This window comes from Armatimonadota bacterium (assembly GCA_017993055.1).
Taxonomy (GTDB): Bacteria; Armatimonadota; UBA5829; order DTJY01; family DTJY01; genus JAGONM01.
The window spans coordinates 1-57,671 of the sequence record JAGONM010000002.1 but is presented as its reverse complement, the minus strand read 5'-3'; the positions used below and the strand labels follow the sequence as shown (position 1 = coordinate 57,671).

The window sequence follows — 57,671 nt, the reverse complement described above, 5'->3', positions numbered from 1 at the left end:
CGCATATGCCGGCGACCTCGCTGCTGTGCCTCAGCACCATAGCGAACACATACCTCTCCCTGTGCCGGTAGGCCACGATGCGCTCACGTATCCAGGGAAGCATCCTCTCCCGGGGATAGGGATGCCGTATGAGCAGGTTCTGTGTGACTTCCGGGTCGTTGAAGATCGGGTAGAGATCGGCCTCATCGGACTCCTCGAGCGGCCGGAGAACCAGCCGCTCCGTTTCGAGTTTCATGGGTCGAGATCCCCTCTGATCACCGCGAAGAGAAGGACGTCGTGGTATTCGCCGCCCTTCCTGACTCCGTGTCGGATGCGGCCCTCCAGGGAGAGGCCCACTTTCTCCAGCACGCGGACAGACGCCTTGTTGCGCTCGAGGCAGTATGCATGCATCCGCTCGAGGCTCAGTTCTTCGAAACCGAACCGGACCATCAAGCGCGCGGCCTCGGTCGCGTATCCCCTGCCCCAGTGCGGTTTTCCGAGCCAGCATCCCATCTCGGCCCTGCCGTGCGCGAGGCAGACGTCGGAGATGCCCGCGCCGCCTATCGGCTGCCCGGTTTCCTTGAGGATTATCGCCATCTGATAGCTCAGCCCGGAGAGCAGGGACTCCCTCGCCTGTCGGATCCAGGGGACGTAGGCATCCTCGGGATAGGGATGCGGTATGGAGAGCGTGTTCAGCGCCACGTCCGGATCGTTGATGAGCGGGTAGAGTGCCTGAGCGTCGGCGTCCTCGATCGGCCGCAGTATGAGTCTCTGGGACTCGAGCTGCAGATGCGTCATTCCAGCCCCATGGCCTTCAGGTTGTGAAAACTGATCGCCAGACTCTCGAACGGGTCGCGCTGGCACACGTCCTGTTCGATTATGTACCATTTGACGCCCGACTTCTTTGCCTCCCCGAGGATTCTCGGCCAGTTGAGATTACCCTCGCCGATCTCCATCATCAACGGCTGGCCGCCTTTGTTGCCCATGTCCTTGAGGTGTATCAGGGGTATGCGCCCCTTGCATCTAGCGACCCACTCCGCGGGATCGCCGCCGCCGTGCTGAATCCAGTAAGTGTCTATTTCAAGGTTGCAGTACTTCGGATCACTCTCGGCGCGCAGTATTTCAAGGCCGACCTTGTCGCCGTACTTCTCCAGTTCGAAGCTGTGATTGTGATAGCTCCAGGTCAGACCGCCGTCCGCGAGCTTCTTCGCCACTTTGGACGCCTCTCTGGCAAACCTGTGATAGCCCTCGGCATTCCGATAATCGGCAGGCAGGCTGGGGACTGCCGGGTGCTTGCAGCCGATGACGTAATGCTCCTCGATTACGGACTCGGGCTCGTTCTTCATCCGCTCGTAGCCGATATGCGTAGAGCAGATCGTCAACCCCTCGCCGTCAACGATCTTGCGCAGTTCGTGCGGGTCAATCGGCCCCATTCCGGAGACCTGTACCGCCTCGTAGCCGATCGCACGAACCTTCTTCATGGTGCGAGCAATGTCCTCGGGGGTCTTGGTGAACTCGCGCAGGGTGTACAACTGCGCGGCAAGCTTTGAGTTGGGCATGGTTCCTCCTCGACGGGCGTGTTCGCTCATTCTCATGTTCAACGCCGACAGCGGGTATCCTTCCCACATACGACGGAAGCGAGTCAGGTCAGGCGGCCGGGCCGAGTGACTTGGCTATCACCTGCTCTGTGACCGGTTCGTCTGACTCGAGCAGACCGTCGCGGAATCGGAGGATGCGCTTGCAGTGCTGCGCGATATCCGGCTCGTGGGTAACGATGATAACGGTCTTGCCCGCTTCATTGAGCTGCTGGAATATAGCCATGATCTCGTTGCTGGTAGCGGTGTCCAGGTTGCCGGTCGGCTCGTCGCCGAAGATCAACGGCGGGTCGTTGACCAGCGCCCGGGCGATCGCCACGCGCTGCTGCTCGCCACCGGAGAGTTCCATCGGCGTATGATGCATTCGCTTGAGCAGCCCGACGGCCTCGATCGCTCGTCTGGGAGCCTGCACATCTCTGTACCCGCCGGAATACATCATCGGCAGGCCGGCATTCTTCAGCGCCGACATCCGAGGCAGCAGGTTGAAACTCTGGAAAACGAACCCGATCTTGCGGTTGCGAATCGCCGCGCGAGCGTTATCGCTCAATCGGCTGACATCCTCGCCATCGAGAATATAGGTGCCCCCCGACGGTTTGTCCAGGCAGCCTATCAGGTTCATCAGAGTGGACTTCCCTGAGCCGGAAGGACCCATGACGGCCACGAACTCCCCGGCCTCCACACGGAACGAGACTCCGTTCAGCGCGGGAACTTCGATACTGCCGATCTTGTATGTTTTCCTCAGATCCTTGACCAGGAGAAGTGACATGAAACACCTTTCGAGTCTGCGGGCAGCAGACTGACCGCGGCCTACGAGTATCTGAGCGCTTCGATAGGGTCAACGGCGGCGGCGCGCGCCGCAGGGTACAGCCCGAAGACGATGCCGACTACCGCTGAGACGCCGAACGCGACGATGACCGCCTGGACTGAGACAACGGTGCTCCAATTCGCGTAGACCGATATTGCCCGCGCGCCCGCGATTCCCAGCCCCACCCCGATCAGGCCGCCGGCGCACGTGATGACCAGCGCTTCCAGCATGAACTGCCGAATGATATCCCAGCGAGTGGCCCCGACGCACCGCCTGACTCCGATCTCCCTCGTTCGCTGAGTGACTGTCGCCAGCATGATGTTCATGATGCCGATCCCGCCGACGAGCAGGGAGATGCTGGCGATCGCAGCCATGACTATGTTGAAGATCCGCTGCGTCTGCTGGCTCTGGCGCAGCAGCTCGGCGGGTATGATGATCTCGTAGTCCCTGATGCCCCGATGCTGGCGGTCGAGGACCGAGCGGATGACGGACGCGGTCGGCACGGTGGCGGCCTCGTTTTCGACCTGAACGATGATCTCAGTAATCGGGCTTTTGTCGAGGCTCGGCCTGTTGCTGAGGCGCCAGGCAATCTGCCTGAGCTTGATGTAATCGGAAGGAATGGACTCCTGAGAGGATACCTGATAATCGGAGAGCGAGATGGTGATCGGTATGTAGACATCCGAGTTCAGGTCGCGCAGGGCGGAGAGCGCCTTAGCCGAACCGATCTCCTTGGCCGCCATGACCCCGATGACCCGGAACAGTTCCTGCCCGATCTTGAGAGTCTGGCCGCGAGCCTCCGAGAATCCGAAAAGCTCTCTCTTGGCGGCCGCGCCGAGGACGCAGACCGCGCGGTTGTCGCTCACGTCCCGCTCGTTGAGGAAGCGGCCGAGTTCCACCTTCGATCGCGTCAGCAACTCATAGCCGGGAATCGTGCCGACCACTTTGACGGAGACTGGGGTATCGCCGACACGCACGTCGGCGAATATCTCGCGCAGGGGAACTACCCGTTTGGCATAGTCGCACACCTGGCGGATACTCTCGCTGTCGGAGAACTTCAGTCCGTAGGGGGAGCGCTCCTGAGCCTTCTCCAGGAGTTCCCCGCTGGTAAGTGCACGCTTGATGTGCACGACGTCAATGCCCATGAGGCGAATCTGCGAGAGAGCTTCCTGTTTCGCACCCTCGCCGATGGAGACCATCGCGATGACGGCCGCGACTCCGAAGATGACGCCGAGCATCGTCAGCATCGAACGCATCTTGTGGGAGAGCAGTTCGGACAACCCCGTTCGTATCGCATCGAGGATTCCCATGCAGCCCCCTACTCGCTCGCGCCGGGGATCGGCGGCGCAGATTTCTTGGTGTTCTTGTCCGCGCCGGGCGCTTTGCTGCCCGCTTCCTGATGCTCCAGATCGCGGGTCGGGTCTCGCAGAGCGATCACCTGTCCGGCCTTGAGCCCCTGGGTAATGCAGATGTGGTTGTCGTTGCTCTTGCCGGTATTGACGGGCACTCTCGTGTATCGGCCGCCTTCTTTGACGTAGACGTATGTCTTCCCGCCCTGCTCGACAACGGATTCGATCGGCACGTAGACAGCCTTGGGGATCTGGTCGCTTATGAACTCCGCGTCAGCGGTCATACCCGGCTTTATGGTGGATGGATCCCTCTCCTGGACTCCGATCACCACCTCGAAATTCTTCTTCCCCGGAGTGCCGCCTTCCCAGGGATTGCTCTCCGTCGCGAGGCTGGATATGCTCTTGACCGATCCGTGGAAGACCTTCTTCGGGACCGCCTCCAGCCGTATGAGCACAGGCATGCCGATCGTTACCTTGGGAGCATCCGCCTCTCCGACCTGGACCTTGACCTGCATGCTCGAGAGGTCGGGAAGCTGACAGAGCATCTGGCGGGGGCTCACGCCGTCGCCCTCCTGGAGAGACCGCCTGCCCCGGCTGCCGTCGTACACCTTCGACAGCACCACGAGCCCGGGCGCCGGAGCACGAATCACCGCGCCGCTCATGCGCTCGCTCTCGCGGTCGAGGGCCATCTTCGCCATCCTGGCCCGGAAGTCCATGTTGCGAATCTCCGCCTGCTTCTGGCTCTCTTTGGACTCGATCTCCTTGACCTTCAGCTTGAGCAGCGCCTCACCTTTCTGCACGGCCAGAGTCTTGGATCTGACGACACCCTCGGCCTGGTCAACCTGCGCGCCGGGGATCAGCTTTTCATCGGCGAGGCGCTTCTTCTTCTCGAGTTCCTGCTCGGCAAGTTTCAGTTCGTTCTTGTCGAACTCCAGTTGAGCCTCAGCCTGGTCCCTATCCGTCCTGTTCGACTCCTGAAGAAGCTCGAACTCCGCTCTCGCCCGATCCACGTCCGCTTCCCTGTTCTCGTACTCCAGAGTCTGATTACGCACGTCGCGCTCCAACTCGCTGGTGTCGAGCACCGCCAGTTCATCGCCCGCCTTTACAACCACGCCTTCGCGAATAAGGGTGATGATCTTGCCGTTGATCTCGGAGTTCACCGCCACCGAGCGCTCGGCGTCCAAGGCGCCGATCTCGTGAAAACTGACAACGAACCTGCCCTCTTTCACCTTGCTGGTGGGAATGTAGACCTCGGTCTTCTTGGGGGTGAAATACTGCCTGTAGATCGGCACGCCCCACGTCCGAGTCGCGAGGACCAATGCCACTACTACCAGTATCCGAGGCACCCAAGTCTTTACATGTCGTTTCATTTCATTACCACCGTAGTCAGGTCTTCGCCCATGGCGTACAGGAGATCGAGCCCGGCGAGATAGAGGTCGGCCCGGGCAGAGAGCACTCCGCTCTCGACGCGCGTCAGAGCATTCTGGGCATCCAGCACTTCGCGGTTCGACCCCTCACCCTCCTCCACCATGCGCTGGGCAAGATGAAGCTGGGTCTGCGCCGCCTCGAGGTTCTGGCTGTATATGTTCAGAGAAGCTTCCGCCGACTGCAGAGAACGATACGCCCGCCGGACTTCCTCCACGACCTGGTCGGCCCTGTAGTCGCGCAGTTCCTTCAGGAGATCGAGCTCGCGCGAAGCGGTATCGCGTGATTCCAGGCCGATTCGCTTGTCGAGCGGGAAGGTGAACTCCACCCCGGCTATGAGCGACCCGGAGTCAAACATGGAAGGAGAAGCCAGACCGGAAGCAGCAGTCCGGGACTGGTAGCCCATGACCGCGTCCAGCCTGGATCGGAGTTCGTCGCTGGCGATGGCCAGCCGCCGCTCCTGGTCCACAAGACGCTGATCGTAGACCGTGAGCTCAGCCCGATTGCCCAGCGCGGCCTTGATTGCGGTGTTGAGATCGGGGAGGTCGCTCATGGCCTCAGGGAGCCTGTCGGTCAACTCAGGAGTGCAACCGATGCCGACTCCGATTGCCAGCATCAACCGGTCCAGAGCGCCCTTGGCGGACTGATGCTGAAGGTTCAGCGTGTCCCTTGTCTGGGCAAGATTGGTTTCGGCCCGGGAGACTTCGATGCCGGTCACGAGTCGGGCCTCCTCGCGCCTGCGCGCTCCGTACAGCGCCTCCTCGGCGATCTTTACCGCCGCTTCCTGAACCTTGATGCGCTCCTGGGCAAGTACGGCCTGGTAGTACGCCTCCACGACCGCTACCACCGTCGCCTGGCGGGAGCGATAGAGCTCCTTACTCTGAATGGCAACTGAACTCCGCGCCCCGAGCAAGAGGTCGGACTTGGAGGAGAGGCGGCCGCTTCCGCTGAGAAGCGGATGGCGAATCGAGAGCCCGATGGACCCGCGCTCGCCGCCGATGCCCAGCGGAGAGAACTCGACAGACGCGCTCGTGCCGAGCAGATTCTCGTATTCGAGGCTGCCGAAGATACTCCCGGATACGCCCGAATCGGTCGGCGAGTCCTCGAAGCGCGTCCGTCCACCAAGACCGTAGGTGGTCTCGAGGCCGGCGACCCTGAGCCGCGACTCCGCCGAGAGATAGCCCTCCTGGGCCTGCCTGAGGCTCGGATTGTCTCCCAAGGCCGTAGAGACCGCATCCCTCAGCGATAGAGTGGAGAGAGGTGACTCCTGAGCGCAAGCCGCGCCGGCCGCAAGCGCCGACGCCACAACCGCCAGTATTATGAAGAAGCGCACTGCCAGATTGCCTTTCCGGTGGAGACGCGAACGTGAACCGAACGCCGCAAGGTATCCGTACCTTAGACGCAGGCTACTCATGTAAAGGTTATCACAAGTCGCGGAAGAAAGGCAATGGGAGAACGAGAGTGGTGAAGCATCCGGCCAGGAGGGCCGCCTCCGGAGCCGGATGCGCAGACTAGACGGCTATCCGCTCGTCGGAGCTGTTGAACGCCACGAGATCGGCGTACTTGATGCCCTTGCCCCCGTAGAGGTCGAGGGCGCTGCCAACGGTGAAGTCGAGCCGGCCGCCGGAGAGGTCCTTGATGAGGAGAACGTCCTCCATGCTGCGGATGCCGCCCGCGTAGGTGATCGCGATGCCGTCCCATCCGCCGAGCTTCTTCACGAGATCCGTGTCAATCCCACTCGCCAGGCCCTCGATGTCCGCAGCGTGGACCAGGAACTCGAAACAGTGTCTCGACAGCATGTCGAGGTTCGCCTCGGTGATCTCGACGTCGGTGAACTTCTGCCAACGGTTGGTGACGATGTAGTAGCGGCCGTCGCGCTTTCGGCAGCTCAGATCGAGTACGAGCTTGTCCCTGCCTACGGACTGCGCCATCCTCGCGAGGTTGTCCATGTTCACATGACCGTCGCGGAATACGTAGGAAGTGACGATGATCGCCGACGCCCCCCTGTCGAGCCATCCGGACGCGTTCTCCGGATTCATCCCGCCGCCGAGCTGAAATGCATTCGGCCATGCCTCGAAGGCGTCCACCGCCGCGGCGGCATTCAGGGGGTCGGAGTCGAGTATTATGATGTGTCCGCCGGTCAGGTTGTCCTCTCTAAACTTGAGGGCATAATAGCCGGCTCGGAACGGAGATCTGAAGTTGGTGACGAGCTTTTCGCCGTCGTCGGTCAGGGTGCCGCCGACGATCTGTTTGACCACTCCGTTGTGAAGGTCAATGCAGGGCCTGAATCTCATGTCGGTCCTTTCTAGTATAGCGGAGCTACCTCTATTGTCGGCACGCGCCCCATGTGTTCCTTAGGTAGTCCGATGGACGAGCAGCTCCGCTTGCGAGCCAGGCCCTAGGACTTCGCCTTCTTCTCCAAGGCGGCGAAGAACTCGTTCATCCGACTGTGCCACCGCTCCGCGCGGGGATCGTCCCCGGAAGCCTTTGTGTAGAACGGATTGAAGTCCTGGAACATGTTGCGGTCGGGCACTCGCCGCTCGTTTGTGCCGGTCGGGCGATCACCCTGAGGGGGTCTCGGAGCCTGCATGCCGTCCCGGGGCGGGCGCGGGACCTGTAGGCCGTCCGGTGGGCGCTGGGCAGGACGGTCGCCCGAACCGGACTGAGGTCTCCTCGGGGTCATCGCCTCGAGCTGGTCGGCTGTGAGCACCTTCGTCAAGGTATTCAGAGCCTTCTCTGCCTCGACCTCGGGCAGCTTGGGCTTCGACCTGAGCGGCGTCAGGATCGCAAGCACCTTTTTGGCCTGCTCGGGCGTGAGGGCGTTCTTGCCGCTCATCTCCAGCATGCCGATGCCCATCGCCACCCGCATCAACTGCATGGACGCCATCCGCCTGGGGGCTTCCGGGCGCTTCGGCCCGACGGCCTTAGCAGTCTGCTTCTTGTCAGCCGGCTTCCTCGCATCGGCGGCAGGCTTCTCGGCCCTCTTATCGGCCGGCTTCTCGAGCTTCTCGTCCGCGGGCTGCTTCCGCCGGTCGGCCTCGGGCTTGCCTTCCACCGCCGGCTCCCCGGCGGGCGGCTGTTCGACCGAAGACACCTCCGGCTCGACGGCCTGATGAGGCGGCGCGGGTTTCTTCGACATCAACGTGACGGCAGCGAATCCAACCACCGCCGCCAGCAACAACAGAATGATCACCAACGCTCGCTTGTTCACTATCGTCTTCCTCTCCGGGATCGGGGGATCCGAGCATATATTAGCGCATTCGAGGAGATCTGGGAAGATGCTATCTTGCGAAGCGGCGATTCTCAGAGCCTCCCGCGAAGCGCCGTCGCAAGAGCGGCATATTCCGCAGAGGACAAGTGCGCCTTGTCGGGAAGCATGTCCCAGGCAGGCCAACCCCAGCCAGGATCGTCGGCGTAGCGGGGGATTATATGGGCGTGCACGTGCGGCACTATGTTGCCCAGAATCTCGTAGTTGAGCTTGGCCGGATTGCAGACCGCCCGGATAGCGTGCCCTACCCTCGCGATGTCTTCGATGAGCGCCGCCCGCTCCTCGGAAGTCAGATCGTCCAACTCCACGGCATGCCTCTTCAGAACGAGGACGCAGTATCCCCGAAAGGTCGCGCTCGGCTGAAGATATGCACGAGTCACGCTCCCATCCAGCACCATCTCGCAGCCGTGGGACGGGTTCTTGCACAGCGGGCAGTTCGTGCCTTCGATCTTGTCCAGCCACTCACTATCCATTGTCTGCCTCCGCCATCTTCGCCAGCATCTCGAGGATCTTCGGGGCGCCGTTCTTGACCATCGCCTGCACGCCGTGAAGACCGTGGGCGGCCGAGGCATGGATGCGCGGGTCCTCGCCGCCGATGCCCTGGACCTTCATGTCGAGTTCGCCTTCCTGATCGAGGCGGCTGAGATCGACCGACTCCGGGTGGAAGAGCATCATGTACGAGGTCTCGGTCGCGCCGGCGTGGTCGCCCTTGATGCCGTCGGGCAGCGTCATCTCGTAGTCGGGGAACGCCCAGCAGACGCACGCTTTCTGACTGTCATTGAACCCGGCGGCGACGTCCTTCAGGACCTTCTGGTGCTCGGCGCCGTAGTGGCCCATCAGGATGACGATGACCTTGAACCCCTCGTCGAGGAGCTGGGCGAGGTACTCCTGTGCCAGCAGCCGGACGCACTCCGGGGTGAAGTCGAGGGTTGCGTCGAACCCTGCGTGGGGCTTCATCGTCTGGGTGCCGCAGTATATCTGCGGGAAGACGATCCCGCCGGTCTCGGCACAGAGGGCCATGCAGAGCCCGTGGGCCTTGAGCGTGTCGAGGCCGAGCGGGTTGTGCAGCCCGTGCCATTCGTGAGCGCCCCAGGGGAGGTAGGCAATCGGGACGGTCGCCTTGATCGCGCGGTATTCTTCGGGTTTGGTGAACTCGTATCTCATAGACTCATACTCCTACTCGAAATCCTGCTGTCATCTCCCGATTCCGCGCCGCACCCGGTGTTCCCTTCGTCGGGTATAGGTTCACGAGGGGTTGACTCGGTCGGCCGAACGGGGTATGCTGTCTGCAGGAAAGATCGTTCCGCATTATTCGCGAGGAGGTCTCTGCCATGGGTGACAAGTCACCGAAGAAAGAAAACAAGTCGCAACCGAAGAAGGATCTCAAGGAGAAGCGCAAGGAGAAGCAGGAGAAGAAGGCGGCGAAGGGCGCGCTCTAGGCCTCTGACCCGCTCCGCGGACGCGCGTTTGCCAGTCTGCACGCAAGTCACACTGTCGGGCCCCGAGCTGCACGAGTCGGGGCCTTTTCTGGCAACCGTCCGCGGGACACAGATCACGCTGCAGCAACTCCTGCACGCGACCGACGCGGCCGTCCTCGAGCATCACCTTGATGCCGTGGGGATGATTCGGGCTCTTGGTCAGTATCCGCGCAACCACTCCCTCTGTCAGCGCCCCGGTCGGCTGGTTCTGCTTCTCGACGATCCGCACGCGCTTCCCCGGCGCGATCTCGATTCTGTTCGGTACAGGCATCATCTTCCCCCCATGCACCATTCTCCGATCTTCCCAGCGTGCCCTCTGTGGCTCCGCGGTTCCTTTCGCAGTATGGTAGAATATCCCCATGGTGCGCGATGAGACGAGATGTAACCGGCTGGCGGGCCTCCTGATGAAGAAAGTCAACAGGGCGGTCTATGAGTTCGGCATGATCGAGGACGGCGATCGGGTGGCGGTCGCGCTCTCCGGCGGGAAGGACAGCTTCAGCCTTCTGGAGGTTCTGCGCTACCGTCAGCGGTTCGTGCCGGAGAGGTACTCGGTCATGGCGGTACATGTCGTCGGAGACGCACGAGGTCCCGAGATGCCTCCGTACCCGCAGTTCGAGGAATGGCTGAGGAGTCGAGGGGTCGAGCACCTCATCCGCCCGTCGTTCGTCGCGGAGTATGAGGAGCTTCCGATGTCGTGCGAGCGGTGTACCTGGAACCGACGCCGGACGCTATTCGAGATGGCGAAGGACCTCGGATGCAACCGCGTGGCGTTCGGGCATCACCTCGACGACATGGCGCAGACGGCGCTGCTCAACCTGATCTTCCAGGGGCGGAACGAGACGATGGAGCCGATGAGGGACTACTTCGAAGGTGAGTTGAAGCTGATCCGCCCGCTGATGTACGTTCCCGAGGGCGAGTTGAAGAGGTTCGCCGCCGAGCACGAGTTCCCCGCCCCACCCCCTCCTTGTCCCCGAGGGGAGCACACCCAGCGCGAACGCATGAAGGAACTGCTCGCCGAGATGCAGAGGGAGTGCCGAAAGGTGAAACACAACCTCGTCCGCGCGGCGCTCCGATCTCACTCTCTATAGCTTCCCCTCCAGCAGCCGCTTCTTCGCGTCCATGTAGTAGCAGAAGTTGTCCCAGGAGATGTCCGGCGGGACGGTGTGGTCCACGGTCGGGATGTATCCGCCTTCCTCGATGAGCGGGAGGAGTTCCCTGAGGTGCGCGTCGATCGCCGCCGGTCCCTTCGCGATCTCGCGCTTGTCAACGCCGCCCCAGAGACGCAGGTCGCGCCCGTACTCCTTCCGCACGCGAACCGGGTCCATCCCCGAAGCCCGCTCCAGCGGCCAGTGGACGTCGATCCCCGCGTCCATCATCGCCGGGATCAGCGCGTCCGTCGTGCCGTCGCTGTCGAGTGCGACGTACCTGACGCCGTGCGACTTGAGGAACTCGACCAGGCGCCTGAGCGGCTTCGAGATGAACTCCTTGAACGTCCCCGGCCCGATGAGCGGAGTGCCCTTCCCGGCGAAATCCTCGTTGAGGTTGAAGTAGTCTATGTCCGTCTCCGCGAGGATCGGCCTGGCAACCTCGATGGTGAAATCAGCGTAGAACTCCATCATCTCGTGGCAGAGCAGGGGATCATCGTACCACATGTAGGAGAGGTTCTCGGTGCCGACCCACTCGCGCGCCCGCCAGTAGAACCCGGCGGCATTGCAGTTCCGGGCGAGGATGAGAACGTGCTCGCGGTTCTTCCATCCGGGGACGTTCGCCTTCCAGTCCTGCGGATACCTGGCATCCAGATTCGCCTCGAAGCGCTTCTGCATCTTGCGGAAGTCGGCGAGGTTCTTCACTGGGAAATCGAGGTAGGTGTCCATGCACATCCGGCCGCCGCCGACCGTGCCCTCGATGAGCCCCAGGCGCGTTCGACCTCTCTCGTCCACGATCGTCTCGTACCGCTCGGTCCGCTCGATGAGCTGCGGCTCGTAGAAGGGGATCATGTCGAAGTTCACCGGGATGAACTCGCGCCGGTCGAGGTCGAACGGGCCCGGCCCCTGCCACCAGTCGAAGCGGCCGCCCTCGTGAGGCGCGCCCTCGGCATCCCACCTCGCGATCGTCTGCGGCCATATGCCGAGTTCATGGTTCGGCACCTTGTCCTTCGGCTGATACTCCATTACCGCCAGAAACCGTTCCCGCTCGTTCATCTGTATCTCCCTCGCCTGCCAACTGACCAACGTTGTATGGGACGGATGGGACCGACAGGACATATGCCCAACACCTCTCCAAAACCCCCTTATCCCGCGCCCCCCGTTTGACCTCCTCAGAGGTCTTGCCGATCTCTCGTCGAACAAGAACAGCAAGCACGAATGGAGGCCGATCACATGTTCATAGACATTCACACCCACGTCACCCTGCGGAAGAGAGCCGCCAGACCGGACGGAGGCATCAACGCCACCGTCGAGGAACTCATCTCGATGCTCGACGAGGCCGGGATAGACATGGCCGTCCTTCTCCCGCTCATCAGCCCCGAGCACATAATCCATCAGATGACGACCGACGACATCCTCGACGCCACGGCGATGCATCCCGACCGGTTCATCCCGTTCTGCAACATAGACCCGAGGGCGCTGACGAACTCGCCCGCCGCCGACTTCACGCCGTTATTGGAATACTACAAGTCCGAGGGCTGCAAGGGGATCGGCGAGGTGACCGCCAACCTGCCGTGGGACGACCCACGAGTGGAGAACCTGTTCAGCCACGTCGAGAAGTCGGGCCTGCCGCTGATCTTCCACATCGCGCCACGGTCCGGCGGGTGTTACGGGCTCATTGATGAACTGGGCCTCCCGAAGCTCGAGGGCGCTCTCCAGAAGTTCCCCGACCTGATCTTCCTCGGCCACTCCCAGCCGTTCTGGTCGCACATCAGCGCCGACGTGACGGACGAGAACTGGGGCGGATATCCGAAGGGCCCGGTGACTCCCGGACGCGTGCCCGAGCTTCTGCGCAGATACCCGAACATGTACGGCGACATGTCCGCCGGCAGCGGGTTCAACGCCGTCAGCCGCGACCCGGAGTTCGGCTATGCGTTCATGGAGGAGTTCCAGAACAAGCTGCTCTTCGGGACGGACATCTGCCGTCCGGGCCAGGAGCTTCCTCAGCCCGACTTCCTCCGGCGGATGGTGGCTGAGGGCAGGATCTCCCGCGCCGCCTACGAGAAGATCACCTGGCAGAACGCGAACCGTCTGCTGGGGTTGGGACTGTAGGCGCTGGCCGAGGAATCAGGGAAGAGACCGACGCGCTCATCGTCTCCCGGCCGATCGAGTGTTGCGCGTGATCGCGCCTCCCACGGATGTTCGCCATTTCGCCAAGGCTCATGGGCTCGTTTACGCACGTCCGTCCACCAAAGCGGACGTGCAAACGTTGCCTTCCGTGAAATGCATTTCTGCGGTTGTCCAATCCACGCTCGGAACGTTTGCACAGTTGCAGAATGTATAGTGCAAACGTTTCTGCAAACGTTCATTCGGCGGACCTTCCGCCATTCCGCCAAACACATATGGCGGAAGATTTGGCGGACGTTGTTCAGGAGGCGAAGAGACTCAGCGAGAGGGCCGAGGGCACACCCTTGCGCGGGTGCTGAATCAAGTTCAGCATGACGCGCGTCGCGTCACAGTGAGAGCGTCACCCTGAACTCGTTTCAGGGTCTATCGCCCGCGTGGATGCTGAATTAAGCTCAGCATGACGGTCCGGGCCCTCACTGCAGCGGCACAATGTCCGACTGGCTGAGGACGAGGAGGCCGGATGCCTCCACCAGGGCGGTGACCTTGACGATTCGGCCGACGTCCGGGCGGGTGATTCCGGTCAGGCAGGATACCGGCAGGCCGCCGGGGATCGCCGAGCCGTCGTCGAGGAAGAACGTGCCGGTCCCGTGCGCGGATACCTTCCCGATCACCGTCACGACCAGGCCGACGTTGTTCGCGCCGATCCCCCACGGGCTCCCCTTCTGTCCCGCGACCGGCGGTCCGGCGGTGTAGAAGAAATCGCCGCCGCCGATGCATCTGCCGATGAGGAGCGGAGGCTCGGGTGCAGTCGCGCTGCCCGTGTTGGTCAAGATCACATCGGTCAGTTCGCGGGTATCCGCGAAGGTGGCGAGTCGTCCGGCAATCGTGAGCCTGGTGCCGGGAACGAGGCCGGTCGGGATCGTGCCGGCGCCCTTCGTGACTTTGATGCCGATCACGTTGTCCGACTGGCGGACGGCCATGATGTCCGAGACCGGCGCGCGGGCGCAGACGAGGTTCGCGATCTCGACCCACTTGCCGTCCTGGAGCTTCTTCGCCGCGGGGAGAGTGAGCGCGCCCTGGACGACGCGGATGCCGTCGGACGCCATGACCGCGCTCCACTGGTTGTTCGGGTTCCGCGCCTTCGCCAGAATGTAGTAGACCTGCCCGACGGTAAGCGTCAGGCTCCTGGTCGCCTGAGTCGCAGTTCCGACGAGCACCCATTGTCCACCCGAGACGATGCCCGACTCGTCCGGAGTCGAGCTGATCGCATACTGGTAGCCGATGACGCCGGACTCCGGATCGGATGCGCTCCACGAGCCGCGTATGCTGGTCGCGCTCGTCTGATACGAGCCGTCATCGGTCACTGAGACCATCACCGGCGGAGTGGGCACCTCGCTGATCGAGGCGTCGTCCGCGTAGGCCCAACTCGGACCGGCGCCGCCCTGGTTGTACTGGCCGAACTTGAAGAAGATCGAGATGCTCTGACCGGTGGCGGTGACGGTAATGCTGTACGGGAGCCAAGTGTTCTGCCCGCCGCCCTCGAGCTTGGTGTATACGACCGAGGCCGCCTCGCCGTTCGAGGTCTGGCCGGTCAGATCATATCCGACCTCCGCCCAAGCGCCGGGATCGGTTGCCTGGAAACGGATCCACCCGCTCACGGCGTACTGCCTGCCGGGAGTCACTCCGCCCGCGGACTGGCAGATTCCGCCGTGGACGCGCAGGCTGTCCGCCCTGCCCCACTTCTGAGCATGGCTCCCGGCATGGACGGGGCTGGTCGAGTCGGCGAAGGTGATCGGGTTGCTCCAGCCAGAGGTCCACGACTTCCAGCCGATCGCGACGCCGCTTGCCTGGAATCCGCCCTCGAAGTTGCCGTTCGTCAGCAGGTTGTCGCCGATGCGGGTGATCGCAAAGTCCTGCGTGACGTTGCCGTTCGACGGGACGGTGACGCCGAAGACGGTCTGGTAGCAGTAGGCGATCTTCGAGGCGGTCATCGTGTAGGTGCCGGGCGTGACGTTCTGGATCTGGTAGTAGCCGCTGCCGTTCGTGACGGCGGAGTAGCCGCCGGGACTGGTCGTCACCAGAGCGTTGGCCATGATCTGCCCACCCCGGTCACGCACATATCCGCTTATGGAGCCGGGCAACTGGGGCGGCACGGGCCACCGGTAGGCCTGCGCCACCGCCGCGTCGAGGTCGGAGAGTATCTGCGACTTGTAGGGGTTGCTGCTCCCGTCGATGTTCCAGCCGTCGCATCCGTTGCACCATCGGTACATATTGACGCACCGGAAGATCGGTTTCCCGGTCGAAACGGCGGTCTGGTTGTACCGATTGATCTCGGCGAAGACCTCCTGCATCCAGCCGGGCTCGTAGTGGCTCGCGGGGTTCTCCGGATGCCCGCCCTTCCAGTAGTAGACGCCGTTGCACTCGGTGGCATAGAGCGGAAGGTGGTAGAGGTCGCTCGGGATGCCGTAGTCAATCCAGTCCTTGTAGACGTAGAAGCTGAAATACAGCTCGTCGCCGCCCGCGTTGACCCTCCAAGTGCTGTGGATGTCGCTGTACGTGTAGCCTCTGGAGTTGATATGAAGCGCGATCCCATCCAGGCTGCCGGTGGACTTGATGGCGGTGAGCATCTGGTTCATGTAGTCCACCCAGTTGAGCGGGCATCCATCGTGCGTCCACTGATCGAAGACGCCCGGGCCGTAGGGACCGCCAAATGGGGCGAGCGCCTGGGGAACGACCTTATCGTTCGGACGAACCGCCTTGATGGCATTGTAGACCATCCGAAAGCAGCTCGCGTAGTCCTGGGGGGAGACGTAGGGCTTGTTACCGCCGGAGGGAGGCCACTCGGATGCGAGGTTCGTCTCATTGCCGATGACCCAGATGCTGCAGCCGGAGGAGTTCTGCACGAAGTTCGCGCACCGCTGGGCGAAATCGGCATAGTAGGCGGGCAGCGGGATGGTGCCGACGTCGCTGTACCCGTTATTGATGCGGCAGACGACGGTGTGGCCCTGGTTGGAGAACGTCGTGAAGTTGACGCCGCCCATGTCGCCTGGATTGTGCCCGACCGCGACGGTGGCGGTCAGCCATCCGCCGGTGACGCTGCCCTGCTTGACGTGGCTGAGCCACTCGGTCGGCGCGGGTTCGTGATCGTGGATGCCGTAGATGTACGGGCTCTCGGCGGGCATCGCGCGCGAGCCGATCAGCGTCATGAGTGCCGCGATTGCGAGACGGCGCAGATGAACTTGCATGTGCTACTCCTTGCAGTGCTTGAAGACACGTTTCTCCACATTAGCCTATGCTCCAGCGTATCACATGAGCTTCGGCCTGACAATCGGTAATAATACCTGGAGTGTCCACCGCACGGCCGACCGCAGGAATCGAGCTCGCGGACGCAGAAGGTAGAGGCAATGCACCTTCAGGGGCGCAGCACTGGCCGATCGAGATGCCGCAAGCTGTCGGGTCTGGCCGATAGTGCTTCGCCCGGTGCGAGTACGAGTACGAGTACGATTACGAGTATGAGTAGGAGTGGGAGATGCCGGATATGATAGGGATCATCCTCGCCGCCGGGAAGGGCACGCGCATGAAGTCGTCGCTTCCGAAGGCCCTCCACCCCATCTGCGGCAAGCCGATGACCCGATGGGTGATTGACGCCTGCAAGGAGAGCGGAGTCACCGAGTGCGTGGTCGTCATCGGCCACGGCGCGGGGGAAGTCCGCGAGGGCCTGGGAGCGGACGTTCGGTACGCCGTCCAGGAGCAGCAGCTCGGCACGGGTCATGCGTGCAAGGAAGCGCTGATCGAGATCGAGGCGACCGAAGGCAACGTGATCGTGGCCACGGGCGATACGCCACTGCTGAGCGCGGAGATCCTGAAGCGCCTGGCGGAGGGCCACGTTTCGAGCGAAGCGGACGCGACGGTGCTCACGGCCGTCCTCGAGGATGCGGGCCACTACGGGCGGATCATCCGGGCGTCCGACGGCTCCGTGCAGGCGATCATCGAGGCGAAGGACTGCACCCCCGAGCAGAAGACGGTCCGTGAGATGAACTCCGGCATCTACTGCTTCAAGCTGCACCTTCTTCGGAAGTACCTTGCGGAGATCACCCCGGCGAACGCGCAGGGCGAGTACTACCTCACCGACGTCATCAGCCTGATGGTGAAGAGCGGCCACAGGGTCGCGGCGCTCGTCTCAGATGACGAAGACATCGTGCTCGGCATCAACCACCGCGTTGACCTGGCCCACCTGACGGGCATCATCCGGCGGCGCATCCTCGAGAAGCTGATGCTCGACGGTGTGACTCTTATCGATCCCTGCTCGACCTACGCCGACGCGGACGTAGTCGTCGGGCGCGACACCGTGATCTACCCGATGAGCGTGCTGGAGAAGGGCTGCAGGATCGGCGAAGGTTGCGTGATCGGGCCGTCTACTCGAATGGTGAACGTCGAGATCGGCGACGGGGTGGCCGTGCTGATGTCGAACCTCGTAGACAGCGCCGTGGGCGACGGGACGCGCATCGGCCCGTTCGCGAACGTCCGGCCCGGGTGCAGGATCGGCGCGAAGGTCGTCATGGGCGACTTCGTCGAGGCGAAGAACTCCGAGATCGGCGACGGCGTCTCAATGGCCCATTTGAGCTACGTGGGCGATGCGTCCGTCGGCGAGGGCGCAAACATCGGCGCAGGAACGATCACCTGCAACTACGACGGGAAGGCGAAGCATCGGACCGTCATCGGCAGAGGAGCGTTCATCGGTTCGAACTCGACTCTGATTGCCCCGGTAGAGATCGGCGACGGGGCATACGTCGGCGCGGGTTCGACGATCACGGAGGACGTCCCGCCGGACTCGCTTGCGATCGCGAGGGAACGGCAGTCGGTCAAGGAAGGCTGGGCGAAGCGCCGGCGCGAGGGTTCGAAGTGAAGCTGATCGTCGGGCTGGGCAATCCCGGGAGGCAGTACCACGGCACCCGACACAACGTCGGCTTCGAGGTGATCGAACTGCTCGCGAAGAGGCATCTCATCCATGTCAAGGCGCGGAGGAGCCGGGCGGTCGTCGGCGAGGGTCGGATCGGGGAGGAGGACATCGTCCTCGCGCGGCCGATGACGTTCATGAACCTGAGCGGCGAGGCGGTCGGCGGCCTCGCGCGGAGGCATCGGGTTGCGCCCGAGGACATTCTGGTCGTTTACGACGACATGAACCTCCCGCTGGGAAAGCTGAGGATTCGGGCGAGGGGATCTTCGGGCGGTCACAACGGAATGAAGTCAATCATCCACAGCCTGGGAAGCGAGGAGTTTCCCCGGATCAGACTAGGGATCGGGTCTCCCGACCGAAGGGAGGCGATCGAGCACGTGCTCAGCCGTTTCAAGCGGGCGGAGATGCCGGCGGTGCGGGAGATGGTCGAGCGGGCGGCGGACGCAGTCGAGACTTACCTCCGCGACGGCCCGGAACCGACGATGAACACGTTCAACGCGGACGCTTGACAACGCCATAGCGCCGTGATATATTCGCTTCAGTTTTGGGAGCCTGCTTCTGATGGAAGGCGCGACCGCCTGCATCGACCGGCAGTTCAAGGATGATGCGGGTGAGCATCCAGGAGGTGACCCCGTGGAGAAAGCTCGAGCCCAAGCCGAGATCAGTCCGGCGGTAGCCCTGCTCGTCGTGTTGGTGGTGTTGTGCATGGCGGTAGGGCTGGTGATGTATTTCCTTCAGCACGGCCCGATCGAGACGATCGCAGGAGGCGGCCTGATGCGGGGCCGGGCGATCAGCCCGGTATCCCGAGGCGCATCCGACGCACAAGCTCATCAGCCGAGGGAGCACGTCGGGACGCAGGCGATTTCCCCGACGCGCTGAAGTGAAATCGCAGGATACCGATGGAAGGGCGCAGCGAACCTGCTGCGCCCTTTTTCGCACCAGGAGGCGGACACGTGCACTCAGCCAACGAGATGAGAGGCGTATACGTCATTACCGATGCCCGGCTCAGACCAGACCGCACCCACGTCGAGATCGCCCTGTCGGCCGTGAAGGGCGGATCTCGGGTGATCCAGTTGCGGGACAAGGAGGCATCCGACGCAGACCTGATCCCCGTCGCGCGGGAGATCCGCCGGATCACTGAAGACGCAGGAGCGATCTTCATCGTGAACGACCGCATCGAAGTCGCGCTGGCCTCGGATGCGGACGGCCTGCACGTCGGCCAGAGCGACATCCCGGCCTCGGAGGCGAGACGACGCTGGCCGGACCGCCTGCTGGGAGTGTCGGCCTCCACCTTGGAGCAGGCGATCGAGGCGAAGCGCGATGGGGCCGACCACCTGGGCGTCGGGCCGGTCTTCTCCACGGCGACGAAACGGGACGCCGACCCCGTCACGGGCCTCGATCTGCTGGAGGAGATACGGCGCGAGTGCCGGCTGCCTATCGTGGCGATCGGGGGGATCGGCCTGTCAAACATCGCGGAGGTCAGGCGCGCGGGCGCGGATTCGGCGGCGGTCATATCGGCGGTCGTCTGCGCGGAGGACATGGCCGGTGCGACGCGGGCTCTCGCGAAGGCGTGGGAGGCGGCCCGCTGAGGCTACCCCCTCCGTCGGGCTATCACGGCGCGCCACTCACCTTCTGAGGGCGTCTCGGCGATGTCGAAGCCGTTGTTCCTGAGCGCCTGCTCGACTTCCACAAGCCGCTCCTCGATGATCCCGGATGCGATCAGGACGCCGCCTGTTCGGAAGACCCCCGCCATCACGGAGGCATTCTCGATTATCGTCTGGGCGACGAGGTTGGCCGTCATAAGATCAACGGACTGGCCGACGAAGCGGAGGTCGGCTGTCTGGTGGACTTCCACGCGGTCGTCGGCCCTGTTGGCGACGACGTTCTCCCGAGCGACCCTGACCGCTGTCTCGTCCACGTCGAAGGCGATCACCAGGCCCGCCCCTAGCATCGCCGCCGCGATGGCGAGTATCCCCGACCCCGTCCCGAAATCCACCACGCGGTAGCGCGGCTTCATGTACTTCTCGAGCGCGATGAGGCAGAGGCGCGTCGTAGGGTGCAGGCCCGTCCCGAAAGCCATCCCCGGTTCGAGAACGATGACCTGCTCCCCATGCTGAGGCGCGTACTCCTCCCACGGCGGCCTGATGACGATCTGCCGGCCCGGCTTAGTAGCGTGGTAGAAGGCCTTCCACGCCTCGGCCCAGTCCTCGTCCTCGGCGTATTTGACGGTGATCTCTCCCTCCCCAACATCGAGGCCGAAACCAGGGAGCGCCTTCACTCGGGCGCGGATCATAAGCAGGCGCTGTTCCAACTGGTGGTCAACCGGCAGGTAACACGAAACGACGACGGAGGACTCGCCCCGGACGGTGACTCCCCCGCACCCGTTCTCCATCATTATGTTCGACACCGCGTCCTGCGCCTGCGGCGTAGTCACTACTTCAATATCGGCCCAACGCATGGATGCCTCCGGGGGAACTCAAGTCGGAACTGCGACCGCTACTTGCCGAGCAGCTTGTCTATGAAGCCCTTGCCGCCGTCCGGGCTGATCTCGATGCCGCTCGCACTGGCATACTCCGCAAGAATCTTCTTCTGCTCGGCGGTGAGGCGTTTCGGCACTTCCACGCGAACTACGACGTGCTGATCGCCGCGACGGCCGTTCTGCACGTTCGGCAAACCCTTGCCGTCGAGCCGGAAGGAGTCGCCCGGCTGGGTGCCGTGGGGGATGTGGAGCTTTTCGCTGACGCCGCCGATCGTCGGCACCTCGATGCGGTCGCCGAGCGCAGCTTGGACGAAGTTCATGCGGGCCTCCATGACGAGGTCGTCGCCCCGCCGCTCGAAAAACTCGTGAGGACGCACGTGGACAATGACATAGAGGTCGCCGGATGGGCCGCCCCGCAGTCCCGCTTCCCCTTCGCCGCGCAACCTGACCCGCGAACCGTCCTCGATGCCGGCAGGAATGCGAATAGTCTGATCCGTCGTCTTTCGCGATCTGCCCTCACCGCCGCATTCGCGGCACGGATCGGTTATCATGAAGCCGCGCCCGCGGCACACCGGGCAGGTGACGAGGGACGATATCGAGCCGAGGATGGTCTGCTGGCTGTGCCGCACGTGGCCCGTTCCCTGGCAGTGAGCGCAGAGCGGGGGATCTCCCCCGCCCGCGACGCCGGACCCTTCGCAGGCCTCGCATCGCTCGTGCCTCGACAGGCGCACGGTCTTCTCGACTCCCGCGGCGACCTCCTCCAGCGTGAGCTCGATGTCGTAGCGAAGGTCCGAGCCGGGCTCACCCGCGCTCCGGCGGCGAGTCTCGGCCCGCGTCCCGCCGCCGAAGAACATATCGAAGATGTCACCGAAACCGCCGAGGTCTCCAAAGCCCGTCTCGAAGCCGAAGCCGCCGCCGGGATAGCGGCCGTTCGTGTTCAGCCCGTCGTGGCCGAAGCGGTCGTACACGCCCCGCTTCTCCGGATCGCTCAACACTTCGTAGGCCTCGTTGATCTCCTTGAAGAGGTTCTCCGCCTCGCAGTTGTCGGGGTTGACGTCGGGGTGATGCTGTCGCGCGAGGCGGCGGTAAGCCTTCTTCACCTCATCCGCGGAAGCGCCCCTGCTGAGCCCGAGCACGTCGTAATAATCTCGTTTCACAGCCATCCGATCTTACCTCGCGGAGCGTGCGCCTACAGGCTACTCCTTTTCGGGAGCATCCTCCGACTCGTCCGATGCCTCCGTTTCCTCCTCGTCCTCTTCCTCCAACTCCTCGATGAGCAGACCCTCGACCGACTCCTCCTCGTCCTCTGGCTCGATCTTGAGCAGATCTGACACGGACGGCGCCTGCGGCTTTGCGACCGGAGGCTCACCGGCCCGCTCCCGAACGGCAGCCTCGAGTTCCTCGGCCGTCGGGTACCTCAGGGTAACCTTCCCCGCCGCGATTTCCTCCATGGCGATGACAATCGGGTTGCGCGAATCACACTCGACGAGCGGCGACGCCCCCTCCCTTAGTTCCCTGGCCCGCTTTGCCACCGCAATGACCATCGAATACCTGCTGTACACCTTGCTCTGAACCGCATCTGACGAAGAGTCCACCATCTAAGACCGCCTTTCGTATTGCGAAACGCCGGCGCGGCCGGCTGTCTTACTCTATGTGCCACCGGCAGGAAGCTCTCTCCCGGCAATATTTCATTATATGCTCTGTTGGTCTTCCATGTCAACTTCCATGAATCTGCTTGACAACACCGGACGACGGGTGTAGAATCCGCTTGTTCGCAATCGAATACGTGCCAGTCGGGTATGTTTGGGAAGCCGGTGAGAGTCCGGCGCTGCCCCGCAACTGTAACCGCCGACGAGGCGCGCAACAGGCCACTGTCCGCACGGACGGGAAGGCGCGCGCGGAGGACGACGCGGAAGCCAGGAGACCGGACCTGATCTGGATCACGACACCACTTCGCGGGAAATGTGGTGCGGGTCAGTCGGTTTACCGACCATATCTGCAACCCCTGTCGCGATGCGTGGCAGGGGTTTTTGGTTCGTGGCAAATCACCAGGAGGAGCAGGAACATGGGGTTCAGAGTAATGAAGGCATTTCGTTTTGGCGCGGCGATAGCGCTCTGGGCATTGGCGGCGCTTGCGGCGGCCCAGACCGATGAGGCCGACGTGGTCATAGTAGTCACCGCCGAGAGAACCGCCCAGCCGGCGAGCGAGTCCATCGCGTCAACGACCGTGGTCACGGCGAAACAGATCAGAGACCAGGGGGCAAGGACGGCTGCCGACGTACTCAGGATCGCGCCGGGCGTGGCAATGCGCCAAAGCGGCCAGATTGGCGCGGCGGCAGTCGCGTTCGTCCGTGGAACGAAGGCGAACCAGGTGCTGGTCCTGGTGGACGGACAGAGGGTTTCGAGCCCGGCGTTCATCGGGGGAACGGACCTGTCGAAGTTTCCCGTTTCCGAGATCGCCCGCATCGAGATCATACGCGGACCCGTATCAAGCCTCTATGGCTCGGAGGCGACCGGAGGCGTGGTCAACATCATCACGAAGAAGACCTCCGGCGAGTCAGGAGACGCCACGTTTTCCGTGGGGGAGAACGGGCGGTCGGAACGCTCGATGGCCCTGCGCGGCGACGAAGGGCTCCTGTCCTGGCAGTTGACAGCATCGGCCCCATGCTATTCCGGCGTACGGCCGAACAGCGACTACTCGGCGACGAACCTGACGGCCGGGATCGCCCTGGAATCGCTCGGCGGATGGGATGTGCGCCTGAGGGGAGAGAGCTACCGCGACGTTCTGGGCCTGCCGAACGCCGATCCCAATCACACAGGGTACTTCGACCCGGACGACCGGCAGTGGTGGGACCGCGACAACATCAGCCTGACCACCGCGCGGGACTTGGGCGACGGGCAGGTCGAGCTGCGGGCCTACCGGATGGATCAGCAACTCCACAACAACGCGCCGGGGTTCGACTGGATGGGCCTCCCGGTGGTCTACGATTCCCTGATCACCGGTCAGACCGACGCGGTCGAGTTATCATACCGCCTCTCCCGCGGCCCGCATCAATGGGTGCTTGGCGGCGAATACCGGGACGACGACTACGAAGACATCGAGACCGGGGCGGCTCCCAGCGAGCAAAGGGAAGGCGTCTCGAACCTGGCGTTCTTCGCGCAGGACAGGTGGAGCATCGGTTCGAAGGCGTACGTCGTCCTGGGCGCGAGGTACGACAATCACTCGCAGGCGGGCGCGAAGATCACTCCGCGGGCGGGACTGAGCTACGCCGTCGCTCCGGATGCCCGTCTGAGGCTCTCCTACGCGGAGGGGTTCCGCGCGCCGAACTTCGTGGAGTTGTACTACCCGGCAGGCCCCTGGGGGCCCGGATACAGCGGCAACCCGAACCTCAGGCCGGAGAAGAGCCGCCAGTACGAGATCGGCCTGAACGCGCGGAGAGCGAAAGACACATTCGATGCGGCGGTCTTCCACACCGCAGTTACCGACCTGATCCAGGCGGACTCCGCCACGCCCTACGAGAACGTCGGACGCGCGCGCCAGCGGGGAGTCGAGATCTCATGGGACCGCAGGCTGTCCGGCTCGACGAACCTGGCTCTCGCATATACCTACATAGACGCCTCGAACCGGACGACCGGCGAGCGCCTGCGCGGCATTCCGCACAACCTGCTAAACATCACCCTCTCAAGTGTGGTACAATCTTGGCAGATCGGGCTGACCGGACGATGGACGGACGACCGGCCGGATCTTGCGTTCGATCCGCTGACCTGGGCCTCGACGCCGGTGATGCTTCCCGGGCGATCCGTCTTCGATCTGACGATGACGAGCCGCGGCTCGGACGTCAACCCGTTTCTCGTCGTCAGGAACCTTGCCAACGTTTCGTGCCAGGAAGTAGCAGGCTACCCCACTGAGGGACGCAGCTTCGAGTTCGGCGTCCACTCGGACTGGTAGTCAGACCGCAAGGTGGAGTCTGATATGCCTTTCGAACATCTTCTGAGAGACCCTGTGCTCATAGTACTGGCGATCGGCTCGCTGGTCTCCTGGGCTCTGATCGCGGACTCGTTTGTCGGCCTGATCAGATCGGCCCGGTCGGACAAGCGTTTCTCAACCGGCGACTGCTCGGCATTGTCGCCTCTGAACGGCTTGAGACGCCTGATGCAGAGCAGAAAGGGCGCCGCCCGGGAACAGATCCTGACGATCCTCGATGCCGAGATCGCGATTCAGCGGCAGAAGCTGGAGCGCGGCCTGCCGCTCCTCGGTGCGATAGGAAGCACCGCGCCCTACGTCGGGCTGCTCGGCACCGTCATCGGCATCATACAAGCATTTCAGGCGATCCAGGCTCAGAACAACATGAGCCCGTCCGTCGTTGCGGGCGGTATCGCCACCGCGCTCGTCGCCACTGCGATGGGCCTGGCGGTCGCCATCCCGGCTGTGGCCGCGCATCACCTGCTGTCATCGGCGGTCGGGAGGCGCGTCGCCGAATGGGAGTCGGCCGCGGCCGAGTGGCTCGCGGAGGAGGGCTGAAGTGAGCCTGTCCCGCTCGCGCAGAACCGAAAGGGCACCGAGGGTCGAGATCAACGTCGTGCCGCTGGTGGACGTGGCGCTGGTTCTGCTCATCATCTTCATGGTGACGGCGACTTTCATCAAGGGAGCGGGAATGAGCATCCAACTGCCGTCCTCATCGGCGGCAAGGGTCTCCCCGGCGGAATCGCGCGAACTGGTCGTAGGAATAGACTCCGCGGGCGCGTTCCTGCTGGACGGCGTGCCGGTGACGGACTCCCAACTCGCGACCGCCCTGAGTGAGGATGCCGAATCTCACGGTGTCGGAAGTCGCGTCACCATCAGAGGCGACTCCCGGGCGGCGCATGGAAGGGTCGTACGGGCGATGACGCTCGCCCAGCAGGCGGGGTTCTCCAGGCTGGTGATAGCCGCCCGCCAGGAGGGTGCTTCCGATGCGCGCTGACAGACCAAACTGGGCGGGCATGCTGCCGAGCGTCTTTGTGTCGGCGGCGGTCAACCTGACGATACTGGCAGTCATGGTGCGCGTGCTGGCCGGCCCGCCAGTCCCCGTCGAGACCCGCATAGCCGTCACGCTGGAGCCGGCCGCCGCGGCAGAGACCAGCCGCGTTCAGCCTCCGAGAATCATCTCCGCCGCCCTGCCCGCCCTACCGGTCCAGAGGCCGCACAAGTCCGCGCCTGTCACACCCAGTAGCAAGACCCCGACGCACGCGGCCGTTCCGTCGGCGGAGGTCCCGCAAGTCACAGAGGTGCTGGGGATTGCCGAGCAGACGGGCGCCGCACCCTCGACCGGCCCACTGGGTGGGGGGTCGGGAGTCGGCTCCGCGCCAGGTATTGGTGGCACGAACGTATCGGGGCCGGGCGCTGCTTCGGCATCGGGCGCGGGAGGCGGAGGTGGCGCCGGAGGTCCGGCGAAGCAGGATCAGCCGCGGGAGACTCGAAATCCGCCGCCCGTCGAGAAGCCCCCGATCCGGGAGCCGCGCCCGGAGCAGCCGCCAACGCCCAGAGGCGAGACCAGAAGGGCGCAGGCGGCCGGCCAGCCTCGCCCTGCATATCCCCGCGACGCGAGGGACGACGGGTCCGAGGGAGTCGTGACGCTCATAGCAGAGGTCGCGACCGACGGACGGATATCAGGGACCAGGCTTGAGAAGAGTTCGGGTGACAAGAGGCTGGATCGGGCGGCCGAGAATGCGGTTCGGCAGTGGACGTACAAGCCCGCGTTGAAGGACGGAGTTGCCGTGAAGTCATCTGTGCGGGTGCGCGTCGAGTTCCGGTTGGACTAGCGGGCCGTTCCCTATCGCGCGGGAGACGGGATGATCAGGGCAAGCTTCGGGCGATAGGTGACGATCCAGTAGCCGTGCCACGGCTCGAACTCGGCGTCTTCATCGTATATCACGTCTATGGAAGCCAGAGAGGAATCCGCGCTTCTCCAGTACGGGATGTCCTGGAAGAGCCACCCGCGAGTCACGGCATCGCGGAGCGTCAGCACCTCGCGTCCGTCGGTGATCCGGCAGTCCCGCACCTTGCTCGGCGCGGTGAACGGGTGTCCGATCAGCGAGTAACCTTGAGCCGGCAGGCCTATCCAGAAGTCGCTGTCGGGTTGGCCGGCGATCACCCTAGTCGTGAGACTGTAAGGCTGTTTGACGCAGAACCACACGCCGACACCCGGGCACAGCGGCGGGAATGAATCGGGATCTCCCGAGTCGTAGGCCACATTGCTCTGAGACGAGTTATTCCAGGAGTACAGGCCCAGATCCAAGTCCGTGCCGGCCAGGACGGATGCGGCAGCGGGGTTGACAGCCATGCGCGGTATCGAGAGCAGGTTCCAGACGGGCATGACCGTGCCGGGCGGAGCAACGAGTTGGCTGAATGTCAGGTCGCGAACGACATCGCCCGGACTGCGTACCCGAAGCACAGGTCGAACAGATCCGGAAACAAGTTCGAGTGCGCTGACGCCCGTGACCGACACGAAGCTCCGAAGCGTCGGCATCTGCACGCCTGAGATCCCGGCCGTCGAGACTCGAAGCAGGCCGTCCGACAATCTCGCGCTCCTGTCGGTGATCTCGAACCAGCCGCTGCCCAGTTGCTGAACCTGACCGCAGGTCCGGACGAGTAATCCCGTGTTCGAAACGCCGGCTTGAGGTCCTGAGCATAGGTAACCGCCGCCATTGCCGAGATCACGGTTGAGCAAGTATATGGGAGCAGGAACGGACGAAGAACCCACACGCGCGACAGAAGACGAAAGTATGCACCGCTCTCCTGCAACGGTTGCTGTCTCCCCGATCACGTCCACGAGATCCCCTGTGGATACGACGGTCGGACCGATCACCTTGATGCCTGAACTCCGATCGGACTCGCACACGTAGATGCAGTCGGCAAAAGCATCGCGGCCCGCGATGACGGTCTTTGATGCGAGTCGAACGGTTTGGCCGTCGGACACCGAGGTCAGATCCCCGATGAGCGCAACGTCACCTGGCAACTCGACTAGCCGGACCTGAATCTTCGCGCTGCCCTGGGTGCGGACAGCGGTATCCTCATAAGCAACCGCCTCGAGCGTGTGGAGGCCCCGCGAGTAAGTCCCGGCGTCCCATTCGAACTCAAAGGGCTCATGAGAGCACTCGGCGACAAGCTGGTCGTCTATGAAGAACTCCACCTTCCGAACACCGGAGTCGTCGGAAGCAGTCGCATGCACCACCAGATAGCCGTTGATGGTATCGCCGTCATTCGGGTTGTCGAATGTCACGACCGGCGGGGTCGCGTAAGGAGCCATGAGCGGGTCGCCGATAGTAGCCGCCTTCCAGTAGAGTTCAGGCGTGGCGGCCATAAAGCTCTCGGCCAGGTTGTAGCCCTTCAGGTAGCGGTCGAAGAGCACATTGGGATACGTCGCCAGGTTTGCGTTGGGCTCGGAGACGTACCCGTTGCCGCCGCTGAGACCCAGAGGGATCAGGTCGGCGATCAGCGACTGTCCCGGCGACGGCGGATAGCTGAATGTCCGGCCGCTGAATGACACGTAGGTGTCGGCGATCGAGCCAGGCGCAAACCGGTTTGAGACGTAGGCCGCCTGCGTGAATGAGTAAGTCTCGTTGCTTCCCCAACTGAAGTAGCCCATCAACCCCTGCTGCCCGCCCACGAACTCCCTGGCACGCGAGTCGAACTCCGCGGCGGTGTAGTAGGTCTGACGGCCCTTTGCGATGATCCCGCCGTTTGCCAGCCTCAGCCGGTCGTTCAGGGCGGGATATGCCGCCGGGCTGGCCCCGTCCAGAAGGAACAGGCCCTGCAGAGGCTGAGCGGCCAGGGAATCTTCAATCATTCGGCGGATGTCGGCCTCAGAGTAGGCATCGAGTCTCGTAACGGCGTAGAATCGTCGGCCGCCCAGGCTCAGGCTGTGGGTGAAGTACTGCTCCGGCGCGGCGGGCGAGGCGGTGGGACCCCAGGGATTGACAATCGGCGGGGCGGTGTACGGGTCGAAGGGGTTGGCCGGCGGATAGGTAATCGCCGGCTCGCCAACGCACGTCAGGAGGCTGGAGACGGACACGGCGCCTGCGAAGTAGGAATAGTCGTAGACGGCCTTCAGCGGGATGCCCTTGGTGAGGACGATGTAGTCCAGCCGGTTCGGGTCGGGATGGCTCGCGAGGAAAGCGCGGATCGGCGCGACGATGTCGGCCTCGCACTCGGCCCGGGTGACCTGCTCGGCGGACGAACAGCGGATGCGGCAGATGTTGATGGAAGGGATCGCTCGCCTGGCCTGGTAGTACGCACCCACGGCCTGCGAAACACTGCTCGCATCGTTGATGACGAGAACCACGTTTCTCGGACCGCCACCGGCGTGACATGCTCCCGCGCAGAGCAGAACAAAGACGGCGACGAGCGACAACCATATGCGATGCGCGCGGCTGCGCACCGATTTTACGGCTTCCTCACGCGTGATGGCGCAACTCCTAAGCTTCCGCGGACCAGGTCCGCGCGTTGTTCGAGACTGCCCTACTCTTCGGCCGGAGTTGTGGTAACAGAGTCACGGCATTACGAGGCTGAATCGCGCAGTTTCCCTGGCAATATCAGGGCCATGAAACCTTGGGTCAACATGGAGAACTGCGGTACTACGAACTCGGAGCGCCTGTTCCTCATCACGGAATGTTATTGCACGCCGCAAGTGGAACAGGCGCTCGACTTGAATCGTTGTTTCTCTTTCCTTGTGTACCGGACAGCTTCGAGCTGTCTCTCCGGGTGGCGCAAAGCTGGGTTACTTGCGCCGCCTTATCATCGGCAGGAGACCGCCGAGCAGACCGCCGAGGGCCAGGAGCGAACCCGGCTCGGGAATCAACGCCGGACCCGGAACGGTCCTCTCGACAACCTGAGTGCTGATCGGCCCGCCGTCCATCGTGACCACGAGCCCACCCGTCGGCGCGCTGTTCGGCACGACCAGAGTGAACTGGCCGGACCATGCCGTGGCGGACGGAACTACGTCGTTCGTGGTAGCAGCCCGCCAGTAGGCGTTGTCCTTACGCGTCGGCACCCACTGCCGCACGGTTGTGCCCGTGTTCCAGAGGGTCGAGGGGAACGTGTTTGCCCCGAGGGCCCACGGGAAGTAGATCCCGAAGTTGGGCACCTCAGCCTGCACGGTCAGCTGTCCGAACGGATATGTGCTGTCGGCCGGACAGTCTATCTGGTACGTGTAGGTGAACGTATTCGCATCGAACCCGACATACGTAACGTTCGGGAAGATCTGTGCCTGGGCGCCCACTGCACACAGCGCCAGCGCACAAACACAAAGCAACACTAATCGTCTCATATTCTGTCTCACCTCCTCACTTTCGGAAAGTCGCTTCCTACAACAACAGGAACCGAAAACCTACCGTCGTCTCAGGAACGCAACGGCTCCGCCGATGCCGGACAAGAGAACCAGGAGACCCGACGGCTCCGGGATTCCGGGAACCGGCAGATCGTAGGTCCATGTGGTGCTGTAATCCGCGGGTCGGGTAATGACAATGCCCGGGACCGGCATCGTGTTCGGAACGCTTACCTTGAAGACCCCCACCCAGGCCGGCATCTGGTAGTACTGAAGCACCGGGCCGGGAGGCACGGAACCGAGCCACTTGTAGCCCACATAGGTCGGCTCCTGCCACCACGGCTGGGACTTGTTCCATGAGCCGAACGAGTTGTTCTCGACCGGGTCGTACATGGTATAGGGCCAAGCCGCTCCCACGAATGCGTCAACCTCGAACTCCCCCAGGGGAAGCTGAACGTCGTACCCTTGAGTCACCTCATAGGTGTAGGTGAACGTCGCGGGATCGAAGCCGAGGTACTGTACCAAGGGAGTGCCCGCGGCTAACGAAGCGCCGGCGCACAGAACCACTAGAACGAGCGAGGCGATCGTGAATCTCAGATGCTTGGACATGCTGTTGACTCACCTCCTTCATCAGTCAGACTGTAGTTGCAATCAAGCCGCACCTCGACGGCAGAACCGCCAGGTGAGGCAAACGCAGATCAGGACGCGATGATGCAACTTTTCGAGGAGATGAGGTGTGCGGTGATGTCGGGGAAAGCCTTTCGGCCTGCGCACTCCTTCTCCTTCCCGGTAATGAACGATTTGTGACAGATGTCGGCCGCCGCGTCGTCGTTCTGCGCTCGCGCGGCCTTTGCTCACCGAAATGAGCTTTTCCTGCCCTTAAGTACCATGTGCAGTCTACACCCGTTATCCCCCGCTGTCAAGCATTCTCGAGGCGATTTGCGAAAAACTGGTAAAAATACCGGGCCACGGATGGTTGACAATCCGAGACCGCTCGGGTGCATTCGAGTTCAGTGCGCGGCGACCGTCTCTCGGTATGCCCTGAGGGCTACTCGAAACTAGACGGGTCTTGGGCCCTGAACCCACGGCAGACGACAACCGTTCTCATCGAGCGGCCACTCTGGCGGCATATCGAGAGGCGCACCTACTCTGGGGAAATGCACCCGAGCCCCCCCCGAACGGTTGACTTTCGGCGTCCTAATACATATACTCTACTCTGTTTGGACGGCCCGGCGCGCCAGAACAACCGCCGAGGCCGTCACGGCATCAACAGAGTTACCCGGAGGCGAGCGATGCAGGCTCAGACGAACATAAAGGCAGTCTGGTTCAAGGTGGTGGACGAGGTGAAACAGCGGGTCATACACCCCACCCTCTGGAAGGCGCTCGAGGCGGGCGTGGCGGTCACGGTAGAGGAAGGGCAGTTCGTGGTCGGGTTCCCGATGGGGACGTTCCACCTCGCGGGCAACCTGAACTCGCTCGACCACAAGAACATCATCGAGGCGACGATCTCCAAGTATATGGGCGAGCGCCTCTCCCTGAGGATCATCGAGGGCGGCTCAATGGAAGACTGGGAGGCCGTCAAGACCAAGGAGGAACACGCCAGGGCCATGCGCGAGGCGGCCGCCGCCAGGCGCCATGACGCCACCAGTTCCGTAAAGATATGGGAGACCCTGCTGGAGAAGGTCGGGCGCAAGTACTCCACCATGCCGCTCCGCCAGCTCCCGCAGTCCCGGGCGGTGTACATCGAAGAAGCCCTGCAGATGATATCGGACACGATGGACCAGGTGATCCCCGAGGGACAGCCGCCGGACGATCTCACGCAGAGGGCGATCGCACGCGTACTGGAGAAGGTCGCCTCGCTGGTCGAGGTCCCATCAACCATCCTCGCGCTCGACCTCCTGCGACTGAGACGGGCCAGCCAATGACCGAACCCCGGTTTCTGGTCACCGCGATCCTGGTTTCCCTCGCGCTCCCGGTTACCGGAGGTGCAGACATGGACATATCTCTCCAGACCCTTTCGAGGATCATGGGGGTCCCTGCGAGTTCGATCACGGTCAACGCCCGGCCTGATCAGCCGCACACGTCGTTCCAGACCCCGACTGGCTACATGCCCGAGAACGACATACGCACCGACGCGGTGATCGTCTACTCGTCTGGGAAGGATCAGATCGCCACCTGGAAGCAGAAGGGCTACTCGATCCAGACGATGTACGGATTCCGCACCGGCGACGACTACATCAAGGACCACAAGGACGAGGGGCAGACCACGGCCGACGGCACGATCCTGACCTGCGGGCCGGGCAGCTACTACATGGTCCCGACGCAGAGCCGCATAGACGCCGCGATCGCGTTCTACCGCGAGGCGATCAGGAACGGCACGCAGCTCGCAGTACCGGAGGAGCCGGAGTACTTCGCACAGGCCGGCTACTCGGAATCGTTCAAGCGCGAGTGGCAGGACTACTACAAGGAGCCGTGGGCGGACCCGGCATCCTCAATCGAGGCGCGGTACAAGTCCGAGCGGCTGAAGGCGCACCTCGAGTGGCGGATGGTGAAGGCGATCCTGGAGGACGTCAAGGCGCAGGACCCGGCGGTCGTCGGCGCGGTCGCGGCGCACAGCCCCGTCAGCTACTTCCAGTGGAACATAGTGTACCCGCACTTCCGCGTGATGCAGCTGCCGGAACTGGAGGAGATGATCGGCCAGGTGTGGACGGGCACCGCCCGGAGCGGATGCAAGTATGAGGGCGAAACTGCCGAGCGAACCTTTGAGAACGGCTTCCTGGAGTACTCCTCGCTCTACAACCTGATGCGCGGCACCGGCAAGCGGCTCTGGTTCCTGATGGACCCGCTCGAGGACAACGGCGAGCGCACGATGGAGGACTACCAGTCGAACTACATCAAGACGCTGGTCGGCTCGCTGATGTTCCCTGGCGTGGACGAGTTCGAGGTCATGCCCTGGCCGACCCGGATCTTCGGACGCGTGCCCGGGGAGTTCGCCACGATGATCATGTCAGTCGTGACGATGCTGGGCGACATCCACAACCAGAGGGAGTTCCACCTCGACGCCGGCACGGAGGGCATTGCGACCTTCGTGGCCGACTCGATGGGCTGGCAGAGGGGTGATCCGGGCCGCAGCAATTACGACTGCTTCTACGGGCTCACTCTCCCGCTGATCATGAAGGGCATCCCGGTCCAGGTGGCTCAGCTCGAGCGCACGCCGCAGCCGAAGTACCTCGATCCGTACAAGGTGCTCCTGCTCTCCTACGACATCATGAAGCCGATGGACGAGCGGTGCAACCATGCGATCGCAAAATGGGTGCGGAACGGAGGCGCTCTGGTGCTCTTCGGCGGCCGGGACGCATACGACGCCGTGCCCGAGTGGTGGCGCGAGAAGGGGTTCGCCTCCCCGCACGAGCACCTCCTGTCGCTGATGAAGTGCCCCTCGAAGGACGGTACGTACCCCGTCGGCAAGGGGACGGTGATCATCGAGAACAGGCCGGGGAGCTACTTCGCGGAGTCGAAGGGATCGGCGACCGAGCTGCGAGCGATAGTTTCCAGAGCGTGCGGCAAGGCGGGAATCCCATACAGGGAGCAGCACTACATGATGGTCAGGCGCGGGCGGTACGTCGCGGCGAGGGCGTTCGACAGGCCGGTGACGATCCGCGGTAGGTTCATCAACGTGCTCGATCCCGAGTTGGAGTTCGTCACGAATCCGAAGGTCGCCGTCGGCGATCTGGCGGTCTACGCGGATGTGAAGGAGATGCTCGCCGACTCGAGGCCGAGGGTGATGCTCTCATCGTCGCGTTTGGAAGCGAAGTCGGAGGCGGCGGACCTGACCTCGGTGCTGCTCTCCGGGCCGCTCGGGACACGCGGGGTCGTGCGTTTCTCGACCGCAGGCAAGACCCCGAGGCTGATACAGGTGCTCGACACCGCCGGGAAGCCGCTCCCGTTCGAGCAGACATTCGAGACGGAGACGCTCCTCATCACCCACGACGGCCTCCCGGATGGCGTCGTCGTCCGCGCGGAGTGGGAGTAGGCGTACGATCGGCGGTCCTCGAGCGTCGAGCCGCCCTTCGATACACTCTCCGCTTCGCTCCGAGCACTCAGGGCTGACGGAATCGGTGGAGCGTGAGGCCGGGGGCGTCCTGAACGACCGACCGTCATCCTGAACTAGATTCAGGACCCAGGACTCCCCCGGATGGATGCTGATTCAAGCTCAACATGACGGCAGGGTGCTTCACCCATCACTCATCACCCATCACACCCCAGCCGCCCTTCGAGGCACGCGCCGGAGCGCGCACTGAGGGCTGACGGAATCGGTGGAGCGTGAGGCCGGGAGCGTCCTGAACGACCGACAGTCATCCTGAACTAGATTCAGGACCCAGGACTCCCCCGGATGGATGCTGACTGAAGCTCAGCATGGCGGCAGGGGGCTTCACCCATCACTCATCACCCGTCACACCCCAGCCGCCCTTCGATGCACGCGCCGGAGCGCGCTCAGGGCTGACGGTGGTGGCGCGCGCGGTTGCCAGCGCAGGAAGACCCCCGCGCTCCGATGAACACTCCCGTGGCTCGACCACCATTCGCGGAGGAACCGATCATGAACATCCCGCGCACGGGCGCGCTCGCCGCACTCGCTTTCTTGCTGACGGCCGCCGCTCTATCCGCAAGAAGCCCGCAAGCCGTCAGCACGATACCCCGGGTAGCGAAGGGACCCGCACTCACCGGCGACCTCAGCGATCCGATCTGGCAGAATGGGCAGGCGTTGGGAGGCTTCCGGCTGATCAAGGACGCGAAACCGGCGAGCCAGCAGACCGCCGCCCTTGTCCTCTACGATACAGACTACCTCTACGTCGGCGTCGAGTGCTACGAGGACAAACCGGCGGGGATCGCCGCTCAGGTCAAGGACCGGGACGGCAAGGTCTGGGCGGACGACTGCGTCGAGTTCCTCCTCGACACCGCGAACTCCAAGCGGTCGTGCTACCACTTCATCGTGAACTCGATCGGCACGCTGTTCGATGAGCGGTGTATCAGCGCCGACCGGGGCGATGCCTCGTGGAACAGCAAGACCATAGTAAAGACCGGAAGGACAGATCGCGGGTGGACCGTCGAGTTCGCGATACCTTTGAAGGACCTCGGCATCGTACCGACGCCGGGGCTCGTCTGGGGGATTAACATCTGCAGGGCCCGGTACGCGGGTCGGCAGGAGTTCAGCGCATGGAGCCACACCCCGGACGGCTTCGTGCAGCCGAAGAGCTTCGGTGAGGTGATGCTCTCCGCCGGCATGCGCGACTTCCCCGACTTCCAACTCCTCTCCTGGGGCAATCTCGATTCGGACATCACCTACGGCGGACAAAACGTCCTTGTGTGCCAGATTCCGAACAAAGGCAAGTCGGCGAAGACCTATACTCTGACTCTCCTGGGCAATGAGGCCGACAAGACGACCGTCAACGTGACCAGGAAGATCGAGTCGCCGGCGGGGATACTCGTGACGGCCGAACTCCCCTACTCTCCCGAGGGCAAGCCGACCGAGACGTTCAGGTTCAGCATCTCATCCGGAGCGAAGACCGTCTTCACGGCCACGCATCCGTCGCAGGCGATCCCGCAAGCAGCGAGGGTATGGCAGATCGCCGATCCGCTGTACGCGGAGTTGCTCTCAAAGAACCCTCCGGGATTGCAGAAGGAGGGCGCAATCTACTGGTTTCACAGCGGGAATGCTGGTGAACTGCGTCCGTTCGCGAAGGAGTACGGCCTCCGGTACTCGCTCGACGAGGCGTTCAAGGAGCTTGCGGACAACAAGCTGATCCCGATCGTCATGACCGCCCAACTGGCGAATCCCGAATGGACGAAGTTGGCCGACAAGTACGGCGTGAAGGCGCTCCTCGAGCCGGACTACCGACCCTCTGCGGCAAAGGGCGTCCCGCAGATCGGCGGCCTGCCGTATATCCTCGATCCTCGGAGCAGGGAGGTCTACTTCGCGAATCTCAGGGACACTATCGTCTCTTCTCGCAATCGCATCTGGGGCATCTACACCTATGACGAGCTTACCGAGAAGGCCACCGAGCAGGGAGTCGAGCTCTTCTCGACGATGAAGGACACCTACCACTACATCCGCGAGGCCGATGCCGATGTGAAGGCGCAGTTCGGCTACGGGAAGTATGGCATCCCGGAGTCGCCGACGGATGAGAATCCGTTCCGCTGGATCGCTTACCACAAGTGGGTGAACAGCAGGCTACTCGACTGGCAGAAGGAGGTCTACCAGACCGTCAAAGAGCTGGCTCCTGAGATCAAGGTCATCTCGATGGACCCCGTCGCGGGCCACAAGCCGTATGACCTCGACCGCATCGGCCCGTACGTGGATATCGTCACCCATCAGCTCTACCCGTCGTCGAACCCGAACCGGCAGGAGTTCGGCTTCGTGACCAAGTTCGCCACCGACCTGACCGGGAAGCCGGTCTGGCCCTGCGCTCACGTCGAGAACTACGCCTACTCGACGACCGCCGAGGAGACCCGCGAGCTGATGAGCCAGGTGATGCGGAACGGCGGGAAGGGCTTCCACCTCTATATCCCCGACGTGAGGGGCGGAGGGGCGACTTCCGGTGATACGAAGCTGACGAAATACGGCAGTCCGGAGCGCTACCGGGCGATCACCGAGATACTCAAGCTCTCACGCACCATGAACGAAGTCGCGATGCCGACCGCCGACTGCGCGATCCTGTACTCCGAGGACCACTGCCAGTCGTTCCCAGCGAAGAACTACGTCTACCCGAACGAGGTGGAATACGCGTACACGCTCCTCGGTCCGGTCGCGCGGGCGTGGTTCGACGTCATCAACGACAACATGGTGGCCGACGGGAAAGACCTCTCTCGGTACAAGGCGATCATCGTCCCGGCGGCGAAGTACGAGCGGCGGTCGGTCGTCGAGAAGCTGATCAAGTATGTGGAAGAGGGCGGTGTCCTGGTCTTTGGTCATATGGACTGGTTCGACTCCTCACCCGATGGCTCGTCACTCGCCGGCCAGTGCGCGAAGCTGCGAACACCGCGCATTGTTCGCGATCCCGTCACCGTGCAGGCCGGCAAGGGGAAGACGCTTAGCTTCGGCGATGCATTCACGGAGAAGAACATCGGCGACGAGAAGTTCAAAGCGGACTTCAAGGCGCTGGTCAAGGATCTGGGGATCAGGACCGATCGGGATATCTGGAGGTTCAAGTTCCCCGAGTTCAAGACCGTCTACCGGCCCGATCCGGCCGGCAGATGCCTGACCGGCAACTACATCAAATGGCGTCGGGAGCGACCGCTCGACATCCTGAACGCCCTGACCGGCGGCGTGTACAAGTACAGCCTGGCGCCGGATGCGGTTCCCGATCAGGGCGGCACAATGCGGATCGGTTTCGACAGGGGCGACCTGACCGACCGCAAGCTCGCGCCGACGACGAAGAAAGCAGATCTCAGGCCGGATGATTTCGTCGCCTCATGGAAGGCCGAGCAGCCGGTAAGCGTGACGTTCGACTTCCTGAAACCCCACCCCATCAGCCGCATCCGCCTCTGGTACTCCGATCAGCTCCCGGCGCTGACGATTCGCGGGAGTGTGGACGGGCGTACATGGGTTGATCTGGCGGCGCATCGGAAGCAGGCGGCGACGCAGGACGTGCTCGACGCGGACTTCAAGGCTGAGGGCGACTTCCGGTACGTGCGGCTCTCATTCGGCCAGCACGATCCGGGGCAGATGATGACGCTCGTGGAGTGCGAGGTGTGGGCAAGATGACCGACCGGACCAGTCGGATGAGTCGGACGTGTTGGACCGGCTGCGCTGCAGTCCTGACAGTGTGCCTCCTCCTGGCCGGATGCTCATCCCGGAAGCAGTCGGAGATTCATATCAAGTGGTGGGTCTTCCCGATGTGGAACGGGATCACCGGCAATGAAAAGAACGCTACGCCCGAGGACTGGCCGCGCCTCAAGATCAGGGAGTTCGAGGCGACGCACCCCGACGTCAAGATCGACCTCGAAGTCCTGACCTGGCAGGCCGGGAGTCAGAAGCTCGACCTCGCCGTCCTGTCCGAGACCTATCCCGACATCTGCTACCTCGCCGCCGTCAACCTGCGCAAGTACGCCGATCAGGGCGTCCTCGAACCGATCGACCCATACCTGACGGAAGCCGACGAGACGGATGTCTACCCGAACGTCATGGACCTCTGCCGGTATCAGGGCAAGACCTACCTCTGGCCGTGGCTCTGCAACGCGCTCGTGATGGCGATCAACACCGATATCTTCAAGGAGCGCGGCATCGAGCATCTCATCCCCAAGCCGCCGGAGCGGTCGTGGGCCTACGATCAGTTCCTCGAGGCCGCGAAGGCGTGCACTTTCGACCGGAACGGGGACGGCAAGACCGACGTTTACGGATACGCGCTGTACGGCATCCCGCTGAGCGTCGAGTACCAGATGCTCACCCTCGTGCAGGGCTTCGGCGGCCAGCTCTACAGCCCCGATGGGGCCAAGTTCACGCTCAATTCGCCGGAGGGAGTCCGGGGGATGCAGTTCCTCATGGACCTGCTCGACAAGTACAAGGTCGTGCCGCCCGGCCCTGCGGGCACTCAGTCCGGGCAGGTCGGCCAGATGTTCATGAACCAGGAGACGGCGATGATCTCGTCTGTCTCGGGCGTCATCAAGTCCATCAAGCAATCGGCGGCGCGCGGAGAGTTCCCGCTCTTCAACGCGATCCTCGTGCAGCCACCTCATCTGCCCGGGAAGAAGCCCGCGAGCCTGCTGTCGGTCGGCGGGTACGTCGTCTTCAAGCAGGAGGACAAGCGCAAGCGGGACATGACGATGGAGTTCGCGCGATTCCTGACCAACAGGGAGAACTGCCGGGCGCTCTCGGTGATCGGGCAGCTTCCGGCGCGGAAGTCGGCGGGCGACATCTATCCCGGCGACGAGGACATGGCGGTCGTGGCCGGATTGCTGCCGGTCGCGCACGAGTATTTCACCGCCGCCGGGCCTGAGCTGGGCCAAGTGGTAAACAACATCTACCAGCAGATCTTCACGCACTCGAAGACGCCCGCCGAGGCGCTTGCCGATGCCGAGAGGCGCGCAAACGAGATCATCGCCCGCGAGCGGCGTGAGAGGGGGCCGGCGAAGTGACGAGACAGCCATCGGCCAGGCGGTTGAAACCACGGCAACGAAGGCACAAAGTCCACCTGCGTAGACTAGTGCCTCCAATGTCCGCAGGGACACTTCGTGCAGTTGCAGCCGTGACTTCAGTCGCCCGGGCACTCAGGACAGAGCTATGAAACGTAACTCTCTTATCAATCGAATCATACGCGCAAGGTGGGCATACATATTCATCGCGCCGGCGGTGTTGCACTTCCTCATATTCAGCGTCTATCCGATCGTTTCGACGGTCTACCTCAGCTTCGTGCGGTTCAACCTCCAGGGGAACACACTCGTCGGCCTGCAGAACTACCAGATCGCTATGTCCGACGCGATCTTCTGGAAGTCGATGGCGAACACAGCGCTTTATGCGATGGTCGTCGTGCCGGTGGGTATCGGCATCTCGCTCCTCCTCTCGGCACTGATCTTCCCGCTCAGGCCGTCGGCGCAGAACTTCTACAAGGGCGCGTTCTACCTGCCCGGCATCGTGTCTGCGGTCGTGGTCTCGATGATCTGGCTCTGGATGTTCGACTCGGCCCACGGCCTGCTCAACTACATGCTCTCGGTCGGCGGGCTGCATCCGATCTCGTGGCTCGGGGAATCCCGGACCGCCCTGCCCTCGCTGATGTTCATGGCGGTGGCCGGCGGAGGCGGATCGGCGATCATCCTCTACTTGGCGGCGATGGGCGGCATCCCGGCGACCCTCTACGAGGCCGCTCAGATAGATGGCGCGACGCGGTGGACCGAGTTCTGGAAGATCACGCTCCCGCTCCTCAAGCCGACGACACTCTATCTCGCGGTGATGGGCACGATCGGCTCATTCCAGGTCTTCACCAGCATCTACATGATGACGCGCGGCGGCCCGAACTACGCGACCTCGACGATCGTGTTCTCGATCTACCAAACGGCGTTCGAGTTCCTGAAGCTCGGGCGAGCTTCTGCGATGGCTCTCATCCTGGCGGTGATCATCATCGCGGCGAGCGCGATTCAGTTCAAGCTGCTTGGGACAGAGGTAGAGTATTGATGAACCATCCGACTCGTCTGACAAGTCCGACCCGTCCTCGAGTATCCCCGTTTACGGTAGCCGCCTACGTCATCCTGACCCTGTGGGCGTTGTGGGCGCTCCTGCCATTGTTCTGGATGATCTCGACCTCGTTCAAGGAGGTCCGGGCTGCGATCAAGATCCCGCCGGAGTGGCTTCCCGCTCACCCGACTTTGATCAACTACGAGCACCTCTTCGCTCGCGCGCCGGCGTTCCGATGGTTTGCGAACAGCGCGATCGTCGCGGCCGCTCACACGCTCACGATGCTGTTCTTCTGCTCGATGGCGGGCTACGCGTTCGCCAAGAAGGAATTCCCCGGCAAGACGGCGATCTTCTGGAGCCTGCTCAGCACGATGATGATCCCCGGCATGGTGCTGCTCGTGCCGCTATTCCTGCTCGTCTCGCGCATGGGCCTGATCAACAACTTCGGCGGGCTGATCCTGCCGGGGATGGTCGGGGCGTTCGGCGTTTTCTTGATGAAGCAGTTCATGGGGACGCTGCCAAACGAGTTGATAGATGCCGCGCGGATCGACGGGGCATCGGAGTTCGGGGTCTACTCGCGGGTGATCCTGCCGCTCTCGAAGCCGGCGCTGGCGGTGCTTGGGATCTTCAGCTTCATGGGCGCGTGGAACGACTTCCTCTGGCCGCTGCTGATCACTCAGTCGAAGGAGATGCGCACGCTCGCGGTCGGGCTGGCGACGCTCCAGCAGGAGTCGATGACCGACTACGGCCTCCTGATGGCGGGCTCGGCGTTCGCGGCGGTTCCGATGATCATCGTCTTCTTCGCGTTCCAGAAGCACTTCCTCAAGGGCCTCACCATCGGCGCACTGAAGGGATGATGGGGAATGGTCGATGGCTCATGGTTGGCGGGATGGTGACTTCGGGGCCGGATCGAGGTATAATGCCCATAGAAAGGGCGGTAGATCGCTGGTCATGAGTATGACGCTGGATGCCAGAGAAGCCATCGACATAATGGTCGAACGCATAGTGGGGCGCTTCAAGCCGGAGAAGATCATCCTCTTCGGATCGCAGGCGCGCGGCGCCGCGCAGCCTGACAGCGACATCGACCTGCTCGTGGTGTTCGCCACGTGCCCTGACCGCAAGGCCGCGACGATCTCCATCATGAAGGCCCTCGCCGATCTGCCAGTCGGCAAAGACATTGTCGTAACCACCTCGGAGGAGTTGGAGACACGCGGCAGGCTCTTCAGCACGATTCTCTACCCGGCGCTCCGCGAAGGCAAGGTGCTCTATGCCGGATGATCTGATACTCAGGGAAACGGCCCACTGGCTCCGCTATGCCAGGGAAGACTACGCGGCGGCGCTGGTCCTGCAACAGACGGAGACACCACGGCACGTCTGCCTTCTCGCACAGCAGAGCGCGGAGAAGGCAATCAAGAGCATCTTTGCATTCCTCGACATGCCGATCCCCCGAAGTCACGATCTCGATCTGCTCAAGAACCTGCTCCCGGATGACTGGCACACGAAGACGGAGTTTGCCTACCTCTCGGAGTTGAGCTTCTGGGCGGTCGAGTCCCGCTATCCTGGCGATCTTCCGGAAGCCACAGTCCAAGATGCGGAGGAGGCCAGAGCCCAGGCCGAGTCCATTCTCCGCTCGGTGGAAGCCGACCTTCGGAGCCACGGATACGTCGATCAGTCCTAGTCGGCGGTCCCGATGATCATCGTCTTCTTCGCCTTCTAGAAACACTTCCTCAAGGAGCTCACCATCAGCGCGCTGAAGGGGTAATGCCGCCGATGGACGCAGATGAACGCGGATATCGGACGGCAGTTGGGGCAGGAGTTGGACTCCCGCCCCTTATTCGTGCTACTTCACCCAGACGGTCGCAAGGCCGTTCGCGGGGACGGTGACCGTCACCTGGTCGCGGGAGAGCTTCAGGCGGGAGAGCGGGTCCTCGACGAGTGTGCATGACCAGGCCTCTTTGAACTTGCCCTTCGGGAGCGTGAGGGTGACCGGAGTCGCCTCCCCCGTCAGTTCGCGGAGCCGGATGATCAGCCCCTCGCCGGATTCGGCCTGCTTCACTGCTTGGACGTTGACGTTCTGCGCGGAGACCGACACAAGGCTCGTCGGGATGCCCGGTGCGGACTTGGCCGGAGTGTTCAAGGTCACCTTCCATGCCACGAGCGGGCATCGGACCGACTGCCCGAACCGGGAGGCCGCGACGGGGTCGTACTTCGGCATCGAGGTGAGCGAGTACCGGAACTCCATCTCGCCGCCTTGGGAGGCCTTGTAGTTCGTGAACCAGTAGTTGTTGAACGCGTAGGCGTAGAGATGCCCGTTCTCAATCGGGAGCGGCGACTGAAATATCTCGCGGTTGACGTCGCCGATGGTGATCAGCGGGCTCTCGACCGCGCTCCAGACGACCGCGCACTTGTCATCCGCGGCGGCCACGAAGTCCTGGGCGCAGTACCACTGCATGCACGCGCCGGGGAGCATCTGCGACTTCGGCTTGACCACTCCATCCGGCAGCTCGACGTAGAACTCGGGCTTGTAGAGGTTGAACGGGAAGGCGAAGTACCCGGCTTCCTTCTCGTAGGTTTCCGTCTTCTCCAGCCGGTTGATGAAGTCGATCCGCTTGAGGTTCTCATACAGAACCACTTCCGTAGTCCATTTGGGCGTGAGATGCGCCGAGCCGCTGACCCTTGATCCGGAACGACCCTGGCCGGGGCTGAACTCGACCGCCTCAGCCGATGCCTTGCACTCGGTGACGTCGGCCGGTTGCCCTCCGCGGAAATACATGTACTGGTTGAAGTCCTCTGCTGACGACTGATCGACCAGCTCCGCGCCCAATTCCTTGTCGAAGAGGCTCTTGATCGCACCGGTGGCAGGATCGAACTCGACTCGGTAGTAGTTGTTCTCCAGGGGTCTCTTCTTCGCGCCCACAGCTACACTCCACAGGCCGGAGATGACCCTGCACCCCATCGGCGGGACGTTGTCCGCCCAGTGGGGAAGCGAACCATCGGGGCCACTCAGGAGTTCGACGGGACCGCTCACCGGCCAACTCAGAGGGTTGTAGACGACGATCTCACCTTCCTTCGCGCTGGTGGCCTTCGCCAAGTCGCTCATGGCATCACGGAAGACCTGCTCCGACTGAGCCTCCGCCAGGGTCGCGAACCGCTTCTTGTAGTTCCACTGGTGGATCGTCTGATCGCTGGCCGGCTGGCTGATGCTGCAGTGCGCGCCCCAGGTGTGCTCGTCGTAGAGGATCGCGTTCTTCCAAGCCGCGTCTATCTCGGCCTTCGGGTATTCGGCGATCCCGTAGGTGGACAGGAGCGAGTAGATCTTCTCGGCGGTGGCGAGCTGCTCCTTGGCGATACGCACATCGGCGGTCTCCATGGCGGACGAGCCCGCGCCGTCCTCCCAGTAGACGCCACCGTCACCGGCGATCGTCGGGATGTCCTTTGCGAAGTTCTTCTCGATATGCTGGAAGAAGGACGGCCCGCGCGTGAAGATGATCTTCGGGTACTCGTAGCGCTTGTTCCACTCCGCAACGACCGATGCCATGTCAGGTCGGAACGGCTGGTTGTCGCTCACTCCGCCGAACGCGAGCACTGCGTCATACGGGTAGTCCGCCCGGTCGAAGCCGGAGAGGAGGCCCAGAACGCGCGGCACGGCGGTCTCGACGCTCGTCTGCAGGCCGAGATGCGCCGCGTGAGCATATCCCGGAGCGAACCATGCAAGCACCTTTGCGCCATCCGGTCCCTGCCAGTAGAACGGCTTGTTGAAGAGCTGGTTGAACGAGTCGCCGCGCGTGAGGTTGAGTCCTGCGCTGAAGTACTTGATCCCCGCGCCCGCGAGCACGGTCGGGAGCGTCCAGACCTGAGTCGGCACGTCGCTGCTCACGGCCATGTCGAACGGGATGCCGTACTCCCTGGCGACATTGTGCGCATAGTAGAGGTCGCGGATGAACGACTCGTGGGAGCAGATGCCGGTGAGCATGTTCCCGTAGATCGCCTGGCACCCGATCTGTCCGGACTTGGCGTACTTGATGAACTCATCCCGGCGGTCCTTCGGCATCATCGAGAGATAGTTGTCCTCGGGCCACGCGACCTCCGTGTTCCAGACGAAAGCAGGGTACCTCTTGCAGAGGTCGAGGGCGAGCGACATGTTCCGGTTGTGGAGGTCAATCACGCGCTCCTGCCAGTCGGTGTAGCCGACGTCAATGTGCGAACTCGGCTGGACGTAGAGCCGCCAGTGGCGCTGAGGCTTCAGTTCGCATGAGGCCGACACCAGACTGCTTCCGCACGAGACGGTGACTTCGAGAGGCGTGGGCGACTTGACCTCATTGACTTCGAGATCGGATTCGGCGATTCCCAGGAGGTTCGGCTTGAGGCTGATGTTCTGGCCGGTGGACCTGATTACAGCCGAGGCCTCGGTCACGCCGGGGTAGAACTCCGCGTTGAGCCTGACGATCTGCTTGATCTTCCCGCCGCGCTTGACGAGGAACATCGTTGGGGTGAGCGATACCTTGTTCACTCCGTACTGAGGCATCAGTCCGGTCGAGTCATTCGTGAGGCTGATGGCGTCGTAGAGCATCCACGAGCCCTCGGTGATCTTGAGCGCGAGCGTGTTCTCCCCCTTGCGGAACATCTTCGGCGGGAGGGTCAGCTTGATGACGTGCTCCCTGCCCTGCGCGCAGTCGGAGAGAGCGTTGTCGCCCGATCCCTGAGGCAGCGCGAATCGGCCGCTCTGCCCGTTCAGCGACATCTCGAGGACCGGGGCATCTCCACCGTGCGTGCTCACCAGGTCAATGGTCAGGCCGAATACGCCCGAGGGCGCGCTCGGCAGATCAAAGAGCACCTGATACGGATGCGCGCGACTACGTGCCCATGCGTCCGTCGGGCCGGGATGGATGAACGGCCAATCCTTCGCGGGATCGCTCTTGCCGACGGTGAAGGTCACGTCCTTCGGATACGTCTTGTTGTAGGCGCCGTAGTCGTGCGGAATGGCGAGGTCTTCGTAGCAGTTGTCGAAGTCGCCGATCTGCCAGACGGTGGTCTCGGCGGCGCAGAGCCCGGCCGCCAGAGTCAGGATCATGCACAGGATCAGTAGAGCACGGGAAATCATGGTATCGCCTCCCCGAGGGTAGCTGGTTTGATGAAGGTTTGGACGGAGGGAGGCGGTTGTCCTGCGGCACAGGACATATGGGACAGACGAGACCTATGCTTGTACGGGTAGTGTGAACGTGAAGGTGCTGCCCTTGCCGAGCTCGCTCTCGGCCCAGATGCGGCCGCCGTGCGCCTCGACCGCCAGCTTGCAGAACGTCAGCCCGAGACCGGTCGAGTAAGATCTGCGCGAGCGGTGCGCCGACACCTGCACGAACTTGTCGAAGATTCGCGCGAGGTCCTCCGGCGGGATGCCCTCGCCCGTGTCGCCTACACTGACGACGACATGACCGTCCTTGAAACCCGTCTTGACGGTAATCCTGCCCCCCGACGGAGTGTGCCGGATCGCGTTGCCTATCAGATTGACAAGCACCCTCACGATCCGATCGCTGTCCAGCGACAGCATCGGCAGGTTGGAGGAGTCGGCGAACTTCAGCGACAGCTTCTTCCTTCGGGCGAGCACCTCGATCTGCCTGCGGGCGGTATTGAGCACGTCGGCTATCCAGGTAGGGCGCCTGTGCAGAACCAACCTCCGCTCCTCCAGCTTGCCGACGTCGAGGAGGTCGCATATCATCTGAAGAAGGGTGTCGCCGCCCGCCGTCGCGAGCGACAGCAGTTCCTTCTCGTTCGGATCGAGCTTGCCGCCGGCTGACTCGGCGATCATCTGCAGTGAGCCTATCACGGCGGTGAGCGGCACGCGGAGATCATGCACCACCATGTTGGTCAGGTCATGAGTCATCCGCTCTGACTCCCTGAGCTGCTTGTGGGCCTGCCTGAGCTTGCAGTTGGCTTCTTTGATGGCGAGGGCTCCGTCGAGCGCGAGCGCGGCCTTCCCCGCCATCGCGGCTATCAGATCGAGCGGTTCTGCCTCGGCATGACCGTTCCCGTTGCCGTCGGCAGGAGCGATCTCCCAGAGGCAACAGGCATCACCGAGGGCGCAGCACTTCTTCTCGACCGCAGTGACCGCATCGCCGCCGAACTCGTGCTTGAGGCCGCCCGCGAGGATTCCGGCCTCGAAACTGCACACGGCCTCCCCGATGTTCGGCAGGCCGGAACAGGTGGCGCACTCGGTAGCGGCGATGAGGATCGTGCTTCCATTACTGCGCTCGACATCCAGGTTCGCGATGCGAAGGTCACTGAATACCCGGAGAACGGCGTCCAAGCCGCTCACCCCGAGCTTGTCGGCAAGGGTCCGGCCGGAGAGGTGGAGCATGGCGGAGGAGAGCCCTGCGCCGAGCAGATCCCGGAAGGACAACAGTCGCACGGCGCGGTAGAGCGACACGGGAACGGAGGCGCCCAGGGTCGGCCGGTCGTCGCGGAATGCGTCGGGGATGTCCAGCGGGTGCTGGGTGCGCGCTTCCTCCAGGCTCGTGTTGATGATGCGGAGTGCCCACTCGCGAAGCCTGGCGTCGGCCTTCGAGCCGGATTTCGACTGGGGGGTCTTCTGGCTGTCCAAGGCAGTGCGCTCCCTGCACAGGTGTTTCCGGACGCGCCGGCATTCCCTTGCTTGGGTGCGCGCCCTGTCTGCGCCTTTGTCGGCGCGGAACATTCTCAGGATAGCATAGGAATCCCACAAACGCAAGGGAAAAGATGCAGATTAATCACATTTCCGGCTTACAAGGTTCACAGTTGTGGCGTCAGTCCCGAAAGACCCTCAGCATTGCCAGCGGTGACACGATCCCGCCGGCCTCGTATGCGGGCGAGGCGTCCTCGTCGAGGAGTTCCGCCGCGTACCGAATGCCCAGAGAGGCTGACTGAAGGAGCAGGTTCTCTATCATGTACCCGACCTCCCAGCAGGCGCGCCCGGTGTCCTCGTTGATTCCCATAATGACCCGCGCGTAGTCCCCGGGCTCAAGCAGGTTGCACGGACGGCCTGTGGGATCGAGGGCGTGGGTCGCTCGCTCGTCCCGGCTGTTGATGTAACGAAAGGCTCCCTCGCCGGTGACGGCGTAGAGGCTTGCGATGCTCTGGCCCCCGCCCCAGGTCGGGATCGTCATGCCCCAACGGCGTCCCATTGCGAGATGCGGCGTGCGACCCCGGGCCGCCCACAGCAGTTGGGAGAGATCCTGCAGTTCCGCGCCGCGTCCGCCGGCGTCCGTGCCGATCTCCTCGAGAGCCTTCTGGAGCGGCATCCGCCCCGCCCGGTTCGGGGCCGGAAGCCCGTGATCGCAGACCCAGTCGTCAGGGGCCTCCACCGTCCAGAACGAATCGCCGTACGACGGCCGCATGGCGTGGAGATCCATGCGGACGGTGCCCCATTGGCTCTCGGAGAGCTGTTTGCCCTCAATCCCCATGTTGAGGACGCAGGTGCCCACCCCAAACGCCGCGCAGACCAGATGAAAAGCCTGCTGCTGCATGCCGCTCTCGACGTGAAGCCGCTTGCGGTCCCACCCGGCGGCTTCAGCGGACATGGCGAACACAACGGGGATATCCTCGAGGTTCACGTCGAGCGGATAGTAGGTGAACCTCGGAATCTGAACCCCCCGCCCAAGCGCGTTGAAGACCTCGGGCGGAATGTCAGCATCTACGTCAAAGAGCCCCCAATGAAACCGGGCCTGATCGCCGTCGGCGTCTCCCGCGCACCGCGAGTTGAGCGCGGTTTCAACACTGATATCGTGAGAGTTCCGAGAATCAACTTCGCGCATATCACTACCTCCGATTTGGCGCAACGCTCGATCTCAACGACGGCCGGCCCCCGGCCTCAAGCATCTCAACCCCGCAAACACGATCACCACCGCCTGGATGATCGTCACGATCTCCTTCGGCGTATCGGTCACAATCTGCATGCCGACCGCGCCGTTCTTCAGCGCCCCGAAGAGCAGGGCCGAGAACGCCGTGCCGATTGCCGCGCTGTTCCCGAGGAACGCGACCGCGATGCTGTCGAAACCATAGCCCGGCGAAAACTGATCGTAGAACTTGTGATGAACGCCCATCACTTCGACTGCGCCCGCGATCCCGGCCAGCGCTCCGCTCATCAGCATTGCCTTGACCATCGTACCGGGCACGCTGATGCCCGCCGTCCGCGCGGCGTCCGGATTGAGCCCCACCGTCCTCAACTCGTATCCGAACACGCTCCTCGACATCATGAATCGGAACCCGATGACGGCGAGAACCGCGATCAGTATGCCCCAGTGCAGGCCGGACCGCTCTGCGAGCATGCCGAGCCGCGCCGTGACGTGCATCTCCGGCGTCTGCGGCGCCATCGTAGCGACATCCTGCATGCGGGTGGTCACCAGGTAGTGCGTCAGGTAGAACGCGATATAGTTCAACATGATGGTCGTGATGACCTCGTGTACCCCGCGTTTCGCTCGGAGGATTCCGGGAAGGAAGGCCCAGAGCGCTCCGCCGGTGACACCCGCGGCGAGACACAGCGGGATATGGATGAGGGCGGGCAGACTGACAGCGTACCCGACCCAGGCGGCGGCGAGCGCGCCGACCAGAAGCTGACCCTCCGCGCCGATGTTGAACAGCCCCGCTCGGAGTCCGATTGCGACCGCCAAGCCGGTCAGCGCCAGGGGGATCGTCTTTACGAGAGTCTCGCCCACCGCCGTCGGGCTTCCGAGCGCGGAGGAGAACATCGCCTGGAACGAGGCGATCGGGTCCCCGCCCGAGATCAGGATCGCCAAGGAAGCCACGATGAAACCTGCCGCAAGGGCGATCAACGGCGAGATCAAACTCCTCACGCCTCCCCGAACGCTCATTGCCCGGCCCCCAGCATCATCGCGCCTACGGTCTCCCGGTCGGCCTGCGAGCGGTCGATCATACCTGCCACTCGGCCCCCGCGCATCACCATCACCCGGTCTGAGAGCGAGAGAACCTCGTCGAGATCGTAAGATATAAGGAATAGGGCAGCCCCCCGATCACGGGCCTGCGTCAGTGCCAGGTGAACTTCGGCGGCGGCCCCGACGTCAAGGCCCTGGGCGGGCTGGCAGGCTATCAGCAGCTTCGGCTCGACGCTAAGGGCACGCCCCAGAACGAGCTTCTGCCGGTTTCCGCCGGAGAGGTGGCTCGCGGGCATCCCCGGCCCCGAAGCCCGCACGTCGAACCGCTCGATGACCTGCAGCACGTGCTGGCGCGCCGCCCTGAGGTCCAGCAGCCCCCGCCGGGAGAAAGGCGCCCGCGCATGCGCGCCGAGCATCGCGTTCTCCTCGACCGAACACTCGTCCACGAGCGCGTCACGCCGGGGGTCCTCCGGGACGAACGCGATCCCGGCTGCGAGCCGTTCGCGCACGGGCATGCGCGCGATGTCGCGACCGTCGAGGACGATCCGCCCGGAAGACCGCCTCAGTCCGATCAGCGCCTCCGCGAGTTCGCGCTGGCCGTTGCCGTCCACGCCCGCGACGCCGAGGATCTCCCCTGATCTCACATCGAAGCTGACGGCATCCACGGCAGGAAGGCCCTTGTAGCCTGGGACGGTGAGACCCGACACGCTGATCAGCGCATCGCCCGGAACGGCCCTGCCGACCGGTGTCTTCGCCGATGCACTTCCCCCGACCATCAGGTGGGCGAGATCGTCCGCGGTCGTGGAACTCGTTTCCACGGAGGCGATGTTTCTGCCCTTGCGCAGAACAGTCACGCGGTCGGAGTGGGCCATCACCTCGGCGAGCTTGTGGGTGATCACGATTACGCACATACCGTTGTCGGCCATGCCGCGAAGCATCGCCAGAAGGCTGTCGGAATCCTGAGGGGTCAGGACGCTCGTCGGCTCGTCGAGTATGAGTATCCGGGCTTCGCGGTAGAGCGCCTTCAGGATTTCGGTCTTCTGCCGGGCGGATACGGAGAGATCGGCGACCCGCGCGTCGAGATCGAGAGCAAGCTCGAAACGCCTGCAGATGCCGGACGCCCGCTCCCTGGCCGACCGGTAGTCGGTCCGCCCGTGCCTGACCGGCTCCGCGCCGAGCATGATGTTCTCCAGGGCGGTGAACGCGTGAACGAGCGTGAAATGCTGGTGGACCATACCCACGCCCCGCGCGATCGAGTCGTGAGGCGAGCCGATCTCGACCGCCTGCCTGGAGAGCCTTATCTCTCCGGCGTCCGGGCGGTGCATGCCGTAGAGGACGTTCATGAGGGTGGACTTGCCGGCGCCGTTCTCGCCCACGAGCGCGTGGACCTCGCCAAACGAGGCCGAGAAGTCCACGTCATCATTCGCAAGCACCCCGGGGAATCTCTTGGTGATCCGGCGCATCTCGACTGCGGGAACGGTTTCCATATCGTACTCATACTCTCACCCATGCTCATACTCCTTCCCGGTCGGGGCGCCTTGGAGCTGAGTGGGTGGCGGCCGTCTCTCGATATGGTTTCCAGAGAAACCTACTCGAGACTAGACGGCTGGGGCCTAGGGGCCTTGGCAGACCGGCCAACCGTTCTCCTCAAGCGGCTACTCTAGTGGCATAGCGAGAGGTTGGCCCACTCTGGGCAGATGCACCCGCCCGGTTGACTGCGGACCATCCGCCGCCTATACTGACGACAGATGAACCCGGCGATCGAGAGGATCAGAAACGAGACGCGCGGCACGGAGTACGAGGGGAATCTGTTCCTCGTCGGCGGTATCGTGCGCGACAAGTTCATGGGCCGCCCGCCGACCGAGGATGTGGACATCGTATTGGAGGGCGACGCCCTGTCGTTTGCGCGGTACCTGCACAAGAAGGGCATCACGGAGCATCGGCCGGTCACGTACCCCCGCTTCGGTACGGCGATGGTAAGGATCGAGGGGCACGCGGTTGAGCTGGTCAGCGCGCGGAGCGAGAGCTACGTTCCCGACAGCCGAAAGCCCCAGGTCGCGCCCGCAAGTTTACTCGACGACGTGATGCGCCGAGACTTCACGATCAACACTCTGCTGGAACACCTGCACACCGGCGAGGTGCTGGACCTCACCGGGAGAGCGCACGCCGACATCGAGGCGGGGATCATCCGCACGCCGACCGAGCCGCAGACGACCTTCTACGACGATCCGCTCAGGATGCTCCGCGCCGTCCGCTTCGCAGTACGGTTCGCGTTCGAGATCGAGGAGGCAACCCGCGAAGCGATTGTGCGCGACGCCGGGCGGTTGAGCATCATCAGCAAGGAGCGGATTCGCGACGAGTTCGCCAAGATCGTCCTGAGCGACGACCCCGACCGCGGGCTGAACATGCTCTCCGAGAACGGCCTGCTGAAGCAGTTTGCGCCGGAACTCCTGGAGATGCAGGGGGTCGAGCAGAAGGGGCTTCATGTCTGGGACGTGTGGAACCACACGCTTCGCGCGCTTGACTCGCTCCCAAGACAGGCGGGCCTCGTCCTGCGGCTGGCGATACTCTTCCACGACACGGGCAAACCCCGCACCCGGACGGTCGGCCCCGATGGGGTGATCCATTTCTACGGGCACGAAGACCTGAGCGCCAGAACCGCTCGGAAGATCCTGACCAGGCTGCGGTTCCCGGCAAGCGACACCGGCAGAGTGGTGAAGCTGGTCCACATGCACATGCGCATCGGCGAGTACCGAAGCGAGTGGAGAGACTCGGCCGTGAAGCGGCTCATGCGGGACGCGGGCGCGGACATGGCCGACCTGATGGCGCTCGCGTATGCCGACAGACTCGGATCAAGCCCCCACCCCTCGCTGGAGGGCCTGAACGAACTGACGGAGCGTATCGAGAACATCCTCCTGAAGGTCAAGGTGGAGGAGTTGGAGAGCCCCCTCGACGGACGCGAGATCATGGAACTGCTCGACCTCCCCCCGGGCCCGAAGGTCGCCGAGGTGAAGGACTTTCTCTGCGACGAAGTCATCGAGGGCAGACTTGCCCCCGACGACAAGGATCGCGCCGCGCATCTGGCGAGGGACCGGTTCGCGGGCGACGAACCGACTGCCAGTCCCGCACACTGACCCTCATCCGATTCCCCGGTCGGAACGCGCACTCCGCACTCCCGATCACGGGTCGGCAGACTTTACAAACTTTCTATTGTTTATTTTGTTTTTCGGTTTAGACTGCGGCAAGCGGTGGGTACAAGCTCATCAGGAAGTCGGCGTCCCTGTGCAAGGCCGGCAAGACCCGAGCGGCCGATCACGCCTGGATGCTAGTGCACGGTTGGTTATTATACAATCAACCTGTCTAATCCTGTGGTATAATGTTACCTACCGACACGTCGTGAGGCGAACCATGAAGCGAATCGCAACGTCCATTGCCGCAATGCTTATACTCTGTTGCGCACTCCTCCCTGCCTTCTCAGCGCCGATATTCTTTCGGGCGGAGACCATTCATCCCCCTGAGAAGACTCAGTTCAAGCTCGAAGCGGGAGCATCTCATGCGGGTTACTACGTCATCCAGTTCGCGGGGCCGGTCAAGGACGCATGGAAACAGGAAGTCGAGCAACTCGGCATCAAGCTGGGCGATTACCTGCCTGACTACGGTTTCGTCGCGAAGATGAACCGGGCTCAGATCGGCCGCGTCATGGCCCTGGAGTCCGTGAGATGGGTCCAGCGGGTCAAGCCCGAGCATCGGAAAGACGCCTCGCTCAAAGCGGAAGGAGCGGGCAGCGTCGAGGTAGCGATCAAGATCTTCCGGGATGAATCGCCGTCGGCCGTGGAAAGCTTCGTGAAGGGAGCCGGAGGCTCGATGCTGGCGTCGGCAGGGGCGTCGGACAGATATCTCCTGGCGGCTCTGCCGGCGAACTCACTGGACGCCCTCGCGAGCCTTGAATCCGTGGAGTGGATCGAGCCGTGGGTTCAGCCGAGGCCGGTCAACAACGTGGCGCAGGGTATCATCGGTGTGCACGACGTCCGCGAGCGGATCGGGCTCTACGGCGCGGGACAGGTCATCGCCTTCGCGGACTCGGGTCTCGACACGGGCAGCCAGTCCACAATGAGCGCAGATTTCGCGAACAGAATCCTGGCCGCGTTCGCCCTCCGCCGCCAGGACGATTGGAGCGACCCCACCGGGCACGGCACACACTCGATCGGCGTGGCGACGGGGTCCGGGGCGCTATCAGGCAGCAACCCCGGGCAGCACTCTTACGACACATCTTTCGCCGGCGTCGCCCCCGAGGCGGGCATCGTGGTCCAGTCGATCGGCGACACCAGTGGATTCGTCTACCCTCCGCTTGTGCTCTCGACGCTATTCCAGCCTACATACGACCTCGGAGCCCGCGTTCACAACGACAGTTGGGGATCGCCCGTAAGCGGCAAGTACACCTTCTATTCGCAGCAGGTTGATGAGTTCATCAACGCGCACCGGGACTTCATTGCGGTATTCCCTATGGGCAATGACGGAAGAGACGGGAACAGCGACGGGGTGACGGACCTCGGGCAGGCCTACGCGCCGGCAACCGCGAAGAACTGCATCGCCGTGGGCGCGACCGAAAACGTCCGATCGGACGGCTGGAACACCAGATACGGCGACGCCTGGCCGGGAGACTTCCCGGTGGCCCCGCTTCGAAACGACTATATCTCCGACAACGCGCAGGGCATGGCCTCGTGGAGCAGCCGCGGACCGTGCGTGGACGGGCGCATCAAGCCGGACATCTGCGCTCCGGGCACCAATATCCTGTCCGCGCGGACGCATGCCGTTCCCGGCGTGACGGGCTGGATGCTCTATAACCCCGATTACATCTTCTGGGGCGGGACCAGCATGTCCACGCCGATGGTGGCCGGCACCGCGGCCCTCGTGAGACAGCATTACATCGAGAACCGCGGGGTGACGCCGAGCGCCGCGCTGATCAAGGCGACCCTGCTGAACGGAGCAACCGACCTTACGCCCGGCCAGCACGCATCACCGATGGAGGTACCTCCGAGGCCGAACAGCGTCCAGGGATGGGGCCGCGTCAATCTCTCTGCAACTCTCGACCCTCCGGCGCCGAAGGTGCTGGAGTTCGTTGACGAGGGCACCGGGCTCTTGACAGGACAGAGCCGAATCTTCGAGTACAGCGTACTCGGCAGTTCGGTACCGTTCTCGGTCACCCTCGTCTGGACGGATCCACCGTCCGGATCGCTGTCCGGCAAGCAGTTGGTCAACGATCTCCACCTGCGCGTCGAGAAACCGGGCGGGCAGATCGTGCTGGGTAACGGCACGGTGGACACGACCAACAACGTCGAGAGCGTTGACATCGCTTCTCCCGCCGTCGGCACCTACCGCATAACGGTCATCGGCAACAACGTTCCGCAAGGCCCGCAGACGTTCGCGCTGGTCGTATCGGGCGAACTGCCGGGGTCCTACATAGCGGGCAAGGTCACGACGGCGTCGGGATTCCCGGTTCCGGGCGTCACCATGACGATGGCAGACGGCGGGGTCGTCTACAACACGATGACCAGCCAGAACGGCGATTACACGATCCACCTGCCGTCTCACAGCTACATAGTCATCCCTTCGAAGGACGGATGGACCTTTGCCCCCGAGAACCGGCTCGTATCCGTCGGGGAGACGGGCCTTGCGGATGTGGACTTCGTCGGCTCGGCGGCGCCGGGATGCATCAACGGGACGATTGCCCGCGCGGTCGGGGGAAGGACGAACTACTCGCTCGACTCGGACCACCCGTATGCCGACAACTCGAACATGGTGTACACCATAGCGGCTCACCCGAGCGCCACGCGCATCCGCGTGCACTTCGATGAGACATGGCTACAGAACGGCTATGACTACATCTACGTCGAGGACGCCGACGGGACGGTCTTTGACACCCTCACCGGCGAGGTTTCCGACTACTGGTCGGCATGGGTGACCACCGGCAACGTGGCGAAGATACGGCTCTTGTCCGACGAGAGCACTGCTTACTATGGGTTCCACATAGACGGCTACGAGACCGACGTGATCACACAGGGTCCGGCGGCAGGGGTCACGGTTACGGCTCAGCCCGGCGGAGCAACGGCGATCTCCCAGCCGGACGGCACTTACACCTTCGCCAGCGTGGAGCCGGTCAACTACACCCTCACGCCCTCCCTGCCGCACTGGTCGTTCTCACCGATGAGAAAAGCAGTCTCGGTGCAGCCCGGGGGGTCGGGGTCGGTCCAGAATTTCCTGGGGTTCCCGCCCGGCACGATAACCGGAACGGTATCCGCCGGCACCACCGCCGAGCATCCTGAGATCATCGAGTCCGAGCACCCCTATCCGGACAGCGAGCTCATCCAGTATCAAGTCAACGGGCCGCCGGGAACGAGCCGTATCCGGATTCACTTCGCAGAGATAGACATGGAGGCCGGTTTCGATTTCATTGACATTCTGGACGGCGGAGGGAACATCGTCGAGTCGTTCACGGGAACATACTCCGGTGTGTGGAGCGTTTGGGTCACGGGGGACTTCCTGACGATCCGCCTGCAGTCCGACGACGGGTTCAACGCCTACGGCTTCCGCACGGACAAGTACGAGGCGGTCTCCGGGGAGCACGGAGTGGCCGGAGTGACGGTGACTACCGAACCGCAGGGCTTCTCGGCGATCACGGACTCGAACGGCATCTTCACCATATCGAACGTGGACGCCGGGCAGTACTTCGTTTCGGCGCAGAAGACGTACTGGAGCATCGTTCCCGGCGCGCGACTGGCAAATGTGGCGGCGGACGTCGTCACTACAGGCATTGACTTCTACGGGACCGTGCTCAGCATGCCCGGGATCGCCTACATCAAGACGCTCCCGGACGGCTCGGACGTCCGCGTCTCGGGCAAGGTCGTGACCGCCGGCACCAACGAGATGGGCGGGTACTTCTACATAGAGGAGGCCGAACGTTTCGCGGGCATCAGGGTAGACACATCCGAGGCGGTGCCGCCCGAGAGCGTCGTGACGGTCGCCGGCCAGCTCACCACCTCGGGCGGAGAACGCCGCATCGAGGCGTCGAAGGTGGAGATCACCTCGTCGAACGGGCAGATGCCCGGCCCGCTCGGACTGAGAGGAAGCTATCTGGGAGGCGGGCAGCTCAGCCCCTACACTCCCGGCGTCGCGCAGGGGATCGGCTTGAACAATGTCGGGCTGCTGATAACCACCTGGGGCCGGGTAACCTACTCCGCCGGCAACTACTTCTATCTCGAGGACGGTTCGGGGCTGCAGAGCGAACCAGGCAGGACGGGCGTGAAGGTGCTCTGCGGGGGCGTACCTCCTCCTGTAGAGGACGCTTACGTCCAAGTGACGGGGATAAGCTCCTGCGAGGAGATCGAGTCATCTTACGTCCGGGTAATCCGGGTTCGCAACACCGCAGATATCAAGCCGCTCAACGCAGTTCCTTAGCGTGCGCGACTCCTGCAGACACAACGGGACCCCGGTGCGCCAACCTGCACCGGGGTCCCTTTTTTCACGCGCCCTGAACGCGTCAGAGCCGAAAAACCCCGCGACGATATCGTCTGAGAGCTAGACCGCCGGCCGTGCACAGCAGCATCAACTGCGCCAGGGATGACGGCTCCGGCACTGAGCCTATTGCATAGACCCGGTTGTCGTATGCGCCGAAGTAGATGGTTCCCGTGCGTCCGATCGCACAGGAAGAATGAATCTTCGACCCGATGTATATGCTCCACCTTACGGAGCCGCCGGGGTCGAGCGAGCGCAGGTAGCCACTGTGAGTGCCGAAGTAGACCGACCCTTCGGCGTCGATGGTCGGCGACGCCGACACCGGGTACCCCACGAAGTGCGTCCACTTTCGAGTGCCGTTCGGCCTGACGGCGTGCAGATAGCCGTCGTAGGAGCCGAAGTACAGAGTGCCGTCCTGCGCGATGCCGACAGATGAGCTGATGCTCGGCGGCGCGTAGTAGGTCCACCTGAGGGATCCGTTCGGGTTGACAGCGTATAGAGCCCCCGACAGCGTCCCGATGTAGATCGTGCCGTCATCGCCGATGGAGGGGGTCGCGCTCATCTGACCCTGTCCCTGAAAGGCCCAGACCGGCGAGCCGTCCGCATCGAACGCCCGCAGGATACCATCGCTGCTCCCTATGTAGATTCTCCCGTCGTCGCCGACGGCGGGTGATGAGAGAGTGCCTGACCCCAAGGCACGGTGCCAGTTGACAGCCCCCGAAGCCGGGTTGACGGAATAGAGCCTCCCCTGTTCGTCGGAGAAGTACAGCGCGCCCGACGGGCTGATGATGGGAGACGAATAGACCGCCGCCGGGCCGAGTCCGACCGCCTGGCCCACGGGGAGCACCCACCTCTGCGAACCGCTCGACTCGAACGCGTACAGGTTGCAGTCCTGCGAGCCGACGTAGACGGAGCCGTCGCGCGCTACGGCAGGAGAGGACGAAATCGGGCCGCAGGTCTCATACGACCATAGAACGGAACCGGACCGACTCATCGCGTAGAAGCTATTGTCGAAAGACCCGGAGTAGATCGTCTCGCCACCCACGACGGCGGGAGACGAGAGCACGAATCCGCCTGTCGCAACTGTCCAGGACACGGAGGGCTCATGGGTGCCCACGTATACCGAACGGCCCGTGCGGCGCGCGTCGGAACGGAATGCCGGCTGTCCATCGGCAAGTTGAGCGACGGCTGCCGGCGCTAACGCCAAGATCAGCGCCAGCACGGCCA

The 57,671-nt window shown here is 63.3% G+C and carries 46 protein-coding genes and 1 riboswitch (1 of these 47 running past the window's edge); of the genes, 20 read left to right on the top strand and 26 right to left on the bottom strand.

Going from position 1 to position 57,671, the window contains the following annotated elements:
- From KBC96_01130 to KBC96_01075, 12 genes are all read right to left on the bottom strand, one after another.
- On the bottom strand, positions 1 to 235 hold the start of the coding sequence (locus tag KBC96_01130; GenBank protein ID MBP6962988.1) for a GNAT family N-acetyltransferase. It extends 317 nt beyond the left edge of the window; the window shows 235 of its 552 coding nt (coding positions 1–235); its start codon is at positions 233 to 235; its stop codon lies beyond the left edge, outside the window.
- Positions 232 to 777 (bottom strand): GNAT family N-acetyltransferase, encoded by a 546-nt coding sequence (locus KBC96_01125; GenBank protein ID MBP6962987.1) that lies wholly within the window; start codon positions 775 to 777, stop codon positions 232 to 234. The genes KBC96_01130 and KBC96_01125 overlap by 4 nt, the downstream gene beginning before the upstream one ends.
- Positions 774 to 1,538, bottom strand: coding sequence for a sugar phosphate isomerase/epimerase (locus KBC96_01120; GenBank protein ID MBP6962986.1), 765 nt, complete (start codon positions 1,536 to 1,538; stop codon positions 774 to 776). Before KBC96_01120 ends, KBC96_01125 begins: the two co-directional genes overlap by 4 nt.
- A gap of 88 nt (positions 1,539 to 1,626) precedes the next feature.
- Positions 1,627 to 2,340 carry an ABC transporter ATP-binding protein gene (locus tag KBC96_01115; GenBank protein MBP6962985.1) on the bottom strand — a complete coding sequence of 238 codons (714 nt, stop codon included), beginning with the start codon at positions 2,338 to 2,340 and terminating at the stop codon, positions 1,627 to 1,629.
- 41 nt (positions 2,341 to 2,381) lie between these two features.
- A complete protein-coding gene (locus KBC96_01110; protein MBP6962984.1) occupies positions 2,382 to 3,686 on the bottom strand; it encodes an ABC transporter permease in 1,305 nt (434 codons plus the stop codon).
- Positions 3,687 to 3,694: 8 nt separating this feature from the next.
- Positions 3,695 to 5,095 carry an efflux RND transporter periplasmic adaptor subunit gene (locus KBC96_01105; GenBank protein MBP6962983.1) on the bottom strand — a complete coding sequence of 467 codons (1,401 nt, stop codon included), beginning with the start codon at positions 5,093 to 5,095 and terminating at the stop codon, positions 3,695 to 3,697.
- Entirely contained in the window at positions 5,092 to 6,483 is a 1,392-nt protein-coding gene (locus KBC96_01100) for a TolC family protein (GenBank protein ID MBP6962982.1), read from the bottom strand. The genes KBC96_01105 and KBC96_01100 overlap by 4 nt, the downstream gene beginning before the upstream one ends.
- A 178-nt stretch (positions 6,484 to 6,661) precedes the next feature.
- A complete protein-coding gene (gene hisA / locus KBC96_01095) occupies positions 6,662 to 7,444 on the bottom strand; it encodes a phosphoribosylformimino-5-aminoimidazole carboxamide ribotide isomerase (protein MBP6962981.1) in 783 nt (260 codons plus the stop codon).
- A 104-nt stretch (positions 7,445 to 7,548) separates the two neighbouring features.
- A complete protein-coding gene (locus KBC96_01090) occupies positions 7,549 to 8,361 on the bottom strand; it encodes a hypothetical protein (GenBank protein ID MBP6962980.1) in 813 nt (270 codons plus the stop codon).
- Between the two features lie 92 nt (positions 8,362 to 8,453).
- Positions 8,454 to 8,891: an HIT family protein gene (locus KBC96_01085; GenBank protein MBP6962979.1), complete on the bottom strand. Its 438-nt coding sequence runs from the start codon at positions 8,889 to 8,891 to the stop codon at positions 8,454 to 8,456.
- Complete coding sequence (locus tag KBC96_01080) at positions 8,884 to 9,582, bottom strand: creatininase family protein (GenBank protein ID MBP6962978.1); 699 nt, start codon at positions 9,580 to 9,582, stop codon at positions 8,884 to 8,886. The genes KBC96_01085 and KBC96_01080 overlap by 8 nt, the downstream gene beginning before the upstream one ends.
- A 219-nt stretch (positions 9,583 to 9,801) precedes the next feature.
- Positions 9,802 to 10,167 carry a YwbE family protein gene (locus tag KBC96_01075; protein MBP6962977.1) on the bottom strand — a complete coding sequence of 122 codons (366 nt, stop codon included), beginning with the start codon at positions 10,165 to 10,167 and terminating at the stop codon, positions 9,802 to 9,804.
- A 133-nt stretch (positions 10,168 to 10,300) separates the two neighbouring features.
- Here KBC96_01075 and KBC96_01070 point away from each other — a divergent pair, with 133 nt between their 5' ends.
- Positions 10,301 to 10,984 (top strand): tRNA 2-thiocytidine(32) synthetase TtcA, encoded by a 684-nt coding sequence (locus tag KBC96_01070; GenBank protein MBP6962976.1) that lies wholly within the window; start codon positions 10,301 to 10,303, stop codon positions 10,982 to 10,984.
- On the opposite strand, the gene KBC96_01065 is transcribed toward KBC96_01070, so the two are convergent.
- Positions 10,979 to 12,097, bottom strand: coding sequence for a hypothetical protein (locus KBC96_01065; protein MBP6962975.1), 1,119 nt, complete (start codon positions 12,095 to 12,097; stop codon positions 10,979 to 10,981). The genes KBC96_01070 and KBC96_01065 overlap by 6 nt on opposite strands.
- 177 nt (positions 12,098 to 12,274) lie before the next feature.
- On the opposite strand from KBC96_01065, the gene KBC96_01060 reads away from it, so the two are divergent.
- Positions 12,275 to 13,153, top strand: a complete 879-nt coding sequence (locus tag KBC96_01060; protein ID MBP6962974.1) for an amidohydrolase family protein — start codon at positions 12,275 to 12,277, stop codon at positions 13,151 to 13,153.
- A gap of 488 nt (positions 13,154 to 13,641) precedes the next feature.
- Here the strand turns inward: KBC96_01060 and KBC96_01055 are convergent, their stop codons facing one another.
- Positions 13,642 to 16,413, bottom strand: coding sequence for a carboxypeptidase regulatory-like domain-containing protein (locus KBC96_01055; GenBank protein MBP6962973.1), 2,772 nt, complete (start codon positions 16,411 to 16,413; stop codon positions 13,642 to 13,644).
- A gap of 284 nt (positions 16,414 to 16,697) precedes the next feature.
- On the opposite strand from KBC96_01055, the gene glmU reads away from it, so the two are divergent.
- The 4 genes from glmU (at position 16,698) to thiE (ending at position 19,714) form a co-directional block, all read left to right on the top strand.
- Positions 16,698 to 18,074, top strand: a complete 1,377-nt coding sequence (gene glmU / locus KBC96_01050; GenBank protein ID MBP6962972.1) for a bifunctional UDP-N-acetylglucosamine diphosphorylase/glucosamine-1-phosphate N-acetyltransferase GlmU — start codon at positions 16,698 to 16,700, stop codon at positions 18,072 to 18,074.
- Positions 18,071 to 18,634: an aminoacyl-tRNA hydrolase gene (locus tag KBC96_01045; GenBank protein MBP6962971.1), complete on the top strand. Its 564-nt coding sequence runs from the start codon at positions 18,071 to 18,073 to the stop codon at positions 18,632 to 18,634. Before glmU ends, KBC96_01045 begins: the two co-directional genes overlap by 4 nt.
- 124 nt (positions 18,635 to 18,758) lie before the next feature.
- Positions 18,759 to 19,004: a hypothetical protein gene (locus tag KBC96_01040; GenBank protein MBP6962970.1), complete on the top strand. Its 246-nt coding sequence runs from the start codon at positions 18,759 to 18,761 to the stop codon at positions 19,002 to 19,004.
- Positions 19,005 to 19,024: 20 nt separating this feature from the next.
- A complete protein-coding gene (gene thiE, locus KBC96_01035) occupies positions 19,025 to 19,714 on the top strand; it encodes a thiamine phosphate synthase (protein ID MBP6962969.1) in 690 nt (229 codons plus the stop codon).
- 2 nt (positions 19,715 to 19,716) lie between these two features.
- On the opposite strand, the gene prmA is transcribed toward thiE, so the two are convergent.
- From prmA to KBC96_01020, 3 genes are read right to left on the bottom strand one after another with little or no spacing between them, the layout of a single operon-like run.
- The gene (prmA, locus tag KBC96_01030) at positions 19,717 to 20,583 is read right to left on the bottom strand and encodes a 50S ribosomal protein L11 methyltransferase (GenBank protein MBP6962968.1); all 867 of its coding nucleotides are present in this window, start codon (positions 20,581 to 20,583) and stop codon (positions 19,717 to 19,719) included.
- 38 nt (positions 20,584 to 20,621) lie between these two features.
- Positions 20,622 to 21,767 (bottom strand): molecular chaperone DnaJ, encoded by a 1,146-nt coding sequence (gene dnaJ / locus KBC96_01025; GenBank protein ID MBP6962967.1) that lies wholly within the window; start codon positions 21,765 to 21,767, stop codon positions 20,622 to 20,624.
- A gap of 33 nt (positions 21,768 to 21,800) precedes the next feature.
- Entirely contained in the window at positions 21,801 to 22,202 is a 402-nt protein-coding gene (locus KBC96_01020; GenBank protein ID MBP6962966.1) for a DNA-directed RNA polymerase subunit omega, read from the bottom strand.
- Positions 22,203 to 22,356: 154 nt separating this feature from the next.
- Positions 22,357 to 22,552: riboswitch (cobalamin riboswitch) on the top strand.
- A 117-nt stretch (positions 22,553 to 22,669) separates the two neighbouring features.
- Here KBC96_01020 and KBC96_01015 point away from each other — a divergent pair.
- The 4 genes from KBC96_01015 to KBC96_01000 are packed head-to-tail and all read left to right on the top strand — an operon-like array spanning position 22,670 to position 26,403.
- Positions 22,670 to 24,553, top strand: coding sequence for a TonB-dependent receptor (locus tag KBC96_01015; protein ID MBP6962965.1), 1,884 nt, complete (start codon positions 22,670 to 22,672; stop codon positions 24,551 to 24,553).
- 24 nt (positions 24,554 to 24,577) lie between these two features.
- The gene (locus KBC96_01010) at positions 24,578 to 25,126 is read left to right on the top strand and encodes a MotA/TolQ/ExbB proton channel family protein (protein ID MBP6962964.1); all 549 of its coding nucleotides are present in this window, start codon (positions 24,578 to 24,580) and stop codon (positions 25,124 to 25,126) included.
- Positions 25,044 to 25,565, top strand: a complete 522-nt coding sequence (locus KBC96_01005) for a biopolymer transporter ExbD (GenBank protein ID MBP6962963.1) — start codon at positions 25,044 to 25,046, stop codon at positions 25,563 to 25,565. Before KBC96_01010 ends, KBC96_01005 begins: the two co-directional genes overlap by 83 nt.
- Positions 25,555 to 26,403 carry a TonB family protein gene (locus tag KBC96_01000; GenBank protein MBP6962962.1) on the top strand — a complete coding sequence of 283 codons (849 nt, stop codon included), beginning with the start codon at positions 25,555 to 25,557 and terminating at the stop codon, positions 26,401 to 26,403. Before KBC96_01005 ends, KBC96_01000 begins: the two co-directional genes overlap by 11 nt.
- 11 nt (positions 26,404 to 26,414) lie before the next feature.
- Here KBC96_01000 and KBC96_00995 read toward each other — a convergent pair whose 3' ends face one another.
- The 3 genes from KBC96_00995 to KBC96_00985 form a co-directional block, all read right to left on the bottom strand.
- On the bottom strand, positions 26,415 to 29,021 hold the full coding sequence (locus tag KBC96_00995; GenBank protein MBP6962961.1) for a TIGR03790 family protein: 2,607 nt from the start codon (positions 29,019 to 29,021) through the stop codon (positions 26,415 to 26,417).
- Positions 29,022 to 29,360: 339 nt separating this feature from the next.
- The gene (locus KBC96_00990) at positions 29,361 to 29,909 is read right to left on the bottom strand and encodes a hypothetical protein (protein MBP6962960.1); all 549 of its coding nucleotides are present in this window, start codon (positions 29,907 to 29,909) and stop codon (positions 29,361 to 29,363) included.
- 60 nt (positions 29,910 to 29,969) lie between these two features.
- Positions 29,970 to 30,515: a PEP-CTERM sorting domain-containing protein gene (locus KBC96_00985; protein ID MBP6962959.1), complete on the bottom strand. Its 546-nt coding sequence runs from the start codon at positions 30,513 to 30,515 to the stop codon at positions 29,970 to 29,972.
- Positions 30,516 to 31,198: 683 nt separating this feature from the next.
- Here KBC96_00985 and KBC96_00980 point away from each other — a divergent pair.
- The 8 genes from KBC96_00980 (at position 31,199) to KBC96_00945 (ending at position 41,749) form a co-directional block, all read left to right on the top strand.
- Positions 31,199 to 31,831 carry a hypothetical protein gene (locus tag KBC96_00980; GenBank protein ID MBP6962958.1) on the top strand — a complete coding sequence of 211 codons (633 nt, stop codon included), beginning with the start codon at positions 31,199 to 31,201 and terminating at the stop codon, positions 31,829 to 31,831.
- Between the two features lie 68 nt (positions 31,832 to 31,899).
- Positions 31,900 to 33,939, top strand: coding sequence for a hypothetical protein (locus tag KBC96_00975; protein MBP6962957.1), 2,040 nt, complete (start codon positions 31,900 to 31,902; stop codon positions 33,937 to 33,939).
- 564 nt (positions 33,940 to 34,503) lie between these two features.
- Positions 34,504 to 37,668, top strand: a complete 3,165-nt coding sequence (locus KBC96_00970; GenBank protein ID MBP6962956.1) for a beta-galactosidase trimerization domain-containing protein — start codon at positions 34,504 to 34,506, stop codon at positions 37,666 to 37,668.
- On the top strand, positions 37,656 to 39,038 hold the full coding sequence (locus tag KBC96_00965; protein MBP6962955.1) for a sugar ABC transporter substrate-binding protein: 1,383 nt from the start codon (positions 37,656 to 37,658) through the stop codon (positions 39,036 to 39,038). Before KBC96_00970 ends, KBC96_00965 begins: the two co-directional genes overlap by 13 nt.
- Before the next feature lie 145 nt (positions 39,039 to 39,183).
- Entirely contained in the window at positions 39,184 to 40,071 is an 888-nt protein-coding gene (locus tag KBC96_00960; protein MBP6962954.1) for a sugar ABC transporter permease, read from the top strand.
- Positions 40,071 to 40,928, top strand: a complete 858-nt coding sequence (locus KBC96_00955) for a carbohydrate ABC transporter permease (GenBank protein ID MBP6962953.1) — start codon at positions 40,071 to 40,073, stop codon at positions 40,926 to 40,928. Before KBC96_00960 ends, KBC96_00955 begins: the two co-directional genes overlap by 1 nt.
- A 100-nt stretch (positions 40,929 to 41,028) precedes the next feature.
- Positions 41,029 to 41,349: a nucleotidyltransferase domain-containing protein gene (locus tag KBC96_00950; protein ID MBP6962952.1), complete on the top strand. Its 321-nt coding sequence runs from the start codon at positions 41,029 to 41,031 to the stop codon at positions 41,347 to 41,349.
- Positions 41,339 to 41,749, top strand: a complete 411-nt coding sequence (locus tag KBC96_00945) for a HEPN domain-containing protein (GenBank protein MBP6962951.1) — start codon at positions 41,339 to 41,341, stop codon at positions 41,747 to 41,749. Before KBC96_00950 ends, KBC96_00945 begins: the two co-directional genes overlap by 11 nt.
- Positions 41,750 to 41,911: 162 nt before the next feature.
- Here the strand turns inward: KBC96_00945 and KBC96_00940 are convergent, their stop codons facing one another.
- The 5 genes from KBC96_00940 to KBC96_00920 form a co-directional block, all read right to left on the bottom strand.
- Positions 41,912 to 45,172 carry a hypothetical protein gene (locus tag KBC96_00940; protein ID MBP6962950.1) on the bottom strand — a complete coding sequence of 1,087 codons (3,261 nt, stop codon included), beginning with the start codon at positions 45,170 to 45,172 and terminating at the stop codon, positions 41,912 to 41,914.
- Positions 45,173 to 45,265: 93 nt separating this feature from the next.
- Complete coding sequence (locus KBC96_00935) at positions 45,266 to 46,666, bottom strand: hypothetical protein (protein ID MBP6962949.1); 1,401 nt, start codon at positions 46,664 to 46,666, stop codon at positions 45,266 to 45,268.
- Between the two features lie 181 nt (positions 46,667 to 46,847).
- Entirely contained in the window at positions 46,848 to 47,855 is a 1,008-nt protein-coding gene (locus KBC96_00930) for a hypothetical protein (GenBank protein MBP6962948.1), read from the bottom strand.
- Positions 47,856 to 47,888: 33 nt separating this feature from the next.
- On the bottom strand, positions 47,889 to 48,911 hold the full coding sequence (locus KBC96_00925; GenBank protein MBP6962947.1) for an ABC transporter permease: 1,023 nt from the start codon (positions 48,909 to 48,911) through the stop codon (positions 47,889 to 47,891).
- Positions 48,908 to 50,419, bottom strand: a complete 1,512-nt coding sequence (locus tag KBC96_00920; protein MBP6962946.1) for an ABC transporter ATP-binding protein — start codon at positions 50,417 to 50,419, stop codon at positions 48,908 to 48,910. Before KBC96_00920 ends, KBC96_00925 begins: the two co-directional genes overlap by 4 nt.
- Positions 50,420 to 50,680: 261 nt before the next feature.
- Here KBC96_00920 and KBC96_00915 point away from each other — a divergent pair, with 261 nt between their 5' ends.
- Positions 50,681 to 52,066: an HD domain-containing protein gene (locus KBC96_00915; protein ID MBP6962945.1), complete on the top strand. Its 1,386-nt coding sequence runs from the start codon at positions 50,681 to 50,683 to the stop codon at positions 52,064 to 52,066.
- Between the two features lie 274 nt (positions 52,067 to 52,340).
- A complete protein-coding gene (locus tag KBC96_00910; GenBank protein ID MBP6962944.1) occupies positions 52,341 to 56,387 on the top strand; it encodes a S8 family serine peptidase in 4,047 nt (1,348 codons plus the stop codon).
- Between the two features lie 82 nt (positions 56,388 to 56,469).
- Here KBC96_00910 and KBC96_00905 read toward each other — a convergent pair.
- Positions 56,470 to 57,671: PQQ-binding-like beta-propeller repeat protein (locus KBC96_00905; protein ID MBP6962943.1), on the bottom strand; the 1,202-nt coding region annotated here is incomplete at its 5' end.

Bases quoted from the DNA above. Each gene is read 5' to 3' on its own strand.
- KBC96_01015 (MBP6962965.1), top strand. From the start codon at position 22,670: ATGGGGTTCAGAGTAATGAAGGCATTTCGTTTTGGCGCGGCGATAGCG.
- KBC96_01085 (MBP6962979.1), bottom strand. From the start codon at position 8,891: ATGGATAGTGAGTGGCTGGACAAGATCGAAGGCACGAACTGCCCGCTG.
- KBC96_00945 (MBP6962951.1), top strand. From the start codon at position 41,339: ATGCCGGATGATCTGATACTCAGGGAAACGGCCCACTGGCTCCGCTAT.
- KBC96_01055 (MBP6962973.1), bottom strand. From the start codon at position 16,413: ATGCAAGTTCATCTGCGCCGTCTCGCAATCGCGGCACTCATGACGCTG.
- KBC96_00980 (MBP6962958.1), top strand. From the start codon at position 31,199: ATGCAGGCTCAGACGAACATAAAGGCAGTCTGGTTCAAGGTGGTGGAC.
- KBC96_00915 (MBP6962945.1), top strand. From the start codon at position 50,681: ATGAACCCGGCGATCGAGAGGATCAGAAACGAGACGCGCGGCACGGAG.
- dnaJ (MBP6962967.1), bottom strand. From the start codon at position 21,767: ATGGCTGTGAAACGAGATTATTACGACGTGCTCGGGCTCAGCAGGGGC.
- KBC96_01060 (MBP6962974.1), top strand. From the start codon at position 12,275: ATGTTCATAGACATTCACACCCACGTCACCCTGCGGAAGAGAGCCGCC.
- KBC96_01105 (MBP6962983.1), bottom strand. From the start codon at position 5,095: ATGAAACGACATGTAAAGACTTGGGTGCCTCGGATACTGGTAGTAGTG.
- hisA (MBP6962981.1), bottom strand. From the start codon at position 7,444: ATGAGATTCAGGCCCTGCATTGACCTTCACAACGGAGTGGTCAAACAG.
- KBC96_01065 (MBP6962975.1), bottom strand. From the start codon at position 12,097: ATGAACGAGCGGGAACGGTTTCTGGCGGTAATGGAGTATCAGCCGAAG.
- KBC96_00950 (MBP6962952.1), top strand. From the start codon at position 41,029: ATGACGCTGGATGCCAGAGAAGCCATCGACATAATGGTCGAACGCATA.
- KBC96_01075 (MBP6962977.1), bottom strand. From the start codon at position 10,167: ATGCCTGTACCGAACAGAATCGAGATCGCGCCGGGGAAGCGCGTGCGG.
- KBC96_00920 (MBP6962946.1), bottom strand. From the start codon at position 50,419: ATGGAAACCGTTCCCGCAGTCGAGATGCGCCGGATCACCAAGAGATTC.
- KBC96_00925 (MBP6962947.1), bottom strand. From the start codon at position 48,911: ATGAGCGTTCGGGGAGGCGTGAGGAGTTTGATCTCGCCGTTGATCGCC.
- KBC96_01020 (MBP6962966.1), bottom strand. From the start codon at position 22,202: ATGGTGGACTCTTCGTCAGATGCGGTTCAGAGCAAGGTGTACAGCAGG.
- KBC96_00960 (MBP6962954.1), top strand. From the start codon at position 39,184: ATGAAACGTAACTCTCTTATCAATCGAATCATACGCGCAAGGTGGGCA.
- KBC96_00990 (MBP6962960.1), bottom strand. From the start codon at position 29,909: ATGAGACGATTAGTGTTGCTTTGTGTTTGTGCGCTGGCGCTGTGTGCA.
- KBC96_01070 (MBP6962976.1), top strand. From the start codon at position 10,301: ATGAAGAAAGTCAACAGGGCGGTCTATGAGTTCGGCATGATCGAGGAC.
- KBC96_00970 (MBP6962956.1), top strand. From the start codon at position 34,504: ATGAACATCCCGCGCACGGGCGCGCTCGCCGCACTCGCTTTCTTGCTG.
- KBC96_00940 (MBP6962950.1), bottom strand. From the start codon at position 45,172: ATGATTTCCCGTGCTCTACTGATCCTGTGCATGATCCTGACTCTGGCG.
- KBC96_00985 (MBP6962959.1), bottom strand. From the start codon at position 30,515: ATGTCCAAGCATCTGAGATTCACGATCGCCTCGCTCGTTCTAGTGGTT.
- KBC96_00930 (MBP6962948.1), bottom strand. From the start codon at position 47,855: ATGCGCGAAGTTGATTCTCGGAACTCTCACGATATCAGTGTTGAAACC.
- prmA (MBP6962968.1), bottom strand. From the start codon at position 20,583: ATGCGTTGGGCCGATATTGAAGTAGTGACTACGCCGCAGGCGCAGGAC.
- KBC96_01000 (MBP6962962.1), top strand. From the start codon at position 25,555: ATGCGCGCTGACAGACCAAACTGGGCGGGCATGCTGCCGAGCGTCTTT.
- KBC96_00955 (MBP6962953.1), top strand. From the start codon at position 40,071: ATGAACCATCCGACTCGTCTGACAAGTCCGACCCGTCCTCGAGTATCC.
- KBC96_00975 (MBP6962957.1), top strand. From the start codon at position 31,900: ATGGACATATCTCTCCAGACCCTTTCGAGGATCATGGGGGTCCCTGCG.
- KBC96_00910 (MBP6962944.1), top strand. From the start codon at position 52,341: ATGAAGCGAATCGCAACGTCCATTGCCGCAATGCTTATACTCTGTTGC.
- KBC96_01115 (MBP6962985.1), bottom strand. From the start codon at position 2,340: ATGTCACTTCTCCTGGTCAAGGATCTGAGGAAAACATACAAGATCGGC.
- thiE (MBP6962969.1), top strand. From the start codon at position 19,025: ATGGAAGGGCGCAGCGAACCTGCTGCGCCCTTTTTCGCACCAGGAGGC.
- KBC96_01080 (MBP6962978.1), bottom strand. From the start codon at position 9,582: ATGAGATACGAGTTCACCAAACCCGAAGAATACCGCGCGATCAAGGCG.
- KBC96_01120 (MBP6962986.1), bottom strand. From the start codon at position 1,538: ATGCCCAACTCAAAGCTTGCCGCGCAGTTGTACACCCTGCGCGAGTTC.
- glmU (MBP6962972.1), top strand. From the start codon at position 16,698: ATGCCGGATATGATAGGGATCATCCTCGCCGCCGGGAAGGGCACGCGC.
- KBC96_01125 (MBP6962987.1), bottom strand. From the start codon at position 777: ATGACGCATCTGCAGCTCGAGTCCCAGAGACTCATACTGCGGCCGATC.
- KBC96_01010 (MBP6962964.1), top strand. From the start codon at position 24,578: ATGCCTTTCGAACATCTTCTGAGAGACCCTGTGCTCATAGTACTGGCG.
- KBC96_01110 (MBP6962984.1), bottom strand. From the start codon at position 3,686: ATGGGAATCCTCGATGCGATACGAACGGGGTTGTCCGAACTGCTCTCC.